Raw genomic sequence first — 57,671 nt, 5'->3', positions numbered from 1 at the left:
TGACTGAAGGGGCACACAGCGCGGAACTGGTCGATCGGCGCAGCGGTCAACCAATACAGCCTCTATTAATCGATGCGCTAACCCAGCAGCCTATCGCCCTACAGCATATCACGTTGGCGGCAGGCCCTGCGGCCGGAGAGGCCATGTCACGCCGTGCTTCTCTGATGCAGCATCACTACACCTTACTTAATGAATCATCCAAGGAGTCACTATGAGCAGTCGTCGTATAGTTATCACCGGTATGGGGGCCGTCTCTCCTTTGGGTTGCGGCGTAGAGCCGATCTGGCAACGCCTGTTGGCTGGTCAGTCCGGGATCAGCCCGCTACCCGAAGAGATGGTGGCAGATTTGCAGGTCAAGATCGGCGGCCAGGTGCCCACGCTGGAGCAGGATGCCGCTGCCGGTTTTGATCCCGACCTGAGCGTGGCACCGAAAGACCAAAAGAAAATGGACCGCTTTATACTGCTGGCGATGGCCGCCGCTGACGAAGCCATTAAGCAGGCTGGCTGGAGCGCCGATAGTGAGGAGAAACAGGAACGGACGGCCACCGTGATCGCCTCTGGTATTGGTGGTTTCCCAGCTATCGCCCACGCGGTGCGCACCACAGATAGCCGCGGGCCGAAGCGCCTCTCTCCTTTCACCATTCCCTCCTTTTTGGTTAACCTGGCCGCGGGCCATGTCTCCATCAAGCATCAATTCAAAGGGCCGATTGGCGCACCGGTCACCGCCTGTGCGGCAGGCGTGCAGGCCATTGGCGATGCAGTGCGGATGATCCGCAACGATGAAGCCGATATCGCCTTATGCGGCGGAACGGAAGCCGCTATCGATACCGTCAGCCTGGGGGGCTTTGCCGCTGCCCGAGCCATGTCAACCACGCCAGCGGATGCCGCTAGCAAAGCGTCACGCCCGTTTGACAGCGCCCGCGACGGCTTTGTGATGGGTGAAGGTGCCGGGATGTTGGTGATCGAGACGTTGGAACATGCGTTGGCACGTGGTGCCAAGCCGTTAGCAGAGATTGTCGGTTACGGCACCAGTGCGGATGCCTACCATATGACCTCCGGGGCCGAAGATGGCGACGGCGCCTATCGGGCGATGAAGATTGCGCTGAAACAGGCTGGTGTCACGCCCGATCAGGTTCAGCATCTGAATGCGCACGCCACCTCAACCCCGGTTGGCGATCTGGGTGAAATCAACGCCATCAAACACCTGTTCGGCACCGATGGGCATATCGCCATCACCTCCACCAAATCGGCCACTGGCCATCTGCTGGGAGCCGCAGGCGGACTGGAAACCATTTTCACCGCGCTGGCACTGCGCGATCAAATCGCTCCGGCCACCCTGAATCTGGATAATCCAGACCCTGCCGCCGCCGGTCTGCATCTGGTGGCCAATAAGGCGGAACCGATGGCAATGACCTATGCCCTGTCGAACGGATTTGGTTTTGGGGGAGTCAACGCGAGTATTTTGCTGAAACGCTGGCAGGAATAATTTTACGCTTAAAATAAATATCCTCCGGCATAGCCGGAGGTTTTTCATATGCGCCTATAAGGCTCTCTTGCCAGCCGCGCCCTAACAGGCGCATTGCGATCTGACATTTGCATTTATGGGTTACTTACGGCCCGTAAACGGGCTACCTGGATACGGGATCGACAACTGCTCACCCATCTTATCCTCTTCCAACTGGTGCTTTATGTATTCTTGTATCCTGGCTGTGTTTTTCCCCACCGTATCAACGTAATACCCTCGGCACCAGAACTCCCTGTTACGGTATTTGAACTTCAAATCGCCAAACTGCTCATAAAGCATCAGGCTGCTCTTTCCCTTCAAGTATCCCATAAAGCCCGATACACTCATTTTGGGCGGGATTTCCAGAAGCATATGGATGTGATCCACACAGCATTCTGCTTCCAGAATATTCACGTTTTTCCATTCGCACAGCTTTCTTAAGATACTCCCTATCGCTTTGCGCTTTTCCCCGTAGAACACCTTTCTTCGGTACTTCGGCGCAAAAACTATGTGATATTTACAGTTCCATCGCGTGTGCGCTAAGCTCTTTTCGTCCCCCATAGGGACCCCCTTTTGATTTCTTGTTGAACGTTTGCAGTTGCCAGACCGCAAACTGTTTTAACAAATCAAAAGGGGTTTTTATAACTGGCTCAAAGCTGAAAGCTTTACGGAACCTCCAGCCTAGCTGGAGGTTTTCTGTGTACAACGAAAACCTCCGCTTGTTTGGCGGAGGTCGTTCCTTAATTCATGACAGAGAGCCGCTTAAGCGGTCACAGCCCTGTCCTCCATGGCTTTTCGCCACCCTCCCAGCCAGTTAGCCCGGGCATCTAAAGATTGGTAGGGACAAAGTTCCCTCGAACGCCCTGCAATACCTGCTTGGTAACCGCGTGATTCAGCCCGCTCCAGACGATCTCTTTTCTGTCTCTTCATGCCTCGTTTCCCTCGTTGTTACTCTGTGGAAAGAAAACAATGGCCGCACGAAATACAGCCACATTTAAGGAATAGCCCTAAATGGCGAGAAGATCAACGTTCAAATTTCATACCGTTGTCATATTTGTGAGCTATGCACGGCGCATAAGCTAAGTGGCTGATATTGCTGGTCTGGATTTAATTTCATGATAATAAAAGAAAAAAATCCCGGCAAGGCTTTTACTTTGCCTTACCGGGATGGCTTTAGAACGAATTATTACAAGCTATGATTAAAGGCGAGCTGCCTGTGCGGCAATCTCCTGCGCTTCCTGCAACCAACCCTGGGCCAAGGTGCGGACCAAAGCGTCATAGCCATCTTCACTCTGTTTCAATTCCAGGTTGAATGGCCGTTTGATCAGCCTGCCCTGATGGCTCAACACCCATTCACCACGGACGATCGCTTTACCGTCGTAGCGGCCATGGAAGCCGCTGATGGTGACGTTAAGCACATCCTGATCGCTGCTCATCGGCTGTGATGACACCACCCAACCCGGCAAAGCGCTGCCCAGGTTGGTCACCAATGTCTGTTGCAGTTGCTGATCCAACGGGCTGGCCCACAGGTTGTTTTGCCCAATCACAAACTGCACGTCGTTGGTCTGGTAGACCACCCCACTCTGCGCCAGGAAATCCGCCACGCTGACGTGCTCCAACCACAGCTGGCGTGACGCCTGGGTGCCACTCACCTGAGTCGGGGTTCCCAACGCCGGTAACTGATAGTAAGTCTTGTTGGGCGTACTGCTACAGGCGCTCAGCAACAGCGCCAGAACTACCGGGATCCATTTTTTCATTTTTTGGCCTTCTTCGGCTGAGGGTCATTACTGCCCGCGGCTTCAAATACCAGGGCGTTGCTCTTATCGTTCAGGGTACGCAGCACCGGTTGCAGCTCACGCAGCACCTGATCGAGACGTTGCATATCGCCAACCATTTTGTTGTAGGCTGGTGAGCCTGGCTGGAACCCCTTCATGCTGCGATTGAGTTCTTGCAGGGTTTTCTGCATATCTTCAGGCAATGCCTTCATCTCTTTACTGCTGATGATGTCATTGAGCGACTGCAGGGTTTTCTGCGTTTCTTTCATGGTCTTCTGGCTTTCGGCCAGCGTTTTGGTCGCTTCGTTGATCATTGGATTGATCGGCATCGAATTGATCTTGTCCAGCGTCTGCATCAACTTCTGCTGGATCTGCGCCAGGCCACCGCTGGTGGTTGGCAACAGCGGATAGCCGAACAACTCACGCGGCCCCTTCCACGCTTTCTCCTGTGGATAGAAGTCCAGATCGATATACAACGCGCCAGTCAGCAAGTTGGCTGACTTCAGCGCGGCACGCAGGCCACGCGACTCTGCATCTTTCAAATGCTGCGCGATATCGAAGTTCTTGCCCAACTGTTGATTAAAGCGCTCAGGCTCAATACGGATCAGCACCGGAATACGGTAGTCGTTATCCAACCGCTGGCGCATACCCTCTTTGTAGAATGGCACTTGCCCCACGGTACCCAAGCGAATACCCCGGAACTCAACCGGAGCCCCCGGTTGCAGCCCACGGATTGATTCGGAGAAGAACACCAGATAATCGGTATGCTCGGTATACAGCGAATCCTGAATATTGCGCTGGCTATCGAACAGAGCAAACTCGGCCTTTTCTTTCACCGCTGGGCCACGCTCCCAACCTTCTGGCACGTCAAAGCTGACGCCACCGCTAAACAGCGTCGCCAAGGATCCCATTTCCACACGCATGCCTTGTGCGGACATATCGAAGGCAACGCCGCTGTCTTTCCAGAACCGGACGTTGGTAGTGATCAACTGATCGTAAGGCGCGGTAATAAACAGCTGATAGCGCATGGAGCGCAGCTTGGGATCGAAATAGCTGGTTTCCACCGAGCCAACGCGGTAGCCACGGAACAGTACCGGATCGCCAGCGTTCAACTGGCCGGATTTGTCACTGTCCAGTATCACGCGCAACCCTTTGGCATCGGGAGAGGCCAGCGGCGGAGCATCCAGCAGCTGATAATCCGCTTTTCCAACCTTGCCCTTGTTGCCCGGTTGCAATTCAATGTAGGCACCGGAGAACAAGGTCCCCAGCCCGGAGACGCCTTCACGGCCAATCTGCGGTTTCACCACCCAGAAGGCCGAATCGTCACGCAGTAGCTTTTCCATGCCGGAGTTCAGGCGAGCCTGCACCAGCACTTTACTCAAATCTTCGCTCAGGGTGACGCTTTCCACCGTACCGACATCCACACTGCGGCTTTTGATCTTGGTTTTTCCCGCTTCCAAACCTTCGGCGGAGGTCGTGACCAACGTCACTTGCGGCCCTTGATGGCTGAAGTGATAAAACAGGATCCACGCACCGATCAACGCGGTGACAATGGGAATGATCCACACCGGCGACCAGCGCTTGATCTTCTCAACATCCGCGACGCCATGATTACTTTCCGTCACCTTGCGGCTCCTTTTTTATTGTTTCATTTGCGCGATCCCAGGTTAAACGGGGATCAAACGCCATAGCAGCAAACATGGTGAGAATGACCACCATGGCGAACAGTAGCGCCCCAATGTCTGGATAAATACTCATCAACTGTCCCATACGTACCAACGCCGAAAGCACGGCGATCACAAACACGTCGATCATTGACCAACGGCCAACAAACTCCACCACTTCATAAATCAGATGCATACGCTCGCTATCGGCATTGGCCTTGCCTTTGCCATTGGCATCCAGGCATAGCCAGCCAATCGCCAACATCTTGAGCGAGGGCACCATAATACTGGCAATGAAAATCACCATCGCCACCGGATAGGACCCTTCTCCCCATAGCAGCACCACCCCGGCCATGACCGTTGATGGCATTTTATTGCCCAACGCCTCGGTGATCATAATCGGCATCAGCATCGCCGGAATATACAATATGATCGAGGTGACCAATAACGCCATCGTCCATTGCAGGCTGTGGCGGCGGCGTACATAGCCCACCGTGTGACAACGCGGGCATTTGGACTGCTGGGCGGGCAGGATGGCCGTACAGCAGGAGCAGGAACGAACTCCCTGACGCAGACCGGTACGCCCAACCTGCAACGGGCGATCAATCAACGGGGCGGGTTCAATATCCTGCCACAGCCAGCGGCGATCGACGCATTGGAAGGCTCGCACCTGCAGCAGGCAAAACAGACAGTAAGGGACGAAACTGGAACCAATGCCGATATCACCATAAGCCATCAGTTTGACAAAGCTAACCAGCACGCCAGCCAGGAAGATCTCGACCATACACCAGGTCTTCAACTGGAACAGCACTTTGGCCATCCAGATCTTCCATTGTCGTGGTAGCCGCACCCTGGCACACAGCAGAATAATCGCCAACATGCAAAACGCCGGGATCAGTTGCACAAACACCATAAACAGGGTGGCCATGCTGGCATAGTCTTCTGCCACCATCACCTGAGGAATTTGGATCAGTTTGATTTCATTGCCCAGACCGGCAACGCGCATATTGATAAACGGGAAGATATTGGCTAACACCAGCATGAATAACGCGCTGAGGGCAAAACCAATCGGTTGTTTCCGCGGTTCTGCCCAGCGGGCGCTGAGTGTCGTTTTACAACGGGGACAAACGGCCTTGGAGCCTGATTGCAAAGGCGGCAACGCCACCAGCATATCGCATTGTGGGCACAGTATCAGGTTATCCTGTTGAGGCTCGCCATGCATCGCATGACTCTGCTGCTTATGACTTTCGTGGGAACACACCATTATCCTCCTTAACCGTGTCGCTCATCGGTACAGCCTGGGTTGCCCACAGCAGCAGCGTGCGGGCAACCCGTTTCCGATCAGCCGTTTTTCATTGCTTCCAGCTCTTCCCAACGGGCAAAGGCTTGTTCCAGTGCCTGCTCCGCAGTGGCAAGATCGGCCAGCACCTGCTGGGTTTCGCTGTGCGGGCGTGAGAAGAATCCCGCATCACTCACCTGTGCCTGCAAGGCTTCAATCTCCGTTTCCAGCTGTTCAAGGCGCTGCGGCAACTGCTCCAGTTCGCGCAGCAGGTTATAACTCAGTTTGGCTGCTGATTTCTTGGGCTGCTCGGTTTTTTTCTCCACCGTAGCCTTGGTTTGGCTGGTGGCTACCGTGCGGATCGGCTTGGCGGTGGCACGCTGATGGTGTGCATCGTAGTAGCCCCCGACGTAAGTGTCGATCACGCCATTGCCTTCGAAAATCCAGCACTCGGTCACGGAGTTATCAACAAACTGACGATCGTGGCTCACCAGCAATACGGTGCCCTGGTAGCTATCGATCATCTCTTCCAACAGTTCCAGCGTTTCGACGTCCAGATCGTTGGTTGGTTCATCGAGGATCAGTAAATTACTCGGCTTAAGGAATAATTTTGCCAGCAGTAGGCGGTTACGCTCCCCGCCCGACAACGCTTTGACCGGCGTCATTGCCCGTTTAGGGTGGAACAGGAAGTCCTGCAGATAGCCCAGCACATGGCGCGAACGACCATTGACCATCACTTCCTGCTTACCTTCCGCCAGGTTATCCATTACGGTACGTTCTGGATCCAGCTCGGCGCGGTGCTGGTCAAAGTAAGCCACTTCCAGCTTGGTGCCACAGTGCACTCGCCCGCTGTCGGCTTTCAGTTGACCGAGCATCAATTTCAGCAAGGTGGTTTTACCACAGCCGTTTGGCCCCACCAATGCGATTTTGTCACCGCGCTGCACCTGAGCACTGAAGCCCCGGACCAGCACTTTGTCGGCGACCTGATAATTGACGTCTTCCATTTCGAACACAATCTTGCCCGAACGCACGGCCTCTTCCACCTGCATCTTGGCGGTGCCCATCACTTCACGACGTTGTGAACGCTCGTTACGTAACGCTTTCAGAGCGCGCACCCGGCCTTCGTTACGCGTGCGGCGTGCCTTGATGCCCTGGCGGATCCAAACTTCTTCCTGCGCCAGTTTGCGGTCAAATTCTGCGTTCTGCAGCTCTTCCACCCGCAGCGCTTCTTCTTTGCTTTCCAGGTACAGCTCGTAGTTGCCCGGCCATGACACCAGCTTGCCGCGATCGAGATCGACAATGCGCGTGGCCATATTGCGGATAAACGAACGGTCGTGCGAGATGAAGACGATGCTGCCCTGAAACTCTTTCAGGAACCCTTCCAGCCAGTCGATGGTGGTGATATCCAGGTGGTTGGTAGGTTCATCAAGCAGCAACACGCGCGGTGAACTGACCAACGCCCGGCCCAGTGCCGCTTTGCGCAGCCAACCACCGGACAGGGAGGACAGCTCCGCATCGCCGTTCAGCCCCAGTTGCAACAGGACTTCACTGATACGGCTGTCTAGCTGCCATAAGCCCTGATGATCGAGGATCTCCATAACCTGCGCCATACGCGTCAGGTTCTTTTCGCTCGGATCCAGCTCCACCTGATGTGAGATAGCATGATACGCCTTCAGGTGTTCCGCTTGCTCGGCCACGCCTTCGGCCACAAAGTCGAACACCGTGCCGCCGATATTGCGCGGAGGATCCTGCTGCAAACGCGCCACAATCAGATCCTGCTCGTAAATGATGCGCCCATCGTCCAAGGGGATCTCTTTACCCAGGATCTTCAGCAGGGTCGATTTACCGGCCCCGTTGCGCCCAACCAGGCAGACGCGTTCATTGTCTTCAATATGAATTTCGGTGTTGTCTAACAAAGGTGCATCGCTGAAAGAGAGCCAGGCACCGGACATGCTGATTAACGACATAGTAATTATTTTCCTTCGCCGGCGTGGGTGACCAGCCAGCAGTTGTGGATCTGACGGTTACGGGCAAAGTCTTCTGACTGTGTCTTGGCGGTAATTTCTTTCGCCTCCAGACCCAGTGCGTTCAGACCTGCCAGATCCATCTGGAAACCGCGTTTGTTGTTGGAGAACATGATGGTCCCGTTACGGCGCAGTATCCGTTGTAAATCTTTCATCAGCGCCAGATGGTCGCGCTGTACGTCAAAGGTGTTCTCCATCCGCTTGGAGTTGGAGAACGTCGGCGGATCGATAAAGATCACATCGAACTGTTCGTCGGCATTGTGCAGCCAGGACAGGCAATCTGCCTGGATCAGGCGGTGCTGTCTACCGGTCAGGCCGTTAACCCGCAGGTTCTTCTCCGCCCATTCCAGATAGGTACGCGACATATCCACCGTGGTGGTGCTACGTGCGCCCCCCAACCCGGCATGTACGCTTGCGGTGCCGGTGTAGGCAAACAGGTTGAGGAAGTCTTTGCCTTTGCTCATCTCACCCAGCATACGGCGAGCGATGCGGTGATCGAGGAATAACCCGGTATCGAGATAATCCGTCAGGTTGACCCACAGCTTGGCATTGAACTCTTCTACCAGCAGGAACTCCCCCTTCTGCGCCAGCTTCTCATACTGATTTTTGCCCTTCTGACGTTCGCGGGTTTTCAGGATCAGCTGATTCGAAGGCAGCTCCAGTACCGCTAACGTGGCGTTAATCACGTCAAACAGGCGCTGGCGGGCTTTCTGCGCGTCGATGGTTTTCGGCGGCGCGTACTCCTGCACCACCACCTTACTGCCATAGCGATCCACCGCCACGTTATAGTCAGGCAGATCGGCATCATACAGGCGATAGCACTCGATCCCCTGCTGCTTTGCCCATTTATCCAATTTCTTCAGATTCTTGCGCAGACGGTTGGCAAAGTCTTCTGCCACCTGCACACCACCAGCACCCTGCGGGTTTTCTGCCAGCTGGTAGTTTTTCTGTACGCAGTCCAACGGGCCGTTTTTCGCTTTGAACTGGCGCTCTGCGCGCAGCTGCAGGCAACTGAGCAGTTCCGGTGAGGCGCTGAACAACGAAAGCTGCCAGCCACCAAAGTGGCTCTTCATGATGCGCCCTAACATATTGTGCAGCGCAATCAGGGCTGGTTCGCTCTCAAGGCGTTCACCGTATGGCGGGTTGCTGACCACCGTGCCTACCGGGCCTTCCGGCAGTGGGTTGGTCAGTTTGCTGACGTCATTAACGTTAAAGGTGATCAATTCGGCCACGCCCGCGCGGCGGGCATTACCCTTCGCCATTTCGATGACACGACGATCGATATCGGAACCGAAGAAGCGTGACGGGGTTTCTTGCAGGCCACGTTTCGCACGCACCTGCGCTTCGGTGATCACTTCACGCCACAGTTCGGCATTGTGGCCGTTCCAGGCGGTAAAGCCCCAATGTTGACGATGCAGGCCAGGCGCGCGATCGGAGGCGATCATCGCCGCTTCGATCAACAGCGTGCCAGAGCCGCACATCGGGTCCAGCATCGGCGCCCCTGGTTGCCAACCGGAACGTTGGACAATCGCTGCCGCCAGGTTTTCCTTCAATGGAGCCTGGCCGGTAAGATCGCGATAGCCGCGCTGGTGCAAACCTTCTCCGCTCAGATCGAGCGCTACGCTGGCCATATCACGCTGCAGGAAAACGTTCACCCGAATGTCCGGCTGCTGTTTCTCTACCATTGGCCGATCGTTGAGCTTGCGGGTAAAGCTGTCCACAATGGCGTCTTTGACCTTCAGCGCACCATATTGGCTATTGCGGATCTCTTCATTGAGGCCGCTGAAGTGCACGGCAAAGGTTTTATCCAGGCCAAATATCGATGGCCAGTCAATGGCCTGCACACCGAGGTACAGATCCAAATCGCTGTGCACGCGAAATTCATTCAGCGGCAACAGAATACGCGAAGCCAGGCGGCTCCAGAGCAGGCTTTGGTACAGAAGACGATCGTCACCCTGAAAATGTACTCCCCCCTGCACCACTTTGCAGGAGTGAGCGCCAAGCCGCTCCAGTTCGCTTTTTAACAGTTCTTCCAGTCCACGCGCCGTGCTGGCAAACAGAGTGTTCATATCGTGCTTATCACCAAAAAGAAAATTGTTGCGCATTATAGCTAATCCAGACCGCTTGTCATAAAGTTGCTCCCTTCTATTTCATTTATCGCACGGAGGCAGGGGTGATCACGCTCTCCCGACTTTACGTTCATCCGGTCAAATCACTACGGGGTTTGCAGCTTTCTCACGCTCAGGTAGCCAGCAACGGCCTGGCTTTTGATCGCTCTTTCATGATCACCGAGCCAGACGGTACCTTCATCACCGCCCGCCAATACCCGCAGATGGTGCTGTTTACCCCGGCGTTGTTGGCGGATGGTCTGTTTCTGACCGCACCGGACGGTGAAAGCGCGGCGATCCGCTTCATTGACTTCGCTCCCGATGCGCAGCCGACCGAGGTGTGGGGCAATCATTTCACCGCGTTGATCGCGCCGGTGGCCATCAACAGTTGGCTAAGCGGTTATTTTCAGCGCGAGGTCCAGCTGCGCTGGGTTGGGCCTGAATTAACCCGCAGGGTAAAGAAGCACCCGGAAATCCCACTCTCCTTTGCCGACGGTTACCCTTATCTGCTGATTAATGAAGCTTCGTTCCAGGATCTGCAGCAACGTTGCCCTAGCAGCATCAGGCTGGAGCAGTTCCGCCCGAACCTGGTGGTGACCGGCAGCCCGGCCTGGGCAGAAGATGGTTGGCAGGTGATCCGCGTCGGCGACGTGATGTTCGATCTGGTAAAACCTTGCAGCCGCTGCGTATTGACCACGGTCAGCGTCGAACGTGGCCGCAAACACCCGAGCGGCGAGCCGTTGAGTACGCTACAACAGTTCCGCACTGCCGATAATGGCGACGTCGACTTTGGCCAAAACATGATTGCCCGTAACAGCGGTATTATCCGCGTCGGCGATAGCGTTGAAGTGTTGTCAACCAAACCGCCGCGGCCTTATGGGGCAGGCAGGGTCGTCGAAAGCCTACAAGCACCGCAGGACAGCACCACCAGCGTGAGCATTGAGTATCAAGGAAAGGTGTTTGCCGGTAATAACCAGCAGATCTTGTTAGAGCAGTTGGAACAGCAAGGCATTCGCATCCCTTACTCCTGCCGGGCTGGCCTGTGCGGCAGTTGCAAGATAACGCTGGTGGAGGGCGAGGTTGCGCCGCTAAAGAAAAGCGCAGTGGCCGCCAACGGCACCATCCTCTGTTGCAGCTGTATTCCTAAAAGCGATGTGAAGCTGGCGTAACGCTTATTACACTGCCCTGTCGTAAGCCGGGGCAGACTGTTCATCCGGGATGCAAGGTTTCAAGCGATCGTGCATCACTTTTATCGCATCCCCCAACACCATGGTGCGCCCAGCCAACGCCAGCTGATTTTGTGCCAGCAAGCACAGGCTGGCATTATCCCCGGCTTCCACCACCAGCAGACGCGCCTCGACACCGCTATCCATCACCTTCACCGCCGCCAACTCGCCATTTTTTGGGCGTAGCGGATAGTGTTGCTGAGCAAAATGCCAGCTCTTGGGCATCAGGGGTTTGAGAAAACGGAAGGCCACCAGCGCATTTAATACCAACTCGGCACGTTGTTCATGGCTGAGCTTTATCTGTTTGCACTGTTCTTCATAATCAAAATAAAGCGCTGCATCATCGACGCAGAATGCACATTCAGCGAAGGCGTCCGGGGTTAGCATTTTTGCCGGAAAGCGTGAACGGAAGATCATACCATTGGCTAAATCGAGCATCAGTCGATCGTGCTCAGCGTCAAAATACCAACGCCAATTGTCGTCAGGTTTTATCTTCATTGCTTATCCTTCTCACCACATGCCAACGCGTATTACGCAAAAGGCGATTTTATCACCAGAAAGGTTGCTTAAACATCGGATAATTCCGCTACCGAACAAAATATAGACGAGCCGGGGGCAGAAATAAACCCCCGGTCGAAAATGAAAGGTAAAATATTAGATATGGGTAACGATATCTTTAATCAAACGCGGTCCGTGGAAGATAAAACCGGAATAAATTTGTACCAACGTTGCCCCGGCCTCCATTTTTTCCCGCGCCGCCGTCAGGGAATCAATTCCACCAACGCCGATAATCGGCAAGCGCCCTCGCAACTCTTGCGACAAACGGCGGATCACTTCAGTGCTGCGTAACTGTACCGGACGGCCACTTAATCCCCCTGCCTGATCGCAGTAATTCAACCCCTGAACCAGTTTACGATCGAGAGTGGTATTGGTGGCAATGACCCCATCTATATTATGACGCACTAAACTGTCCGCTATTTGGATCAGTTCTTCTTCTGAAAGATCCGGCGCGATCTTTACCGCAACCGGCACATATTTGTGATGGCGAGCCTGCAATTGGGCCTGCTTATTTTTTATCGCCGCTAGCAGATCGTCCAGCGCTTCACCATACTGTAAGGATCGTAATCCCGGGGTATTGGGTGATGAGATATTAATCGCGATATAGCCGGCATACGGATAAACCTTATCCATACAGATCAGATAATCGTCTTTGCCCTGCTCGACCGGCGTGTCTTTATTCTTGCCGATATTGATCCCAAGCACGCCACCAAAATGGGATTTCTTAACGTTTTCAACCAGATTGTCTACGCCATGGTTATTGAACCCCATGCGGTTGATCAGCCCTTCGGCCGGGACCAGGCGGAACAGACGCGGTTTATCATTGCCCGCTTGCGGACGCGGCGTAACGGTACCGACCTCAACAAAGCCAAAGCCCATCGCGCCAAAGGCATCAATGCACTCGCCGTCTTTATCCAGACCGGCGGCCAAACCTAATGGGTTGCTAAAAGAGAGCCCCATGCAGCTCACCGGCTTGCTCGGCACCGACTGACGGATAAGAAACTCTAGTGGGGTGCCGGTAATACGGCGCAGTTGACTGAAGGTCAATTCGTGAGCGCGCTCGGGATCGAGCTGGAACAAGGCTTTCCTGACGATGGGGTAGTACATGTACTCTCCTGATTTCCCGGTGATATCCTGCTGACTTGAGGTCGCAAGTCAATCGCTGTGCCTGATGGGGATACAGGTGGGGATCATGCAGAACGCCGACACGCCGTAAACCCATCCCTGGGGGCTCGCAATCGCGCATCCTTGCGCTCAACGGTCGGCTAACCTGCATGATCCCCACCTGCTTCAGGCTTTCGGTGTTGCGGTTATTTAGCGACAACCTCAACTCAGCAGGATAGGCCTGTCGACCGGGGGCGTATTATCCGGTATCCCCTCGCCAATTGGAATTGATTAAAGGCAAAAAAAGCGCGTTTAGCGCAATCGTTTCCCTTGTATGGTGCTACTTCCCCGCTTTTCCCCCTTTACGCATATCAAAATCAAAAAATGAGATTTAAAAATCACCCCCTTTTGCTGTTAGCTTTAAAACACTTTACGAACATTAATTTAACATTGATAACTTTTTGATATAAGGAGTGGCGATGCGCGTTTTATCTCTAGCTGGCAGCCCAAGGCTCCCCTCACGCTCGGCGGCGCTGTTACAACTGAGCCAACGCTGGCTACAACAGCAGCAGGTGGAAGTGATCCCCTATACCCTGCACGATTTTCAGGCGGAAGACCTGCTGCGCGCCAATTTTAACAGCCCTGATATTAAAGCCTTCGCCGCGCAACTTGCCGCTGCGGATGGCCTCTTGATCGCCACGCCGGTTTATAAGGCATCGTTTTCTGGCGCGCTGAAAACCTTACTCGATCTGCTTCCTGAACGCGCGCTGGAACACAAAGTGGTTTTGCCGCTGGCCACCGGCGGCTCCATCGGCCACATGCTGGCGGTGGACTATGCGTTGAAGCCAGTGTTGACGGCGCTGAAAGCCCAGGAAGTGCTGCACGGCGTGTTTGCCGATGACGGCCAGATAGTACTTAACGGTGAACAGGCCCAGCTGTCCGATGGGGTGGCCGCACGCCTGCACGAAGCGTTGGACAGTTTTTATCTGGCGCTCAACCGCCGTAAACCGCCGGTGCCAAACACCGCCGCCTCTCTGTTAACCCGGCAAACTGCCTAACCGCCTAAGGAAATCATCATGCCCCTCTCTTTCCGCCGTTGGCTTAACACCGGTGCGCTGGCCGCCATCATGGCGCTGGCGCTGACCAATACCGCCGTCGCACAAGATAACGCGCCTGCTCAGTTTCGTATTGGCTATCAAAAAGGCTCGGTGAGTCTGGTGTTGGCCAAAACCCACCAGTTGCTGGAACAACGCTTTCCTGCCACCAACATCAGTTGGATCGAATTCCCGGCGGGCCCGCAGATGCTCGAGGCGCTGAACGTCGGCAGCATCGATCTGGGCAGCACCGGCGATATCCCTCCAATCTTTGCCCAAGCGGCCGGTGCCGACCTGCTGTACGTCGGCGTAGAGCCGCCGAAACCCAAGGCGGAAGTGATCCTGGTGCCGGAAAATAGCCCGATCCACAGCGTCGCCGAGTTGAAAGGCCATAAAGTGGCCTTCCAGAAAGGCTCCAGTTCACACAACCTGCTACTGCAGGCACTGCAAAGGGACGGCCTGAGGTTTACCGATATCCAACCGGTTTATCTGACGCCCGCCGATGCCAGAGCGGCCTTCCAACAGAGCAACGTCGATGCCTGGGTGATCTGGGATCCCTACTATTCTGCCGCGTTGCTGCAAGGCGGAGTGCGGGTATTGACCGATGGCAGCGAACTGAACCAGACCGGCTCCTTCTACCTGGCCGCTCGCCCTTATACCGAAGCCAACGGCCCGTTCATCCAGCAGGTGCTGGCGGTGCTGACCCAGGCCGATGCGCTGACGCATAGCGATCGGGCGCAGAGCATTACCTTGCTGGCCAAGGCGATGGGCTTACCGGAGGCGGTGATTGCCAGCTATCTGGATCATCGCCCGCCAACGGCCATCAAACCCTTAGGGGACGCGACCATTGCTGCCCAGCAAAAAACCGCCGATCTCTTTTTCGCCAACCGGTTGGTTCCGGTGCAGGTCGATATTTCTCAACGCGTCTGGCATCCAGCCGCACAATAATCAGGAGAGAACTCTATGAGCATTAACGTATTCTGGTTTTTACCGACTCACGGCGATGGCCACTATCTGGGGAGTTCAGAAGGGGCACGGGCGGTCGATTACGGTTATCTTCAGCAGATCGCCCAGGCCGCTGACCGGCTTGGTTTCGGCGGTGTGCTGATCCCAACAGGGCGCTCTTGCGAAGACTCTTGGCTGGTTGCCGCTTCATTAATTCCGGTCACGCAGCGGCTGAAATTCCTGGTGGCCCTGCGCCCCGGCATCATCTCCCCGACCTTGGCAGCCAGGCAGGCCGCCACGCTGGATCGGCTTTCCAACGGCCGCGCTCTGTTCAATCTGGTGACCGGTGGCGATCCGGAAGAGCTGGCAGCGGAAGGTTTGCACCTTAACCACACCGAACGCTATGAAGCCTCCGCCGAGTTTACCCACGTATGGCGCAAAGTGCTGGAAGGTGAAACTGTCGATTTCGCCGGTAAGCATCTTCAGGTAAAAGGTGCCAAGCTGTTGTTCCCGCCGGTGCAGCAACCTCGCCCACCGCTGTATTTTGGCGGCTCCTCTGAGGCGGCACAGGATCTGGCAGCCGAGCAGGTCGAGCTGTATCTGACCTGGGGAGAACCCCCTGCCCAGGTGAAAGAAAAAATAGAGGAAGTACGAGCCAAAGCAGCGGCCCTGGGGCGCAAAGTCCGCTTCGGTATTCGCCTGCACGTTATCGTGCGCGAAACCACCGCAGAAGCCTGGCAGGCGGCCGACCGTTTGATCGCCAACCTCGATGATCAAACCATTGCGGATGCACAGAAAGCTTTTGCCCGCTTCGACTCCGTTGGCCAACAGCGTATGGCGGCCTTACACGGTGGCAAGAAAGACAATCTGGAAATCAGCCCTAACCTGTGGGCCGGTGTCGGATTGGTGCGTGGCGGTGCGGGCACTGCGTTGGTGGGCGATGGTCCGACGGTCGCTGAGCGCATTCAGGAATATGCCGATCTGGGCATCGACACCTTTATTCTTTCCGGTTACCCGCATCTGGAAGAGGCCTATCGCGTAGGTGAACTGCTGTTCCCACATCTCGATCTGGCGACCAGCGAACAACCGACCCAGTTGCGTGCGATCAAGCCACAGGGCGAAGCGGTCGCCAATATCTATATCCCACAAAAAGTGTCACAAAGCTGAGGAGAACAGTGATGGCGATCGGTGCACAACAAATTCTGCACCGGCTAGCCCCCTGGGCTTTGCCGGTAGCGCTGGTGATTGGCTGGCAGACCGCCGTTGAGGCGGGTTGGTTGTCTAACCGTATCTTGCCCGCGCCGAGTGCCGTGGTGGCAGCCTTTTGGGCCTTAACCAAGAGTGGCGAGCTGTGGCAACACCTGACCATCAGCAGTTGGCGTGCGCTGATTGGCTTCAGTATCGGTGGCAGCATTGGCTTGGTACTAGGGTTCATTACCGGCCTGTCCCGTTGGGGAGAGCGTTTGCTCGACAGCTCGGTACAGATGATCCGTAACGTGCCGCATCTGGCGCTAATCCCGCTGGTGATCTTGTGGTTCGGCATCGACGAGTCCGCCAAAATCTTTCTGGTGGCGCTGGGTACGCTATTCCCGATCTATCTGAACACCTATCACGGCATCAAGAATATCGACCGTGGCCTGCTGGAAATGGCGCGCAGCTACGGCCTGAGCGGCTTTAGCCTGTTTACGCAGGTGGTGTTACCCGGCGCGTTGCCTTCGATCATGGTCGGCGTGCGTTTTGCGCTCGGGTTTATGTGGTTAACGCTGATCGTCGCCGAAACCATCTCCGCCAACTCTGGCATCGGTTATCTGGCAATGAACGCCCGTGAATTTCTACAGACCGATGTAGTGGTGGTCGCCATTATTCTGTATGCCCTGCTCGGCAAACTGGCCGATGCCTGCGCACAACTGCTCGAACGTGTCTGGTTACGCTGGCACCCGGCCTATCAACTGAAATCAGGAGAAGCATAATGACGGCCCCGACTCGTATTCCGCAAGGCACCCCCATTACGCTGGAAGGCATCGCCAAGCGTTATGGCAACCGCACCGTGTTGGACGATTTGCAACTCCGCATCACCGCGGGCCAGTTTGTGGCCGTGGTTGGCCGCAGCGGCTGTGGTAAAAGCACCTTATTACGCCTGCTCGCAGGGCTGGAAACGGCCAACAGTGGGACCCTGGTGAGCGGTAATGCCCCACTCAGCCACGCCAAAGACGATACGCGTCTGATGTTTCAGGATGCTCGCCTGCTGCCATGGAAAAAGGTGATCGACAACGTGGGGCTTGGCCTGAGCGGCAACTGGCGTGATGCTGCATTGCAGGCGTTAACCACCGTTGGGCTGGCCGACCGTGCCAATGAATGGCCAGCCGCGCTGTCTGGCGGGCAGAAACAGCGTGTCGCCCTGGCCCGTGCGTTGATCCATCGCCCACGTTTGTTGCTGTTGGATGAACCCTTGGGGGCACTGGATGCGTTAACGCGTATTGAAATGCAGGGGCTGATCGAAACGCTTTGGCAACAGCATGGCTTCACCGTACTGCTGGTCACGCATGACGTTAGCGAGGCGATCGCACTGGCCGATCGGGTGCTGTTAATCGAAGAAGGACGTATCGGGCTGGATCTGACTATTGATTTGCCACGACCGCGCCGAAAAGGTTCGGTAAAGCTGGCAGAGTTGGAAGCAGAAGTGTTGGCAAGAGTGTTGGCGCCACCGCAAACCGTTGGGACTTCCCGCCGGGTGGCAAATTAATCAGGGGACGGCAAATGCCGCCCCCTTGCTTTTACGCGTCTAACGCCTTGGTGATCTTCTCAAACAGATCGCCAGACAGGTTCTCCAGCCCTTTCAACTGCTCCAGAGCCTGACGCATCAACGCCTGACGAGAGGCATCGTAACGCTTCAGGCGGATCAGTGGTTCAATCAGCCGCGCAGCAACCTGTGGGTTACGCTTGTTCAGATCGCTGAGGATCTCCACCAGGAACTGATAGCCGCTGCCGTCTGCCGCATGGAACGCCGCCGGGTTAGCCGAAGCGAACCCACCAATCAACGAGCGGGTGCGGTTTGGATTACTCAGGCTGAATGAACGGTGTTGCAACAGCGAACGTACCTTACCGAGTACGTCTGCCGCCGGGCTGGTGGCCTGCAGGATGAACCACTTGTCCATCACCAGACCATCGTGATGCCAGCGCTCATCAAACTCGGCCATCAAGGCATCACGGCAAGGCAACTGTGCCCCCATCGCCGCAGCCAGTGCCGCCAGCGAATCGGTCATGTTGTCAGCCTGCTGGAACTGTTGCACCACCAGCTTGTCAGCCTGCTCTATATCGCCGAAAGCCAGATAGTGCAGACAAATGTTACGCAGCGAACGCTTGGCAATATCGCCGTGCTCAACCCTGTACCCTTCAGTTTTGTTAGCGTGATACACCGCCAGCCACTCATCGGCCAGCTCTTTAGCCAGGCAACGGGTGATCGCTTCATGCACCGCAGAGATGGCTTGCGGATCGATGATGGCGAACAGCTCGGCAATTTCGTTTTCCGATGGCAGCGTAAGGATCTGCGCGGCCAGGGCCGGATCCAGCTTCTCATCCAGCAGCACCGCCCGGAAGGCATCTGCCACGTGCAGCGGCAGCGACAACGGCTGTTTCTGCTGATATTTGGCCACGTTCAGCTTGATGTAAATGGCCAGCAGGCTCTGGGCGGCATCCCAGCGGGAAAACTCATTGCGCGCATGCTGCATCAGGAACGTCAGTTGCTGATCGCTGTACGGATAATCCAGCTTGACCGGTGCCGAGAACTCACGCAGCAGCGAAGGAACCGGCTTATGCGCGACGCCATCAAACACAAAAGTCTGTTCGGCGGCGGTGACGTTCAACACGTTATTGACCGGGGAACCGTCTTTCTGCAAGGCAATAACGTTGCCCTCGCTGTCGTAAAGCTCAATATCCAGCGGAATATGCAACGGCAGTTTTTCTGGCTGATCGGCCGTCGGCGCGGTTTTCTGGCTGACGTGCAAGCGGTATTGCTGATCCTCGGCGCTATAGTCATCACGCACCGTCAGCAGCGGCGTGCCAGACTGGCTGTACCAGCGGCGGAACAGCGACAGATCGACGTTGGAAGCGTCTTCCATTGCCTGCACAAAATCATCGCAGGTGGCCGCACTGCCGTCGTGGCGTTCGAAATAGAGCTGCATCCCCGCCTGGAACTGTTGTTCCCCCAGCAGCGTGTGCAGCATGCGGATCACTTCGGATCCTTTCTCATACACCGTCAAGGTGTAGAAGTTGTTCATCTCGATCACTTTATCCGGCCGGATCGCGTGCGCCATCGGGCTGGCGTCTTCGGCAAACTGCGCCCCACGCATAACCCGCACGTTATCGATGCGGTTGACTGAACGGGAACCCAGGTCGGAGCTGAACTCCTGATCGCGGAACACGGTCAGCCCTTCTTTCAGACTAAGCTGGAACCAGTCGCGGCAGGTCACGCGGTTGCCGGTCCAGTTATGGAAATATTCGTGGCCGATCACCGCTTCAATATTCAGGTAATCCTTGTCGGTGGCGGTTTCTGCCTTGGCCAACACATACTTCGAGTTAAAGATATTTAACCCTTTGTTCTCCATCGCCCCCATGTTGAAGAAATCCACGGCGACGATCATGTAGATATCCAGATCGTATTCCAGGCCAAAGCGGGTTTCATCCCACTTCATCGAATTTTTCAGCGAGGTCATGGCCCAATCGGCACGATCCAGGTTGCCACGATCGACAAACAGCTCCAAGGCCACCTTACGACCAGAACGGGTGGTGAAGCTATCGCGCAACACGTCGAAATCCCCCGCCACCAGCGCAAACAGATAGCTAGGTTTCGGGAACGGATCCTGCCATTGCACCCAGTGACGGCCGTCTGCCAGGTCACCTTCAGCCACCCGGTTGCCGTTCGACAGCAGGAACGGATAACGTGCTTTATCGGCGACGATGCGGGTAGTAAAACGGGCCAGCACGTCTGGGCGATCCAGATAGAAGGTGATATGGCGGAAGCCTTCGGCCTCGCATTGGGTGCACAGCGCTTCACCAGACAGGTATAGCCCTTCCAACGCGCTATTTTTCGCCGGATGGATGTCGTTGACGATCGTCAGGGTAAACTGAGCCGGTAGTTGTTCAATCACCAGTTGGTTTTCCTGCTGGCGATAGGCGCTCCACGGCTGCCCATCAACTTGAATACTCACCAGAGTCAGGTCTTCGCCATTCAACGTTAATGGGGCACCGGCGGCACCCTGCCGTTTGATCTGGCTGACGGCGGTAACGCGCGTGGTGTCTGCATCCAGTTCAAAATCCAGGTCGATATCGGTGATGGTATAATCTGGGGCGCGATAATCGTGGCGATACTTCGCCTGTGGCTGTTGTGTCATAAAAACCCTTTGACGTCTCAGTGAGTTACAGATCCCGGACTCGAAGCGCACCGCCGTGCAGGACGACGCGGTACCTCAATGGCCCGATTGTGAATAAACTGTATCACAGCTATAAAAAAAACCCAGAAATGGCAGCAAATCGCACCAAGAAATCACACGACTCACGCAGACATTCGCTGTTGTTTGCTATGCTCCAGCTACCCTGGCGCTTCACTTAACGTCAAACTCAGCATTTTATGCTTAAGCAGGCGCAGTTCCGTCCCCGTTGGCAACCGAATTGCGGAGGAAAACCAGCGGTAGCAATGATATAATCATCCAAGAACCAGTAGGAGAAACAGATTGGCATGAAAGTAAAATACCTGATCTATTTCTTCACCTTTGCCATCATGCTGTCCTTTGCGGTTTTTATCGCCAATGGGCTGATAAAGGCCCGTGCCAGCCATGAGCAAAGCTTGGAAAATCTGTACAAAATCAGCAGGACCAAAGAGGTGGCCGAGGCCTTTCAGGCTACACTGCTGGCACACCGGTTAAAACGATTAGGTCTGGCGGATAAATCCGTCACCCAAGCTGAATGGCAACAGGCCGATCAACAGGCACGTGAAAAAATCGCGATTGTTAAATCCAATGTCGACGCCGACCTCGCTCTGCGCTTGGGCATTCGGCAAAAGATTGCCATACTTTCCATGCTCGATTGGATGGAAAGGCTGCTGGATAACGATTCGCGTCAGGTCACGCAAGTCGATACTGCCAACAGCAATCTGTTCAATATCAACAGCGCCTATTATATCGTCCAGACCACCAAAGCCTTCTACCGTTATACCTACGACACTCGGCTGATCAATGCGGACTCATTTCTATTTTTGGAGGCCGTTCGCCTTAATAACCGGCTGAATATGTCGCTGACCGAACTGATCGATCAGATTATCGACGTCAATCTCAGCAGCCAGGAACGCAAGAATGCTTATCTGAAGGCCATCCAGTTGACCGGGGTGTTCACCCCGCTCGGTACTCGTTTGGCGTTCTTAAAGCTGGCCTATAACGATCCGCAGATTGCTGAGCTGGTGGATGAGATACTCCGAAATATCTCCAGTCATCGGATCAGCAACATTTCAGACGGGTTATATCAAGCCATTACCCATAATACCGTCTATGACATCAACCTGATCGCCAGCTATATCGAGGAGATGGACAGACTTTCCCAAAGGCTCTATGAGCGTAGCTTTGAGCTGGAGATGGCCGCTTCCGAAGCCAAAATGTATGATAGCCAGACAGCCATCTACGGCATGATTTCTCTGAGTGGGCTGATTGCCCTGTTCATCCTGCTGCCTTCCATGATCTTCTGTTCCAACATCACCCGCTGGCTGACCAAAACGCATAAAAATATTCTGCGCCTGTCACAAGGCGATATGAATATTGATGACAACGACGCGTTTTACAGCAAAGAGCTGATCGCCATCAGTGACGCCATCACCCAGCTCAAACAATACAATCAGGTCAAGATCGCGCTGGAAAACGAAAAGCAGCAGCTAATCAAAGAGCTGGAAGTCTCGTCATTCTTCGATCCCTTAACCAACATTTATAACCGCCGCAAATTTTTCCTCGAGTGTGAGATGCTTGCGCAGAGTAGCTATCCGCTGGCGTTCTGTCTCATCGATATCGATAACTTCAAGCGTCTTAACGATACCTATGGCCACGATGTCGGCGACCGAGTGCTGGTAATGTTCGCCCAGTCGTTAAGTAACACCTTCCGTTCCAGCGATATCTTTTGCCGCTATGGCGGTGAGGAGTTTGCCCTGCTGCTCGGCCACTGTTCCCTGGAAAATGCCCGCAGCATGATGGAAGCGCTGCGTGAACAAACCCAACAAATGTGCCTGGAGTTGCTCAACGGAAAACGGGTGCGCTTTACCATCAGCTGTGGTATCGCTGCCGTAGGCGACCTGTCACAACTGCATCCAGCCATCAAACAGGCCGACGAAGCGCTCTATTTTTGTAAGAAGAGCGGGCGCAATCGGGTCAGTATTTATACGCCAACCGGTTTTATCTGAATCTGTGTTTAAAATAATTAACCTCATAATTTTTATGAGTAAATCAACTAAGCCATTCAGTTTATTGGATTAAATGGCTTTTTCTGGCTGAGGTTATGCCCCCGGTAAAATAAAGGCACGTTTTATCCTCGACCCGTTCCGGCCATTTGTGGTGTGATGAGGCTTCAATAACAGGATAATCCGGGTATACTCCCCCCACTTTTTTGATTATCCGGATTTGGACACGCGCCTGACGAGGATGCTGTAACGCGATATGACTCTATACGCTTCCCCGATTTTGACTTCACTGCTTGATACTGACGCCTACAAGCTTCATATGCAGCAAGCAGTGTTCCATCGCTACCCCGCAATTACCGTTGCGGCGGAGTTTCGTTGCCGTGGCGACGAACTGCTGGGCGAATATGCCGACGAGATCCGCGCGCAGGTTGCCATGATGAGCGAGTTGGCGCTAACCGAAGCCGAACACCGCTATCTCTCCAGCCTGCCTTTCTTCCATCAGGATTACCTGAGCTGGCTGCGGGAGTTTCGCTACGATCCGCAGCAGGTCAGCATTAGCAATCACGACGGCAAATTGCATATCCGTATCGCTGGCCCCTGGCGCGAAGTGATTATGTGGGAAGTGCCGTTGTTGGCCGTGATCAGCGAAGTGGTGCACCGCCAGCGTTCGCCACAGGCCACGCCAGAGATGGCCATTAGCCAGTTGCGCCAGAACCTGGCGCAGTTCAAGCAACTGAGCGGGGATATTGATATTTCACGCTTCAAGCTAATGGACTTTGGCACCCGTCGCCGCTTCTCCCGCGAGGTGCAACAGGCCATTGTCAGCACGCTGAAAACCGAATTCCCCTATCTGGCTGGCACCAGTAACTACGATTTGGCGCATCGGCTGGATCTGATCCCGGTTGGCACGCAAGCCCATGAGTGGTTCCAGGCTCATCAACAGATTAGCCCGGTACTGGCCAACAGCCAACGTGCCGCCTTGCAGGCCTGGCTGGATGAATATCCCGCTCAGCTCGGCATTGCACTGACCGACTGTATCACCATGGATGCGTTCCTGCGTGATTTCGGCAAGCAGTTTGCCCAGAGCTATCAAGGTCTGCGCCACGACTCTGGCGATCCGATCGAATGGGGTGAAAAAGCCATTGCCCATTACCAGCAATTGGGGATCGATCCCATGAGCAAGACGCTGGTGTTTTCAGACAATCTGGATCTGGATAAGGCTTTGGCGCTGTATCGCCACTTTGATCGGCGCATCAACCTGGCGTTCGGTATCGGCACGCGTCTGACCTGCAATATCCCCGGCGTCAAGCCGCTAAATATTGTGATCAAGCTGGTCGAGTGTAAAGGCAAGCCGGTAGCCAAACTGTCCGATAGCCCAGGCAAAACCATCTGCCAGGACCCCGCGTTTGTCAAAGCGCTGCGCAAAGCCTTCGATCTGCCGCTGGTGAAGAAAGCCAGTTAAGGTGCCCCCTCTCTCCAACCCTCTCCCACTGGGAGAGGGAACTGTACGGCGCTGCATTAAAGAACAAGAGTCAGCCGGGGATACAAACCGTGTGGGCATTTCTCACCGGCGTTCCCCCTCTTCCTTTATATACCTCCTGTTTTTTTATCCCACTGCAATAAATGTTGTCTCATTCTGATGATTTCTGCTTGTGCTCTGCAACGCGGCAAGTAACATAGCAACATCCCCAAATTCTTGGGTTGTTAGCCTATTTCTGAAAAACTTATAAGAGAGAAATCTATGAGCGTAGTGCCTGTAGTCGACGTACTGCAAGGTCGTGCTGCGGTTGACAGTGAAGTCACCGTGCGCGGTTGGGTACGTACCCGGAGAGATTCTAAAGCTGGTATCTCCTTCCTCGCCGTTTATGACGGCTCCTGCTTTAATCCGTTACAGGCCGTCGTTAATGATTCTCTGCCGAATTATCAGGACGAAGTGTTACGCCTGACCACCGGCTGTTCCATTGAAGTGACCGGTACCGTGGTACCTTCGCCGGGTGAAGGCCAGAGCTTCGAACTGCAGGCCACAGCCATCAAGGTGGTGGGTTGGGTTGACGATCCTGACACCTATCCAATGGCGGCCAAACGCCACAGCATCGAATACCTGCGCGAAGTTGCCCACCTGCGCCCACGCACCAACCTGATTGGCGCGGTTGCCCGCGTTCGCCACACCTTGGCACAGGCAATCCACCGCTACTTCCACGAGAACGGTTATTTCTGGGTTTCCACCCCACTGATCACCGCCTCTGATACCGAAGGTGCCGGTGAAATGTTCCGCGTCTCCACGCTGGATATGGAAAACCTGCCACGCACTGATAAAGGTGCCGTCGATTTCAGCCAGGACTTCTTCGGTAAAGAAGCCTTCCTGACCGTATCCGGCCAGTTGAACGGCGAAACCTACGCCTGTGCGCTGTCAAAAATTTATACCTTTGGCCCCACCTTCCGTGCCGAGAACTCGAACACCAGCCGTCACCTGGCTGAATTCTGGATGATCGAACCGGAAGTTGCCTTTGCTACCCTGGACGACGTTGCCGGGCTGGCCGAAAGCATGCTGAAATATGTCTTCCAGGCGGTGCTGGATGAACGTGCCGACGATCTGCAATTCTTTGCTGAGCGGGTAGATAAAGACGCCATCGACCGTCTGAAGCGCTTTGTCTCTTCCGATTTCGCCCAGGTGGACTACACCGAGGCGGTCGAGATCCTGCTCGCTTCCGGCCAGACCTTCGAGAACCCGGTTTCCTGGGGTATCGACCTGTCGTCTGAACACGAACGCTATCTGGCCGAGCAACACTTCAAGGCTCCGGTAGTGGTGAAAAACTACCCGAAAGATATCAAAGCCTTCTACATGCGCATGAACGAAGATGGCAAAACCGTTGCGGCGATGGATGTGCTAGCACCGGGCATTGGTGAAATCATCGGTGGTTCTCAGCGTGAAGAACGTCTGGATGTGCTGGATCAGCGTCTGGCAGAGATGGGCCTCAATAAAGAAGATTATTGGTGGTATCGTGACCTGCGCCGCTATGGCACCGTGCCACATTCTGGTTTTGGCTTAGGTTTTGAGCGTTTAATCGCCTATGTGACCGGGGTGCAGAACGTCCGTGACGTGATCCCGTTCCCAAGAACGCCACGTAACGCCAGCTTCTAAGTCATAAAACCCAGCATAATTTAAACATTTTCTTTACATAATAAAGGCCAGCTTAGCTGGCCTTTCGCATTTTTGATTATTGACCTGCATCACAAAGTTCCCCAAAATACACAAATTGTTACACATCGTTTCTTCCTGAAACCTGATTACGACATTGGTAGCATTTTCGTTCTAGATAAACCTGCCCGTGAATGGAACACTGCGTGCAGACACAGGACGACACCAATCTATCAACAATAGTTCCAAAAGAATTATTGGCGGCAGTGGCAAGGTGTCCGAATAAAACCAATGAGGGTAATAATGATGATGAAGCGCAACATTCTTGCAGTAGTGATCCCAGCTCTGTTAGCAGCTGGTGCAGCCAACGCAGCTGAAATCTACAACAAAGACGGCAACAAACTGGATCTGTACGGTAAAGTTGACGGCCTGCACTACTTCTCTAAAGACAAAAGCGAAGATGGCGACAAGTCATACGTGCGCTTTGGCTTCAAAGGTGAAACCCAGATTACTGACCAACTGACCGGTTACGGCCAGTGGGAATACAACGTGCAAGCTAACCACGCTGAGTCACAAGGTACCGAAGGTACTAAGACTCGTCTGGGCTTCGCAGGTCTGAAATTTGCTGAATTCGGTTCATTCGATTACGGCCGTAACTACGGCGTAGTGTATGACGTTGAAGGCTGGACAGATATGCTGCCAGAGTTCGGTGGCGATACTTACACCACTACCGACAACTTCATGACAGGTCGTACCAACGGTGTTGCTACTTACCGTAACAACAACTTCTTCGGTATGGTTGATGGTTGGAACTTCGCTCTGCAGTATCAAGGCAAGAACGAAAACGACAAGCGTGAGCTGAAGAAACAAAACGGTGACGGTGTTGGTGTTTCTACCACCTACGCAATTTTGGATACCGGTGTCAGCTTAGGTGCAGCATACTCTTCATCTAACCGTACCATTGACCAGAAAGATAACAGCACTGCTGGCGGTAACGTAGCTGATGCATGGACCGTTGGTGCTAAATACGATGCCAACAACGTCTACCTGGCAACCATGTATGCGGAAACCCGCAACATGACTCCATACGGTAGCGCGTCTAACACCATCGCTAACAAAACTCAGAACTTTGAAGTGGTAGCACAGTACCAGTTCGATTTCGGCCTGCGTCCATCTATCGCTTACCTGCAGTCTAAAGGTAAGAACCTGGCTGGCCCTAACGGCACTGACAACGATCTGGTTAAATACATTGATGTAGGTACTACTTACTACTTCAACAAAAACATGTCTACCTACGTTGATTACAAAATCAACCTGCTGGACGAAAACGACTTCACTCGTGCTAACGGCATCGCTACTGACAACATCGTAGCTACCGGTCTGGTTTACCAGTTCTAAGTTGTTGCACTTGATGACGGTTCGCCGTCAGCTAAGTTAAAAAACAGGGCTTCGGCCCTGTTTTTGTTTTTAGCGCTTCCGCCAATTTTTTATTCTGCCAATCCGCCCTTCCCCGTCATTTTTTGTGCTGAATCTGCCGCCGTCACAAGATCGAGGTGTTTTTCTCGCAAACGGTTGGCAAAGGCGATAACTGGCGCTACCCTGATGTTTCTGTCTGCTTAACTCTAGGCCATGGAAGCATCTGACATGTTTGAAAAAATCACCGCTGCACCTGCCGACCCGATTCTAGGTCTGACCGACATTTTCCGCGCCGACAAGCGTGAGAATAAAATCAACCTGGGGATTGGCGTCTATAAAGACGAAACCGGCAAAACGCCGGTGCTGACCAGCGTTAAAAAAGCTGAACAGTATCTGCTGGAAAATGAGACCACCAAAAACTACCTGGGTATTGAAGGTATTCCTGAATTTGCCAGCTGCACGCAAGAACTGTTGTTCGGCAAGCAGAGCCCAATCATTGCCGACAAGCGTGCCCGTACCGCGCAAACCCCTGGTGGTACCGGTGCCCTGCGTGTCGCGGCCGACTTTATTGCCAACCAGACCAGCGCCAAGCGTATCTGGGTCAGCAACCCAAGCTGGCCAAACCATAAAAACGTCTTTGGTGCCGTTGGCCTGGAAGTGTTGGAATACAATTATTACGACGCCGCCAACCATGCGTTGGACTTCGACGGCCTGCTCACTAGCCTGAACCAGGCTCAGGCTGGCGACGTGGTGCTATTCCACGGCTGCTGCCATAACCCTACCGGTATCGATCCAACCGAAGCACAATGGGCTCAGTTGGCTGAACTGTCCGTAGCCAAGGGCTGGTTGCCGCTGTTCGACTTCGCTTACCAAGGCTTCGCCAAGGGCCTGGAAGAAGATGCGCAGGGTCTGCGTATCTTTGCTGCCAAACATCAGGAACTGATCGTTGCCAGCTCCTACTCGAAGAACTTTGGCCTGTATAACGAGCGTGTCGGTGCCTGCACCGTGGTAGCTGCCGATGCAGAAACCGCCGAGCGTGCCTTCAGCCAGGTGAAAGCCGCGATCCGTGCCAACTACTCGAACCCGCCGTCACACGGTGCGGCCGTAGTTGCCACCATCTTGGGTAACCCAGCGCTGCGCGCCATTTGGGAACAAGAGCTGACCGACATGCGTCAGCGCATTCACCGTATGCGCCAGTTGTTCGTTAATACCCTGCAGGAGAAAGGGGCGCAGCAGGATTTCAGCTTTATCATCAACCAGAACGGCATGTTCTCCTTCAGCGGCCTGACCAAAGAGCAGGTTCTGCGTCTGCGTGATGAATTTGGCGTGTATGCCGTTAACTCCGGCCGCGTTAACGTGGCAGGGATGACGCCGGACAATATGGCGCCGCTGTGCGAAGCCATCGTTGCCGTGCTGTAAGTTGATTTTGCATTGAAAAAGGGGCGCATTTGCGCCCCTTTGTTCTTTTGCGAGAGGTGTCTTTACCAGATAGCCGGTTCTTCGCGCAGGAACGGGTTGGTTTGACGTTCATGGCCAAAGGTAGACATCGGGCCATGTCCTGGAATAAACGCCATATCGTCGCCCTGAGGCAGTAATTTGTTGCGGATTGAAGCGATTAGCGCCTGATGGTCACCGCGCGGGAAATCGCTGCGGCCAACGCCACCGTTGAACAACACGTCACCCACTAATGCCAAACGTGCCTGTTCGTTGATAAAAACGATATGACCAGGTGTATGGCCAGGGCAATGCAGTACGTTCAGCGACATTTCGCCCACCTGCACTTTATCCCCCTCTTCCAGCCATTTGGTCGGCGTTAGAGCGGCGCATTCATCCAGGCCAAACATACGGCTCTGTGCTGGCAAACCTTCAAGCCAGAAGGCATCTTCCTTATCTGGCCCATAGATCGGTACCTGATAATGCTCGGCCATTTCTGCCGCCGCGCCTACGTGATCGAGATGGCCGTGCGTCAGCAAAATCTGGCTGACCTGCACGCCCTTTTCGGCAATGGCAGCCTTCAGTTTTTCCGGATCGCCACCAGGATCGACCAGCGCCGCCTGTTTGGTGACGTCGCACCAGATGAGCGTGCAGTTCTGACTGAACGCCGTAACGGGGATAATATGGTATTTCATAAAGCTCCAACGACAACGGCACCACGCCCAAGGGGCGGGTGCCATTCAGCGATCATGATGCACAATGATTACCAGGTCCGCACCGGGCCGGTATCGATGTGCACAAAGTTACTACGTGGATAATAGCCTACCCCGCCGGCGCGCATTTTTAACGCCGCCTTACGGATATTACTCAGTTGGATCCCTTCGATATGGAAATCCATCGCCTGGCCTTTGGTGTGGTAGCTCTGCTTGGCCACGCCACGGCTGTGCTCACGCATTTCGGTATTGGTCGCCATTGAACGGTAGCCGGAAATCAGCTGTACCGGTTTGCTGGTACCCAGCATTACCTGTAGGCGATAGAGATGATCAAACAGAGCCGGATCGATGCTCTTGACCTTATTGGCCCGATAGTCACGGAAGATATGGTTCAAGCGTGCCAACTCTTCTTTATTGTAACCTTTACCGTTGAAGAACTCGGCCTTGATGGATTCGCCGGTATTAAGATTATTCAACAACAGAATACGTGGGCGAGAGGTAGAAAGACTGGCAAACGCCTGCCCTGGAAGCAGTGCGATACCCACGGCGGCGCTACCTAACGCCAGCCATTTACGGCGATGATGATCAATTTTGTCCATGACTCTTTAAACTCGGCAAGAATGTCAAAATATATGCACAAAACTGCGCACTGCCCGAACCATAACCGCCAGCGTATGCGGAGTCAACCCGCGATACGCTGTGGTTTACCCGTGCTCACAAAAAACAGAGCCTGTTACTGGCCAGACATTCAGACCGTTATTTATCTAGAATTACTGCATTTATTGCATCAATTTTTCGGCCTGAGCCAAAATTTGTGCACCCGATCTCACTGTCGCATCATAATTGTAAATATCTGTACGGAACTGTGGCTTGCCATCATCAGAGACCCAGGCCGTCAGGTAATACAGTTGCACCGGGATGTTCTGGCGGATGTTCACATACGTCGTATTGCCGCCTTTCAGCGTGGAGGAAACACGCGCGTTGTTCCAACCGGCATCCTGTAACAACATATTGGCCAAATCGGAAGCCTTGTTAACGCGCACACAGCCTGAGCTTAACGCCCGGATATCCTTCTGGAACAGGCCGTGGTTCGGGGTATCATGCAGATAGATGGCATCCGAGCTCGGCATGTTGAACTTGAAACGCCCTAACGAGTTGCTGGTCCCCGGCGCCTGCTGGATGCGGTAAGGGAAATTGCGTGGTGAAACCACACTCCAGTCAATCATTGCCGGATCGATCACTTGCGCATCGTTGCTCCAGCCAGAGAATACCCGATAGCCGTGTTTCTGGAAGTAGCTCGCATCATGCATGGCCTTGGGCACGATATCTTCACGGATCAGCTTGGTTGGCACGTTCCACGGCGGGTTGACCACCACGTTATTCAGCGCACTGCTCATCAATGGCGTTTTGCGGCTCGGGCGGCCAACAATCACCCGCGAAGATAACACTTCATTACCATTCAGATAGTAGGTGAGCGAGTAGTTCGGGATGTTGACCATAATGCCAGTATCAACGTGCCCAGGCAGAATGCGCAGGCGCTGGATGTTCAACGCCAGCAGTGAAGCTCGAGTTTGTGGCGAAACGTTCAGCCATTCACGCGTCCGGGCACCGATAACGCCATCAGGCGTCAGCCCTTGCCAGGTTTGGAAGCGTTTGACCCCTTCCACCAGATCTTCGGTGTAACGATTATCCGTTACCGAAACCGGACTGGCAGGTTGTACCTGCGCGGTCGCTTCTGGAGAGGGAGCAAGATCTTTGATCGATGCCGCGCCCGGGCTTACGACAGCCGCTGCGGTAGCACGATCCTTCTCTTCATCCACCGACAGATCGTCATCCGCCGCCGGGGTCGTCGCGCTGGCGTTGGTGACCTGAGGCTCAGGCGAAGCAGATGCTACCGCCGGAGTGGCGATTAGCATTCCGGTACGCGCCAGAATATCGCGCAGTGCGGGAATATCGTCGCTGAGCTGACCTGGACGCAGGCTTGCACCATTGGTCATTTGTGGCCACGGGCGCCCAGCCGCCAGCATTTCGCGCAGCGCCAAATGCATTTTGGCGTACTGAGGATGCTGCGGGGCCAACGAGTTGATATACGCCAGCGTTTTGCCCTGATGTATCGAGAGCTGCCACTGGTTGATCACCGTATTCGCTGGCACCTTCAGCTTGTAAGGAACATTGCTGTACAACCAGTTGTTGCCGTTAGCCCCGATTGAGGAGACAAACTGCAAATAACCCAGCATCGCATCCGACAGCACAATATCACGTGCCATATCGGTGATGAGCGGATCGGTCAGCAGTTTTACCCATTGAGTAAACTGCGGCTGTACGCCAGAAATGGCCAACTCAGCCAGTTGCTGCTGAAATTGCTGTACCGCTTCCCGATCTTGCCACATAGGCTGCATCTGATTGGCAGCGTACAGCGGTGCCAAAGTGGAGAGATAATAAGGCACAACGCTTTTCGGCAATGCCGCCAGCAGTTCGGCACGACTTTGTGCCACGGACATTCCCGATGACGATGACGCCACCGGTAACGCCGGAACGGTTGCCCATGCGGAAAACGACACGGCAAAACCACACGCTATTGCGCAACTCAATGCCAGACGTCGTACTGAGTTTCCATTTTTAAGCAACATCCCTTGCCCCCTGTAGGCTCACAAAAATACCGCACGGACTATTATTAGTTTCAGTATACAAACAGAACGGCGCTTTTGCTCTCAGCGCCGTAAATAACCGTTTCATTCCAGCTTACCACCGGCAAAAAAACACGCCTATCATCCTCGTCATACAAAAAAATAGCCACCTTCAGGCGGCTATTTTCAGATTTATAGTGCACTTTTTTAGCTTTGTGGCGTTTATTCCGACACCGAATCTAAAGCTGGTTGTTCACTGGCGAACCCACGCAGGCCAACCACGTGCACATGCTCATGGTTCTGGAACACCTTACGCACCAGTTTATAGGTGGTCCCTTTTTCCGGGCTGATGTTTTCTGGTGCAGCGATAATCAACTGCATCTCCAGACGATCGCACAGCTCAAACAGCGTGGCGATGGATTTGGCATCCAGACGCGCGGCTTCATCAAGGAACAGCAGGCGGCAAGGCGAAATATCTTTACCCCGCAGGCGGCGTGATTCCTCTTCCCAGCTCTGCACCACCATGACCAGAATTGACATACCGGTACCGATCGCTTCCCCGGTAGACAACGCGCCACTTTCCGCACGCAGCCAGCCGTCGGAGCCACGGAACACTTCCACTTCCAGCTCCAGATAGTTACGGTAATCCAGCAGCTCTTCACCGATGGTTTGTGGCGTGCGCTGGCCCATATCGATCTGCGGGTTCAGGCGCTGATACAGCTTGGCCAACGCTTCCGAGAAGGTCAGACGGTTGCTGTTAAACAGATCCTGATGCTGTTCCTGCTGCTCGGAGAGCACATCCAGCAAGGTGGCATGCGCTTCCCGTACGTTGACGTTCAGCCGCACGCTCTTCACCTGACCGAAGGAAACCGCTTGCAGCCCCTGGTTAAGCATCCGGATACGGTTCTGCTCGCGCTGAATGGTCTTGCGGATAATGTTCGCCACGCTCTTCGAACTGATCGCCAGTTTCTGTTCGCGGGCGGTCAGCTCTTCGGTCAGACGGCCCAGTTCGATCTCCATCTGTTCGATAGCTTCGACCGGATCGTCGGTGCGGATAATATCCTGACGGATACGCTCGCGCAGATGCTGATAGACCGCGATAAAGAACTGGATCTTGCGCTCTGGCCGTTTCGGATCTTCCGACAGGCGCAGCACGTCACGCAGATGTTCGTTATCCGCCACCGCCAGACGCAGCGCACCCAATGCCTTATCCGACATCGAACGCAGCTCGTCACCGTCCATATAGGCCAGTTCACGACGGTGCAGACGGCGTTCAACCCCGTTGTCTTTCACCAGACGCATCACGGCACACCAGCCCGCCTTGGCGGTCACCACCTGCTCACGCAGTTGGTAATAATCACGCTCCAGCTTGCGCAGTCTCTTTTGCAGGCTGTCCATTTCCGCTTCGCAGAAGGTCAGCTGTTTCTCCAACTGGTTACGGCGGTTACGGTTATTACTCAGCGAGGCATGTAATTCGTCCCGGCGCTGCCGCGCGCGGGCTTCGGCATTGGCATCGGCCTGCACGCCAATGTCTACCAGTTCCTGGCTCAGCTCTTTAAGCATGTCGCGTTTGGCGTCATAAGAGCTTTTCAGCGAGGCCAGTACCTGGCTGTATTGCGTAAACTGGGTCTGATACTGGCGCAGTTGCTCGCGGGCGCGGGTGCGTTCCGCTTCCGCATGTTCCAGGCGTTGACGCAGTTTATCGTTGAGATCGTTATCGGCATTCTGCATGCCAGCAGAATCGGTATAGCTGAAGTGAGCGCGGCGCTGTACCACTTCCGTCAGGGCAAAGGCTTGTTGTTTGGCCTGGCGTTGGGTGGCCTGGGCCTGTGCATAGTCCTGCTGTAGCTGCTCATGCTGCTCCGGATCGCTTTGCAGCACCGATAACATAGGCTCCAGCTTGGCCAAGGAAACGCCGTGCTGTTGGATATAGCGCGCAGCATCCTGCGCCTCTTCCATTTCCTCGCGGATCTCTTCGACACGATCCTGCAAGGTTTCATCATTCAGCAGTGAGACCAGCGGCATCAGGCGGTTGAGTGCGGAAATGCCCTCTTTGGCCTGATCGTATTGCTGACGCTGCTGTTGGTTCTGCGCTTCGTGGTTATTGAGCGCACGCTCAATTTCACCACGGCGGCTGTTCAGAGCACGGATATCCGCTTCAGGATCCGCGTCAAACGCCACGGCGAGGTGCGAACCGATAAAGCGGCTGAACGCCTGGTGAGAACGCTGGGTTTTCTGCACGTCAAATGACAAGGTGGCGTAGCGTTCGGCCAAGGAGTCACGTTCTGCGTACAGCACTTCCAGGCGATTTTCCCGGGCAGCACGGCCAAACAGCGGCACCTCAGGGTAGCGCGAGTAACGCCACTGGCGATCGGCGATTTTCACCACCACCGCTTTTTCTTGCTCTTCGACGGCGAACACGCTGTCGTCAAACGACTGCGGATCCCCTTCGATCAGGTAGAGATCTTCCGGGCAATCCTCCAACCCTTCCAGCATCTCGCGCACCAGCGACAGATCCGGCACCACAATGGCGTGGCGCGACGGGCCGTACAACGCAGAGAAGTACGGGGCATCGTCAATGGTGACATCGTCATAGATTTCAGACAACAGCACACCGCCAAAGCGCTCCGCCAGCGTTACCAGACGCTGATCTTCTGCCCCGCTCGGCTGGCTGAGACGTTCAATCTGCGCTTCGATTTCACGCTTGCGGCTGGCCACTTCATCACGTTCAACCGTGGTTTCGCGTTCGCGCTCCAGCAGTTGCTGCATGTATTCGGTAACCTGCTGACCATCTTCGAAGGCTTCACCGCTCTGCTCGCTGAGCTGGGTCAGTGAATCCTGCGCGGCCAGCCAAATCGGTGCCCTGGCGGTCAGCTCCTTGATGCGCTGCTGGATCTGCTCCAGCTCCTGGCGCATTTCCATCCGACGCTCACCGGCCTCGCTGACGCTTTGGGACAACGATTCCAAACGCTCTTCCAGCTCTTGCTGCAAGGCATCAAGTTCATCCGGCTGATAACTCTGCCCGTGACGTTTGCAGAACTCCTGCAACAGACGTTCGGCATCCTGCTGCGAGCGCAGACGTTGCTCCAACTCGCTCAAACGCATCCGCAACGGCTGCACACGCTCGGCCTGATGCTGCTGCGAAGGCCAGTCACGCAATAGCTCACGCGCGGTTTGCCAGGCTTCACTGCGGCTGACTTCGCCCGCAATTTTACCCACCAGCTGATAGGCCTGCTCGAACTGGCTGTGAGCGGCATCCGCCACGCTTAACTTTTGTTCCAACTGCAACAGGGACTCTGTCGCTTCCTGCTCACGCGCCTGGAAGGTATCCAGCCACTCTTCGGCATTTTCGGCGGTGAGTTCCGGCACCTGACACAGCGCACGGGCGCGCTCAAGAGCCTGAAGTGCCTGCTGATATTGAATGGCACGGGTTTGCTGCACGTCCAACGCCTGCTGGTAATCGGCGAGCTGGCTTTTCAGCTCATCCACCTCCAGCTCTGCGGCTTCGGCACGCGCTTCGTTTTCCGCCTGCTGCTCGCTCGCTTCGGCGACAACCTCATTCTGTTCTTCCAGACGGTAGGTCAGCTCTTCCAGATCGCCTTCATAGCGTTCGATCTTTTCCTGCTGGCGCATTGCGGTCTGCACCAGATTGAGGTGATCGCTGGCGGCCTGATAATCGGTTTCCAGATCGGATTCGGCACCGCTTTGCTCAGCCAGCTCACGCGCCATTTCAACATGGCGGAACTGCTCGGCGGCCAGTTGTTTGCGGCTGCTCAGTAACTCGTTGCGCAATACCAGCGCCCCATCCAGATGGATACGCCGTTCATTGGCATGGCGCATGTAGTCTGCGGCAACGTACGAGGTCGCTTCGGAGATCAGATGCTTGAACAGATCGCGGTCCGACTGGGTGACGCGGATCGCTTCCAGCGTCATGCGGTTCTCGCGCAGAGCGGCTTCCATATCCTGGAACGCTTTACGCACGCCGCCGTTTTCCGGCAGCAGGTAATCACGCAGAGAACGGGTGATGGCACTGGAAATCCCGCCGTACAGCGAGGCTTCGATCAGACGATAGAACTTGCTGCGGTCGGAAGAAGTGCGCAGGCGCTTGGGCAGCACCCCCAGATCAAACATCAGGGCGTGGTAATCGGTGATGGAGTTGAACTGCTTGAACTGCACCCCTTCCATCTCTTCAACACGCTCTTTCAGTTCCTGCAACGAAAGAACCCGAGCCTGACGCTCACCGACGGTCTCGGTCAGCAGTTCGGTCGGTTGCACTGCCGTTGGCAGCCCCTGAATGGTGAAAGGTTTGATATCGACCTTACGATCGCGCCCCGCAACCTGTTGCAGACGAACCCCGACCACCACACGCTGGTGGCGTGAGTTGACTACGTCCAGCGTTGAGTAGCAGACACCGGCACGCAATTTACCGTGCAGGCCTTTGTCGCGTGAACCGCTGGTGGCGCCAGCTTCGGTGGTGTTACGAAAGTGCAGCAGCGTCAGATCCGGGATTAGCGCCGTGACGAAGGCCGCCATGGTGGTGGACTTACCGGCCCCGTTACCGCCCGAAAGCGTGGTGACCAGCTCATCGAGATCAAAGGTTCGGGCAAAGAAACCGTTCCAGTTAACCAGCGTCAGTGAGCGAAATTTACCGCGTTCAATCATTCCTGTTCATCCTCTGCACTGTCCTGGGTAGCTTCTGCCTGCACATCTTCCGCATCAACTTCATCGTTCAGTGACAGGCTGTTTTCTACCGGCATCGCCTCACCGTCGCGGATCATCCGCAACTGGGCTTCGCGCGGATCGTCACCGCTACGCACATCGGCACCGAAGCGGAACACCGCCTCGGTAATGCGGAATTTGCTGTTGTCATTGCCCATGAAATACACCATGCCCAGACGGCGCAGGCGATTGAGCGAGGAGCGCACTTTTTCATGCAGCTTCTGACGGTCAAGATCCGAACCGGTGGAGCGCTGGTTGACGAACTTCAGCAGCTTGCTCTCATCCGCCAGGCTCAGCAGCTCATCGTACAGCTCCTGCTGGCTGAAAATACCTTCATGCGCCAGGCGCTCGGGGCTCAGGTAGAGGTAGCACAGGATCTTGCCGACCATCATGTCCAACTCGGAAAGCACCGAGCGTGGAATGAGCGTGGTCGAGCGCGGGCGCAAATAGAAGAACCCTTCCGGCGCCCGGATCAGCTCGACGCTGTAACGGGTATAAAACTCTTCCAGCTCGTCTTGAAAATCCATGAGGAATGCGTGGTTGTCCAACTCATCGATACCGATGTGACGACCTGCGCGCAATTGGCTGTCCAACGCCGGAAACAGCGTGTTAGACAATGCCTTGGCCAGCTTGACTGGCATTACTTGTTCAATATTTGTCGATGACATGGGCCTGTACCTTGGCTCCGTAATCATTGATTGCCTGCCACTGCGCGGGCAACCCTGAAAAATCAGCTTCAGCCACACCAAGGCGCACTGCCTGGTCGACCACTATGCGGGCAACGTCAAAGTGACGCACACGCGGATATTGCGCCAGATAATCGCGCATCACTGCCCCTAAATCGAGCGGCATCTTTTGTTCCTGATAAATCTTCAGTGCCTGTTCGATCATCGCTGCCAGCTGTTCGCGAATTTCGCTGAACTCTTCATATTCCAGATCTGGCGGCAGTTCCCCGGTGACCTCTTCACTGCGCAACGCCAGCTCTTCGTCACGCATATCGAGCAGACGATCGGCGTTGGCATGGGTCAGCGTCCAAGGATTATCGAAGTAGTTTTGTACCGATTGGCGCAGGCGTTGGGCAAACACGCGGTTTTTATCCATATCGATGGCGGTACGGATAAACTTGTGCACGTGGCGATCATAGCCGATCCACAGGTCAATCGCCTGTTGGCCCCAACTGATGATGCGATCCAGCTTGCTTTGCAAATCAAACACCAGCTTATCGACAAAGCCCAGCTCCATCTCACCCAGCGTGGCATCCTGAATCCTCAGCAGGTTGGCCTGGAGTTTATCACCTGCGGCCTCCAGCGTATCCTGCAGTTCACGCAAGGTACCGGAGGTTTCCGACAGCAGCATCTCACAGCTGGAGATCGCCGCACGCCAATCCTGGTTGAGCAGCGCCGCGATATCGGTTTTCACGCTCTGTTGCTGTTCATCCATCAGGCGCTGGGTCAGATCGATACTGTCGAAGATCTCCGCTACCGAGTATTTCAGCGGAGCAAAGACGTTGCGGTGCCAATGGAAATCATCGCCACCCTCTTCGGCAGCGTCTGCCGCACGCTTCAACTCTTCCGCCACGATCGACAACTGCATGGAAAGGCGCAGGGTCGAAAACTCACGCTGGCGGATATAGTAATCGGTAATACCAATACCCAGCGGCGTCAGGCGATAGATGGCATTGCCGTCCGCCAACTCGCTGGTAAAACGGTTCAACAGGCGCTGGCGCACCATGTCGTTAATCGCATTGTTGGCGCGTATCGCCACCGTTTCATGCGTCTGTTCAAACCCTTTGCTGACATGGCGAAATGCATCAACCAGCTCACCTTCGCTCATCTCGCCGTCCAGCCGCTCACCATTTAACGTGGCGATAGCCAGCAAAAACGCAAGACGCTCAGTGGGGAGCGAAATAGAGAAATCATTTTTCCGTGCCCAGGCGACCAGTTCGGGTACTGTCTGGGAAAATTCACTCATAGTTCGTCCTTCAGGTTCGGTTTATGCGCCGAGACGTGAATATAGCGCCCCAAACTCACGTAAGGCTCTTGCCGACAATAAAGCTGTTCAAGCGCCAGTAACTCTTCAAATTTTTGGGTCTGTAGCTGCCTGCTTTGCAGATAATCATGGAAAACCCTCACGCCGGTTTTGCCTGAAATCTGCATGCCCATCTGCTCCAACCAGCCGTAGACCAGCGGTGGGCTGTGTGGATACTGCGGCGACAGCGAGCGCTTGCGACGCCGCCTGACCTCGGGATCCACCAGTTGGAAGTTGCCCAACACCACATTACGCATCAACAAACCGTTGGCATTAAAGAACATCAGTGACAGTGCGCCGCCGGGCACCAGGCAGTCATACAACGCCTGCAAGGCCACCTGCGGTTCGGCGATCCACTCCAAAACCGCATGGAACAATATCAGATCGACCGGTTGTGCCAAATGCTGACCAATCTCTTGCGCCGAACTTTGTATGAATTGCATGTTCTGGCTCACACCTTTCTGCTCGGCCAGCAACGCAGCGCGTTGGATCATCTCACCAGAAAGATCGCACAACAAGACCTGATGTCCTAATTCTGCCAGTTGGCAGGCCATGTGGCCTTCGCCCCCCCCAGCATCCAGAATGCGCAGCGGCCGCTGTGGTAACTGAGCCAGCAGCGTGGTCAGATCCTGCCAGACTACCGCCTGACGGATTTTCCCCTTGGTGGTGCCGTAAATATTACGCGCAAACTTCTCGGCAATATCGTCAAAATTGCGATCCTGCATGGACAACGGCTCCGCTGATTCTATCTTGGCCGACGGCAAAGCGCCTGCCCATTCAAACCTGCTATTTTGGCACAGACTGGCTTAGAATAAATCTTCTTGCAGCATGAATGCGGCCAGATGTCGTTTTTTCGCCCAAAAGGACCTGATTTTTGATGTTATTTCACTTAAAAAAATTTATTGGCGGCCTGATGATGCCTCTACCCGCCCTGCTGTTGTTAATGGGGCTGGCATTATTGCTGCTGTGGTTTACCCGTTGGCAGAAATGCGGCAAAGTCATATTAAGCCTGAGTTGGCTGCTGTTGCTGTTGCTCAGCCTGCAACCGGTCGCCGATCGCCTGTTGAAGCCGTTAGAATCCAGTTACCCGACCTATAGAGGCAACGGCCAGATTGACTATATCGTGGTGCTTGGCGGCGGTTATACCTATAACCCGGACTGGGCCCCCAGCTCTAACCTGCTCAACAACAGCCTGCCACGAGTGACCGAAGGCGTCAGGCTATACCTGTCGCACCCGGGTAGCAAGATGGTCTTTACCGGTGGAAAAGGCGCGAAAACGCAAAGCAGCGCGGCCACCGCAGCACTGGTGGCGGAAAGCCTGGGCGTACCTGCCAACGACATCGTGCTGGTGGACCGCCCGCGGGATACCGAACAGGAAGCCGCAGAGGTCGCCAAATTGGTGGGGAAACAGCCGTTTGCGCTGGTGACATCCGCCAATCACTTGCCGCGTGCCATGCGTTTCTTTGAGGCTCAGGGCCTGCATCCAATCCCGGCTCCGGCCAATCAACTGGCCATTACCTCACCGCTGAATATCTGGGATCGGGTGATGCCTTCCGCGATGTTCCTTGGGCACAGCGAACGGGCGGCATATGAAACGCTGGGCAGCCTGTGGCAGCAGCTAAAAGGGGATGGTGAAGTCAGCAGCAATTAGTGAGCCAGCCAGGGCCGTAGCTGTTGTGCGGCCTGATCGAACGCCGGGCGATCCAGCTTGCCGGTATGGATCATCCTGGCTACCGCCTCCCACACCACATAAAGCCAACGACGAGACAGGAAAGACTCCGCCACTGGCGCACGCTGTAGGTAGTGGAACAGCAATTGATCCGGCATCCCCGCCTCGCAAAGCCTGAACAGCTCATATTCCCGTGGCGCCCACAGCATCATGCCTGGGTTGAGCATCGCCAGCAGTTGGTCGGTTTTGGCATCTTTCAGCATGCTGCGTAACCCCAGATTACCGTGCACCAGCACGCAAGGGTCATCAAAATCGGCAAAGAAGTCGATCAGCATTTCGCGCGTGCGGTACAGCAGGCGGCGGTCTGCCATGCTTAACAGCGGCGAGTTCATATTACCCAGAGTTGACCAAAGTACTTCGATACGCTGCTGGTACCAACTGCACCAGTCATTCTCCTGCGTGCTGTCAACCGTGCCCACGCAGCCGTGGCTATCGATACGGTGCCAGGCCAGCATGCCGTCGACAATCTGGTCCATCAAGGCTTCCCAACGGGCCAAAGTCCGGGTTGGAGCCTCGACCGAGACGCCACGCAGGCGTTCGATCAGCAATATCTCTTTGTAGGGCGCTTGCCGGGTGTAGACCACGCCAAACACCGTTGGCAGACGAATGTCCCCTTCACGCGCCAGCATGGATAACTTGTAAGCTTCCTGCTGGGCAATGCCCTCACAGACGAAGCTTTTCGCCATCAGCGGGATCGCATGATCCTGGCGATCGTACAGTGAATACAGATGGGCATAAGGCTGTTCGCTGACGCGTTCCAGACGACCGACGGACTCTCCCAGCACAATACTCAATTCGGCACGCAGCTGCTCCATGGAACGACCCCCTCCACATTAAGGATAAGCAACTGTCATCATTGAACGGTGAGCGGAGAAATTCTTCAATGCAGATCAATAAAAAGGGTAAATCAGGGAATTGAGATGGCCGGGGTCTCCGGCCAATAGGCGACTCAACGCTTGATGCTGTCCCGCACTCGTTGCAAGTCTTCCGGGGTATCGACACCGACGCTCGGAATGGCCTGCGCCACCGCGACGTGGATCTTTTCGCCGTACCACAGCACACGCAACTGCTCCAGCAGTTCAATCTGTTCCAGCTGGCTTGGTTGCCAGTTGACGTAGCGGCGGACAAAACCGGCGCGGTAAGCATAAATCCCGATATGCCGCAGCAGGCTATTGCCAATAGTCTCTTTTGATTGAGCAAAACGCTCACGATCCCAAGGGATGGTGGCACGTGAGAAATAGAGCGCATAGCCTTGCGCATCCATCACCACCTTGACCGCATTCGGGTTAAAGGCTTCTTCTGCGGTTTCGATCGGTACCGCCAGCGTGGCCATCCCTGCGCTACTGGCCGCCAGGTTTTCTGCCACCTGACGCACGATAACCGGCGGGATCATCGGCTCATCGCCTTGCACATTGACAATGATTTCATCATCGGCAAAGCCACATTTTTCGATCACTTCCGCCAGGCGTTCGGTGCCGGAATGGTGGTCCGGGCTGGTCATGCAAACTTCACCGCCGGCAGCCTCAACCGCTTTGGCCACCTCAGGGTGATCGGTGGCGACAATCACGCGGGAAGCCCCTGATTCACGGGCTCGTTCCATCACATGCACCACCATCGGCTTACCGTGGATATCCGCCAACGGTTTACCCGGCAAGCGGGTGGACGCATAACGCGCCGGGATGATAGCGATAAAACTCATGCGTGTTTCTCGTCCAGTGGGATGGTGCGCGCTTCGTTTTCCAGCAATACCGGAATACCATCACGTAATGGGTAGGCCAGGCCGTCCAGTTTGCAGACCAGTTCCTGATGTTCTTTGTTGAAATAGAGCTTACCGTTGCAAACCGGGCAGGCAATGATTTCGAGTAAACGGTGATCCATGCTTCCTCCAGGGGAAGATATGCTAACAGGGAAAGTGCGTGAGGATAGCATAACGCCATAGGACCGGTTAATCACCGCCTGATTTGCTCAGACGGTTGCCGAACGGGAAATTTTTCTGCGGGGGTTGAATCACTTCATTGGCAGGCGTAGAATTTTTTGTGACTTACATCACAAAAAAATGAGAGCCTGCAAATGATCAAACGTCTTCATAAAATCATCGCGCTGTTTGCCAACTACAGCAACTAACAAAGCTTAGGGCGAAGGGCGTTAGTTATTCTACTTCCCAGCCCTGCCCCCACTCTGCGGCCAACAGCGCCGGAACATCGCCCAGCGAAATCTGCTGCGCCCCGTGCCATTTCGCCGTACGGGTGATTGCCTGACGAATATCCTGACAACGCTGCTTACCCAGCTTGACCCCAGATTCAAGATGGAAACTGATCGCTTCAAACACGCCCTGTTTGCGGTGCATTTTCGCATCCACCCGGCCAATCAGTTCACCCCGTTGCAACAACGGCAAAGTGAAATAGCCGTACTGGCGTTTTTCTTTTGGCGTGTAGCATTCCAACCGATAGTCAAAGTTGAACAGTTCCAGCGCGCGCCGCCGATCCCACACTACCGGATCAAAAGGAGACAGCAGGCAAGTTACCGTGGATTTCAACTTCCCTTGTACCGCCAGCGCCAACTCGGCTGCCAGCGACTGATGGACATAAAATTCCCCTTCCAGCCCGTCGATAGCGATCTGGGAGATCTCTCCCTGCTGTAATAGCGTTGCCAACAACGGTCTGGGGGCGACGCGTTTCAAGCGGTAATAATCCGCCAGCCATTCGGCTTTAAACACGCCGAGATAGCGGCAACTGCGGGTGAGCATCTGTTGCTGCGCCGTCGCCTGAGGTAAGGCATGTACATCATCATCCCACTGCGGCAATAAACGTTCGGTGAGATCGTAGACACGGTGAAAATTACGGCGTTCAGCCACCATCAACTTGCCAGAGGTAAACAGAATTTCCAGATGACGCTTTTCCGGCTTCCAATCCCACCAGCCGTTAGCGCCTTTCTTTTCGGCGCTAAAATCGGCCGAACGCACCGGCCCATTTACCGCGATATGCTGTAGCAGTTCATCGATAGCCTGTTGGTGCTGTTGCACCCATTCCTGCGAGTATTTCCACCCCATCCCCTGCGGTTGCAGCATGCGGTGGCGTAACAGACCAAAGTCATCGATAGGGAGAAAACAGGCTTCGTGTGCCCAGTACTCAAACAGTTTGCGGCTAGCCAAGGCCTGTTCCAGCCACTCTGACCGATAATCGCCCAAGCGACTGAACAGCACCAGGTAGGGGCTGCGGGCCACCACGCTGATGGTGTCAATTTGCAGCAACCCCATACGATCGATGGCGGTAATCACATCATCGGGGCAAGCCTGGCGTTTGATCGGGGATAGCAGCCCTTGAGCGGCAAGATGAAGCGCGCGGGCAGAGGAAAGCGAAATAACGGGGATTGGCATCCTGATATCCAAGGGTCATTGAGCAATGGCCTGATGATAGAGGATCCTGGAGAAATTTTCTTCGCCAGTGCATGGGGTGGCGGCACCGGCACTGGCGAGGAAAGTTTGGGTCAGAACGCGATAACGTCTGCCGCTGACAGCCCGTGAGAGCTACGATAAATCGAGAACTCGACGTTCTGACCTTCGTTTAATGACTTGTTCTTGGTATTGGCGATAGCACGGCGGCTAACATAAATTTCGTCACTACCATCGACCGGTGAAATAACACCATAGCCTTGAGCCTGATCAAACCATTTCACTTGGCCCATTTTTAGCATTGTATTCTTAAACATATTTTATATCCTTTCACTTGAGCATCCTTCACAACGTTATTTTTGTTATTGTGTGGACGCTACCAGCCCATCCTAAAGTTTCTCGTAACAAACCTCTCGTGAGCAAAAATTAAAAAACCCGCACTACGGCGGGCTGTTTGAGCTTAATATCTTCCGCATAACTCAGCATAAACGCGTCATTATGGTTGTATTAAGCTCTCTATACGCTATTCCCTGTAAACTTACAGAGCAACAACGTTGGCGGCAGCCGGCCCGCGCGGGCTGTCCTGAATGGTATACTCAACACGCTGGCCTTCTGCCAGAGTCTTGAAACCTTCGGTCATGATTGCAGAGAAGTGTACGAATACATCTTTGCCGCCATCTTGTTGTTCAATGAAACCAAAACCTTTACTTTCGTTGAACCACTTAACCTGACCAGTCTTCTTAGACATTACTATTACCTTTTAAATATTTACAAAAACCTGCCCTATGGCAATTTGGCCGTTTTTCAGAATCATTACTTATGGGGGGTACTTAGAAGGTTCGTCTTTGAAGCGGAATCAGATGATAACGTCTTGGGAGGAACTACTTAATCTATACTCGTACATAAATAGCGCTGCATCACAGCGCCGGTATGCATTAACTCATAAACTCATCATCAAGACAAGAGGTTTATCACACTTTTTAGCTATATCCGCCAAAAATATTCCTATCACACTGATTTTCAAAATTTAAACCCCTCTTTTTTTTAGCTCACCGAAAGAGCATTTCGCTCATCACTCACCACTTGGGGTGATACCTGCAAATGAGAGCCAACGCATAAAACACTAATATCGTTAGCCAATCGATAACAAATCACGAACCAACTGACTAGACTTGAGTCAAAAACACGGTGAGGTGTCATCTGGCCAGCACTATTGGCGGCCTAAACCGCATTTTTCAGATTTTATTGAGCTAAGGAGCTAGCAGTATGATCGACCAGCACTTCGTCTCGCCGAATGACATTCGCGCCAAATTTTCCCTGGCAATGTCGGCCATGTATCAACAAGAGGTGCCACTGTACGGTGACTTGATCGAACTGGTCGCTGAAACCAATCGGGAGGTGCTGAGTAAAGATTCAGCCTTGGCACATGGGTTGCAGATTACCGGTGAAATCGGTCGATTATCGATGGAGCGCCACGGCGCTATCCGCGTCGGCACGGCAGCTGAATTGCAGACTTTACGACGACTGTTTGCCGTCATGGGCATGTCTCCTGTGGGTTATTACGATCTCACCGCTGCTGGCGTCCCTGTCCACTCCACCGCCTTTCGCGCCGTACATGAAGCCGATCTGCAAGTCAGCCCGTTTCGCATCTTTACTTCGTTGCTACGGCTGGAACTGATTGAGAATGTGGCGCTACGCGAGCTGGCACAGCGGCTGCTGGATCGCCGCTGCATTTTTACCGAGCGGGCTTTGGAGCTGATAGCGTTACATGAAGTTCAAGGTGGGCTGGATGCCGAACAGGCGCAAGAATTCGTTGCCCAGGCGCTCGAAACCTTCCGTTGGCACCGTTTGGCCACCGTCAGCGCCAGCGAGTATCAACAGTTGCACAATCAACATCGCCTGATCGCCGATATCGTCGCCTTCAAAGGGCCGCATATCAACCACCTGACACCAAGAACGCTGGATATCGATCGAGTACAGGCGGCAATGCCAGAACGCGGGATCCCGCCTAAAGCGGTGATCGAAGGCCCACCTACACGCAACTGCCCTATTCTGCTACGCCAGACCAGTTTCAAAGCGTTAGAGGAACAAGTCCTGTTTATCGAACCCGACGGTCATCAGGTTGTGGGCCATCATACCGCGCGTTTCGGCGAAATTGAGCAACGGGGCGTAGCCCTGACCGCCAAAGGGCGAGCGCTTTACGATCGCCTGCTGCAGGCCGCCCAGGATGCATTACAGGTTCCGGCTACGGAAGATAATGCTCCACGCTATTACCAACTGCTGGCTGAGCATTTCCAAGCCTTCCCGGATGATTACAATACACTGCGCGTGCAGCAATTAGCCTGGTTCCGCTATTTCCCTACCGAATGCGGGCTGGCGGCTAAAGAGACCGTTGAGCAGCACAGCACGCTTGAACAGCTCATCGCACTGGACTACATCCGCTTCCAGCCGTTGGTGTATGAGGATTTCCTGCCGGTCAGCGCCGCCGGAATTTTTCAGTCTAATCTGGGGGGGAGCCGCCATGCGCAATACGCGGCGTCATCAAGCCGTGCGGCGTTTGAACAGGCATTAGGGGCAGGCGTGATCGATGAGTTGGCGCTTTACCAGCAAACACAGCAGCGCTCACTGCAAGCTTGCGCGCAAGCCTTGGGCTTGCACGCTTTGGAAGCTTAGATTATTTGATTAACTTCTGGATCCCTTGCAACAGTCGCTCGGCCTGCTCGGTGGGAAGTACCGCTTCAACCGGTAAATACCACCAGTCAGGCTGGGCAAAGGCACGGCATTTCACCGCATCCTTCTCGGTCATCAGCAGCGTTTGGCCTTGGCTCGCCAATGCGGCTAACTGCCCGTGGTTGTATTCCTGGTGATCGGCAAAAGCAACCTCGCGCTCGACTTCAACTCCCAACTTTTCTAACGTGGCGAAAAATCTTGGAGGATGACCGATCCCTGCCATCGCCACCACGTGGGGCAATTCGATCGCCGGGCGGCGTTCACCGCTGGCGATATTTACCGCATCCTGCGCCTGGAGCTTCATGGCGATTTCCCCCGGCTGGGCAACACCGCCATTTGCCACACAGGCATCCACCGTCTTTAAGCGGGATACACGCTCACGCATTGGGCCAGCGGGTAGCCACCAGCCGTTGCCGAAGCGACGAACGCCATCGATCACCACCAGCTCAAAATCACGCTGTAAAGCATAGTGCTGGAGGCCATCGTCGGTGATGATCAAATCAAGCTTGCCCTGGTTCAACAAGGCTTGCACCGCTTCGGCGCGCTTTGGCGAAATAGCCACCGGTGCCCCGGTGCGCTGAAAGATCAGCACGGGTTCATCACCGGCCTGCCGGGTGGTAGTCTGAGCATCCAGCACCAGCGGATAGACCGCCGACTTGCCGCCGTAACCTCTGGAAACCACGCCGACCCGGTAGCCACGCTGTTGCAGCTGTTCAACCAACCAGATCACCATCGGTGTTTTACCGTTGCCACCCGCAGTGAGGTTCCCCACGATAACCACCGGCACCGGCGCACGCCAACTCTTGCGCAAGCCACAGCGGTAGCTAAGGCGGATCAGGCCGCTCACCAGGCCATACAGCCAGGAGAGCGGCAACAGCAGCAGGTAAACCAGTGAACTACCTGACCAGATGCGCTCTATCATTACTGACCAAACTGCATGCGGTGAAGTTGTGCGTAAGCCCCTTTCTGCTCGATCAACTCGGCATGCTGGCCACGTTCAACGATACGCCCATCTTCAACCACCAGGATCTCGTCGGCTTTCTCGATAGTCGACAGACGGTGGGCAATCACCAATGAGGTACGGTTTTTCTGCAGTTCGTCCAAGGCCGCCTGGATCGCACGCTCGGATTCGGTATCCAGCGCGGAGGTGGCTTCATCCAGGATCAGGATTGGGCAATCTCGCAGCAAGGCACGAGCGATGGCAATACGCTGACGCTGACCACCGGAAAGCATCACGCCGTTCTCACCGATCACCGTATCCAGACCCTGCTCCATTTTATCAATGAAGTCGGTGGCATAGGCCATGCGCGCCGCTTTCTCGATCTCTTCACGGCTGTAGCGCTCTTCACGAGCATAGGCAATGTTGTTGGCAATAGTGTCATTGAACAGGTGGACGTTCTGTGAGACCAGGGCAACCTGATCGCGCAGCGAGGCCAGGGTATATTCCCTCAGGTCGTGGCCATCCATCAGGATCTGCCCTTCCTGCACGTCGTAGAACCGCGTCAGCAGGTTGGCAATCGTCGATTTACCCGAACCAGAACGACCAACCAACGCCACCGTTTTACCTTCTGAAATGCTCAGATTGATATCACGCAGCGCTGGGATCTCGCGCCCAGGATAGGCGAAGGTCACATTACGGAATTCGATATCACCTTTGGCACGTTCAACCTGGCGGGTACCGGTATCCTTTTCCTGTTCCAAATCCAGGATCGAGAACAACGTCTGGCAAGCCGCCATCCCGCGCTGGAACTGGGCATTCACGTTGGTCAAGGATTTCAGTGGGCGCATCAAGGCAATCATGGCGGAGAACACTACGGTAATGGTACCGGCGGTCAGCGTATCCATCACGCTAGGGAAGCTTGCTGCAAACAGCACAAACGCCAATGCCAATGAGGCGATCAACTGAATAATAGGATCGGCAATAGAAGAAGCCGAAACCAACTTCATCCCCTGCTGACGCATGCGGTTACTGACGGTGTTGAAGCGCTCGGTTTCCACCTGTTGGCCACCAAAGATCAGCACTTCTTTATGCCCTTTCAGCATCTGTTCTGCACTGGTCGTCACCTGCCCCATGGTGTTTTGCATATTTTTACTGATATTGCGAAAACGTTTGGAGACCAGGCGGATTGCGAAGGAAACAATCGGTGCCAGCACGATCAGGATCAGTGAGAGCTGCCAGCTGTAATAAAACATCATGATGAACAGGCCGATGATCGAGGCCCCTTCACGCACCACGGTCACCAACGCGCTGGAAGAGGATGAAGCTACCTGTTCCGAGTCGTAGGTAATACGTGAAAGCAGAGTTCCTGTTGATTGCTGGTCAAAAAAGGCCACCGGCATTCGCATCATATGGCCGAACAGGCGGCGGCGCATCTGCATTACCACCATGCCAGACACCCAGGAAATACAGTAGCTGGAGACATAGCTGGTGATGCCACGCATCAGCATCAGGCCAATCACGACCAACGGCATCCAATGCAAGACTCGGCTATCGGCTTTACCAAAGTCGTCTAATAACGGTTTGAGCAGGGACAGCATCAACGTATCCCCCGCGGCGTTTAAAACCAGCGCAATGGCGGCGACCACCAACCCGGTTTTAAACGGTGTGATCATCGGCCAGAGGCGGCGGAACGTCTGCCAGGTGGACAGATCTTTATCATTCATCATGCAAATACCAGCATCGGAAGAAATAGCGGCCCATTCTACTCATTATCCCCCTCAACGCCAAACCGCTGATGATACCAACGTGGATTTAGTTGTTCGCGAAAGCCTTTAACTTGCCAATCATGACGATAAAAATACACGCTGAGCTGCCCTGAGCGGGCCGTATCACGCCAGGGAATGTGATTTTCCCGATAGCGTTTGACTATTTTTGCTGCCGGTAACCGCCAAGCGTTATAGCGGGATGCCGAGGCAAACGCCAGCTCGGGGGCAACGGCACGCAAAAATGGCGGCGTTGAAGATGTCTTGCTGCCGTGATGTGGCACCTGAAGGATAGTGCTGGGTAAATTCGCACGTTGTTTCAGCAATGCCTGCTCAGCTCGGCGTTCAATATCACCCGTCAGCAACAGGCTGAACTTGCCGTCATCGACACGCACTACGCAGGAATCATCGTTAGCGGCATAATCCACCCTTGCAGGAGGCCACAACACCTGAAAGTTTAGCTCTCGCCACACCCATCGCTGCCCTTGTACGCAAGGCAGGTGGCCAACGTTAACGATCGGCGTACGCACGCTGGCCTGTGGAAACGCCGCTTCGAGTACCGGCAAGCCGCCGATATGATCCAGATGGCTATGGCTGATCACGATTTGCTCCAGCGAGATCTGCCGCCAACGCAGGAATGGCAAAATGTTGCGCTCTGCCGCGCTGGAGGCTTGCCAGCGGTTGCCCGTATCAAAGATGACGGCCTTACCTTCTCGCTCGATCACCACCGCCAGGCCGTGCCCTACGTCGAGCATATCTACCCGCCAGCGATAATCTGGCGATCTTTCCCGCCCGAATAGGCAACCTAGCACCACAACGGCACAACCAACAGGAAAGTGATACCACCAGCGAAAACGCCAGCAAACCACGGCTAACCACCCAAGGGCGCTAAATTGCAGCAAGGCAGCCCCAACCTCTAGCCACCCTTGCTCGAGCCCGGGAAGCGGCCATAAGGCCCAACTGACGGTAAGATCGGCCAATTGCCAACACCAGTGGCTTACCGGCGGAATAAAAAACAGCATCAATGCCAACAATATCAACGGAACCGACAGCAGAGAAACGATCGGTACCGCCCAAAGGTTGGCGGGTAACGATGTCCAGCTCAAGCCATGAAACAGGCCAAATTGTAACGGCATCAGCAATAGCGTCATACCTAGTTGCATGTGTAGCCAACGCAGAGGTGCCCAACCCCAAGAAGTGCTGAAGCGCCTGGGCAACGGTGCCCATTCGAACCAAAAGATTAAGGCCGCAACCGCCAGGGCGGAGAGCCAGAAGCTGTCCGAAAGCACCGACATAGGATCGCACAGCAACAGCAGGCTGATACACCACAGCCAGATTTGCCAGGAAGTGCAGGAAACTCCTTTAAGGCGCAGCCAAAGCCACAGAGACAAGGCAATAAAGGCCCTCATTGCCGGAGGTTGCCCACCTGCCAACCACACATAGCACAGCGCCATCAACCAACTGACGACCAGCGGCAAACGGTAGCCGATGTAACGCGCGGGCAATAAAAACTGCACGCCACGCGCCAGCCCCCAGGCAAAGGCAGCGGCCAGGGAAATATGCAGGCCAGAAATGGCCATCAGGTGAGCCACGCCGGTTTTCATCAGTTGCCCACGCAGTTCATTACTCATCAGCGAGCGTTCGCCAAACGCCAGCGCCAGCAACACCGGGCGTTGCGTCAGTGGAATGAACGATTGATCCATTTGTTTGACGATCAGTTGGCGCCAGTTGCAGCCCTTATCCAGTGCCGTTGCAGAACGTACAAAGCCACGCAACGGTTGCCGATTAGCAATGGCCCAACGCTGCCCGTCAAAGCCTCCTTCATTCAGGCTGCTGTGTACCGGGCGGAAGCGAACCTTCATTGCCCAACGTTGCCCCGCACAGGGCTTTTCGCCACGCCAGTTTGCCGTAAAGGACAATGCAGGAACCAGCCATCGCCCGCCAACCTGCTCAATACGCAGTTGCACCTGTGGTGTTTCAGCCCCGTTCAGCCAAATGCTACGCACGGAAGCAATCACGGCTTTATCGCCGCTGGTCGTCAACGTTGCAACTTGCTGCATCAACAGGCTGGCACTGCCAGTGGCGTAGATAAAGCCCAGCAGGCAGCAGCATAGTGCCTGGCGCCATGGATTCGACTTATATCGCCAGAGCCACAAAGCCGCAACGGCTAGCCCCATCAATAAAGGCCACGATGGTAAGTGGGGCAAAAACAGTATCGGCAGCATCCCCATCACCAAAGCGATGGCGGCCCTATCCAGTGAGATCCTGATTTCCGCGCTCCTTGCCAAGTTTATCCTGCAACAAATGTGACTTCTCAGACGAATAACCGCCAGTTGCAGGTTGCTACTCAGGAAAGGAGGTCGTAAACAATCGGTTGGCTATTTGGCATTTGCAGGAAAGGTTGCGGAGCGGAGCGCAAATTTTGGCAGGTATGGGAGGGTTTTCAGGCGAAAAAAAACGGCACCCTAAGGCACCGTTTTATATTCTTTACAAGCAACAACACTATGGGTGGTCAGCGACTAGCCATAGATATTGGCACGGTCACGTAACTCTTTACCTGGCTTGAAGTGAGGGACGTACTTGCCGTCCAACTCAACTTTGTCACCCGTTTTAGGGTTACGGCCGACGCGCGGAGCACGGTAGTGAAGAGAAAAACTGCCGAATCCGCGGATCTCGATGCGCTCACCTTCGGCTAGCGTAGCTGCCATGTGTTCGAGCATCTCTTTCACTGCATCCTCAACGGCCTTCGCCGGAATATGAGATTGCTGGCCAGCAAGTCTTTCAATAAGTTCAGACTTGGTCATAGTTCCTCCAAGCTTTGCAGCTAAACTACCGTATCGGGGCGGTCAGAAACCGCCCCCCGTCATTACTCGCCTTTAGCCGCTTTGAAAGCTTCAGCCATAGCGTTAGAGAAGTTGCTTTCTTCCGGTTTGGTGTTGTTAACCGTAGCGATTGCATCTTTCTCGTCAGCTTCGTCCTTCGCACGGACGGACAGGCTTACAACGCGGTTCTTACGGTCAACGCCAGTGAATTTAGCTTCAACTTCGTCACCAACGTTCAGAACCAGAGTTGCGTCTTCAATACGGTCGCGAGAGGCTTCAGAAGCACGCAGGTAACCTTCTACGCCGCCTGCTAATTCAACTGTAGCACCTTTGGCGTCAACTGCAGTGACTTTACCAGTAACAATAGTACCTTTCTTGTTCATAGACAGGTAGTTATTGAACGGATCTTCAGCCAGTTGCTTCACGCCCAGGGAGATACGCTCGCGCTCTGCGTCAACTTGCAGAACCACAGCTGCGATTTCGTCGCCTTTCTTGTATTCACGAACTGCTTCTTCGCCTGCAACGTTCCAGGAGATGTCAGACAGGTGAACCAGGCCGTCGATGCCGCCGTCCAGGCCGATGAAGATACCGAAGTCAGTGATAGACTTGATTTTACCTTCAACGCGGTCGCCCTTGTTGTGGGTTTCTGCGAACTGCTGCCATGGGTTGTTTTTGCACTGCTTCAGGCCCAGGGAGATACGACGACGTTCTTCATCGATGTCCAGAACCATCACTTCCACTACATCGCCCACGTTAACAACTTTGGACGGATGGATGTTTTTGTTGGTCCAATCCATTTCAGAAACGTGTACCAGACCTTCAACGCCTTCTTCGATTTCCACGAAGCAGCCGTAATCAGTCAGGTTGGTAACACGACCAGTCAGCTTGGTGCCTTCTGGGTAACGTTTAGCGATAGCAACCCATGGATCTTCGCCCAGTTGCTTCAGGCCCAGAGATACACGAGTACGCTCGCGGTCGAACTTCAGCACCTTGACAGTGATTTCGTCGCCCACGTTGACAATTTCGCTTGGGTGCTTAACGCGTTTCCAAGCCATGTCAGTGATGTGCAGCAGGCCGTCAACGCCGCCCAGATCCACGAATGCACCGTAGTCAGTGAGGTTCTTAACGATACCTTTAACTTCCATGCCTTCCTGCAGGTTTTCCAGCAGTTGATCGCGCTCTGCGCTGTTTTCGGATTCGATTACTGCACGACGAGAAACAACAACGTTGTTGCGCTTCTGATCCAGCTTGATGACTTTGAACTCAAGCTCTTTGCCTTCCAGGTGCAGAGTGTCGCGAACTGGACGCACGTCAACCAGGGAACCTGGCAGGAACGCACGAATACCGTTCAGCTCTACAGTGAAGCCACCCTTAACTTTGCCGTTGATAACACCGACGACAGTTTCAGCTTCTTCGTAAGCTTTTTCCAGCGTGATCCAAGCTTCGTGACGCTTAGCTTTCTCACGGGACAGCAGAGTTTCACCGAAGCCATCTTCAACAGCGTCCAGCGCAACGTCAACTTCGTCACCAACCTGGATTTCCAGCTCGCCCTGGGCGTTTTTGAATTGCTCAGCCGGGATGGCAGATTCAGATTTCAGACCGGCGTCAACCAGTACGACATCTTTATCGATAGCAACAACAACACCACGAACGATGGAACCCGGACGGGTTTCGATTGTTTTCAGGGATTCTTCAAAGAGTTGAGCGAAAGATTCAGTCATGTTTAATCTTCAGGGTTCTATAGTTTAACGTCCATTTAGCGTCCCGCCGAATGGGGTTGTTTCACATACCTTGCCATTGGCTTCCTGCCGACAAGGTTTAGGTTACAGGGGTAAAATTTTACCCGATATATTCAGTTACTGCTATGCAGTACGATGACAAATATGACAAAAAGCTAAAAACGCCGCCGCGCTTATTGCTGCGGCAACGCCAAAACTTCATGTGCATATGCCAACGCCCGCTGGATCACTTCCTCGATCGACATGCTGGTAGAATCCAACACGAGGGCATCGAGAGCCGGTACCAGTGGCGCAATAGCCCGATTACGGTCACGGTCATCCCGTTCCTTTATCTCGGCTAAAAGACGTTCAAAGTTAACATTAAAGCCCTTTTCCTGCAACTGTAGCATGCGACGATGCGCACGCTCTTCGGAACTGGCGTCAAGGAAAATTTTAACCGGCGCATCCGGGAACACCACCGTGCCCATGTCACGGCCATCGGCGATCAGGCCCGGTGCCTCGCGAAAAGCGCGTTGGCGGCGCAGCAGCGCCTCACGAACTCGTGGGAATGCGGCCGTTTGCGAAGCCGTATTGCCAACGGTTTCGGTGCGGATCTCATTACTGACGTCCTCACCTTCCAAAATAACCTGCAGCTTGCCGTCCTGAGCAACAAAGCGGACGTCGAGATGGGCGGCCAAGGGGACTAACGCCTCTTCAGAGGTGATATCCACCTGATGGTGCAACGCTGCCAGGGCCAGTACGCGATAAATCGCGCCGGAATCCAGCAAACGCCAACCAAGGGATTCTGCCAGCGCCTTGCACAGCGTGCCTTTGCCTGCACCACTTGGTCCATCAACGGTTATCACCGGAACTGTAGCCGTCATTTCACTCTCCTTCAGGTAGGAACCTCACAGGAACACGCCCTGCTGTCTGCCCAAGTAGGAGCAGATTCGGGGGCGTATTATACGCGCCTGTGGAGTTTACTGTTACCGCGAACTGTCTGATTGCCGAAAAGATGGGCACTAATCGCAAAAAAGGCCTCAAACGAGGCCCATTGATAACGGATATAGAGAAGATTAGGCCAACTGGCTGATACGCGCCAACTGCTCAAAATAGTCCGGGAAGGTCTTGGCGGTACACTTCGGATCAAGAATGGTCACCGGCGTCTCGGACAGCGCCACCAGCGAGAAGCACATCGCCATACGGTGATCGTTGTAAGTGCCGATCTCGGCAAACTGCAGCTTGCTTGGCGGCACGACGTGGATGTAATCCTCACCTTCATCCACCTCGGCGCCAACTTTGCGTAGTTCTGTTGCCATCGCCGCCAGACGGTCGGTTTCTTTTACCCGCCAGTTGTAGATATTGCGGATGGTGGTCGGCCCGGCCGCGAACAGCGCGGTGGTGGCAATGGTCATCGCCGCATCTGGAATGTGGTTCATGTCCATATCGATGCCTTTGAGCTCACCGCGGCTGCACTCGATAAAGTCATCGCCCCAGGTGATGTGCGCGCCCATTTTTTCCAGCACGTCGGCAAATTTGGTATCGCCCTGCACGCTTTTCTTACCGATACCGGTAACACGCACTGTGCCGCCCTTAATCGCCGCAGCGGCCAGGAAATAGGATGCTGAAGAGGCATCGCCTTCTACCAGATAGTCGCCTGGTGAACGGTAAGTCTGCTGCCCACGGATATGGAACACGCGATAGTTGTCGTGCGTGACTTCCACGCCGAAAGTCCTCATCAGGTGCAGGGTAATATCGATATAAGGTTTGGAAACCAGCTCACCCAAAATATGGATAGCGGTGTCTTGGGCCGCCAACGGTGCCATCATCAGCAAGGCGGTCAGAAACTGGCTGGATACGCTGCCGTCAACGCTTACGTCGCCGCCGCGGAAACCGCCACGCAGGCGCACAGGTGGATAATCGGTTTGTTCAAGGTAATCGATTTGCGCCCCGCCCTGGCGTAAGGCATCCACCAGATGGCCGATCGGGCGCTCTTTCATGCGCGGTTCGCCGGTCAACACCACGTCGCCCTCTCCCAGACACAGTGCTGCCGCTAATGGACGCATTGCCGTACCGGCATTACCGAGGAACAGCTCCAGCGGCTGCGCGGCAACCAACGGGCCAGCATTACCCTCAACGGAACAGGTGGTGCGATCGTCGGAGAGCTGGTAACTCACTCCCAGCGCCTGCAAGGCATTCAACATATGACGCACGTCGTCGCTGTCCAGCAGGTTGGTCAGCCGGGTCGTTCCCCGCGCCAGTGCAGCCAGTAGCAAAGCCCGATTGGATACGCTCTTGGAGCCGGGTAAGTTGACGGTGCCATCGACCAAAGCAACCGGTTGTAACGTCAGGGAATCCACCATGTGAACAAAACTCTCCAGAATCTGATAAACGAAACGGCCCCGGGATAATGCCGGAGCCGCTTTAATGCAAAAGGACAACAGCGGTACGACCGCCCGTTCAATGCGGGCGGTGGCAATCAACCATGGCGGCGTTCAAAGTCGACCATAAAGTCGGTCAGGGTCTTCACGCCGGCCAGCGGCATCGCATTATAGATGGAAGCACGCATGCCGCCTACTACGCGGTGGCCCTTCAGCGCCTGCAGGCCAATGGCTTCTGCTTCGCTCAGGAACACTTTATCCAGCGCAGGATCGGCAAGCTGGAACGGCACGTTCATCCAGGAGCGGTTGGCAACGGCCACACGGCTACGGTAGAAGTCCGACTGATCGATAGTGCTATACAGCAACTCGGCCTTGGCCTGGTTACGCTTTTGCATTTCCACCAGGCCGCCCTGCTCTTTCAGCCATTTGAATACCAGGCCAGACAGATACCAGGCGAAAGTTGGCGGCGTGTTGAACATCGAGTCGTTTTCTGCCAACACGGTGTAATCCAGGATCGACGGGACTTCACGGCGTGCTTTACCCAGCAGGTCATCACGCACAATCACCAGCGTCAGGCCAGCGGGGCCAATGTTTTTCTGTGCGCCCGCATAGATAACGCCGAAACGGCTGACGTCCAACGGACGGGAAAGGATGGTCGAAGAGTAATCGCCAATCACCACTTTATCGCCAAAGTCTGGCGTTTCATCAATGGCCACACCGTCAATGGTTTCGTTCGGACAATAGTGGACGTATGCCGCGTTATCGCTCAGTTGCCACTCTTTCATCGGCTTGATGCCGCTTAAGCCGTCAACGGTGGTTTTGACGTCGATCACGTTGGGTTGGCAGTATTTTTCCGCTTCGGTGATCGCGCTGTGCGCCCAGTAGCCACCATCGATATAGTCGGCGGTGGTGTTATCACCCAACAGGTTCAGTGGCAACGCGGCAAATTGGGCACGGGCACCGCCGTGGCAGAACAGCACTTTATAGTTGGCGGGGACTTTCAGCAGATCGCGCAGATCCTGTTCGGCCTGTTCGGCGACGGCGATAAATTCTTTACTGCGATGGCTGATTTCCATCACCGACGTGCCAAGACCGTGCCAGTTGCACAGCTCTTGTTCCGCACGACGCAACACTTCAACCGGCAGCATCGCCGGGCCTGAGCTAAAATTATAAACCTGAGTCATTTCCCCTCACCACATTCACTGTGCGCCGTAAAAATCGGCTTTCGACATATGCCCGAAGTTAACGCTGATGTTAACCAACTCTATCGGTTTTATCACTCACGTAACCCGGCTGCAATGCTTATTGTTCCAAGGGTGAGAAACTGGCGAGGCCGCAAATAACAGGCTCTGCGGCCTCAGGGTTTATTTATGCCATAAAACGCTGTGACACTGGCGTATTCAGCGGG

The 57,671-nt window shown here is 54.6% G+C and carries 46 protein-coding genes (1 of these 46 running past the window's edge); 15 read left to right on the top strand and 31 right to left on the bottom strand.

Going from position 1 to position 57,671, the window contains the following annotated elements:
* Both KGP16_RS10040 and fabF read left to right on the top strand, forming a co-directional pair.
* Positions 1 to 215, top strand: the 3' end of a protein-coding gene (locus KGP16_RS10040; RefSeq protein WP_021804879.1) for a helix-turn-helix domain-containing protein. Its footprint begins 310 nt before the window's first position; the window shows 215 of its 525 coding nt (coding positions 311-525); its start codon lies beyond the left edge, outside the window; it ends in the stop codon at positions 213 to 215.
* The gene (gene fabF / locus KGP16_RS10035; protein WP_094982367.1) at positions 212 to 1,486 is read left to right on the top strand and encodes a beta-ketoacyl-ACP synthase II; all 1,275 of its coding nucleotides are present in this window, start codon (positions 212 to 214) and stop codon (positions 1,484 to 1,486) included. Before KGP16_RS10040 ends, fabF begins: the two co-directional genes overlap by 4 nt.
* A 120-nt stretch (positions 1,487 to 1,606) precedes the next feature.
* On the opposite strand, the gene tnpA is transcribed toward fabF, so the two are convergent.
* From tnpA to rlmKL, 7 genes are all read right to left on the bottom strand, one after another.
* Positions 1,607 to 2,065 carry an IS200/IS605-like element IS1541C family transposase gene (tnpA, locus tag KGP16_RS10030; protein ID WP_032908551.1) on the bottom strand — a complete coding sequence of 153 codons (459 nt, stop codon included), beginning with the start codon at positions 2,063 to 2,065 and terminating at the stop codon, positions 1,607 to 1,609.
* A gap of 201 nt (positions 2,066 to 2,266) precedes the next feature.
* Entirely contained in the window at positions 2,267 to 2,434 is a 168-nt protein-coding gene (gene rmf, locus KGP16_RS10025; protein WP_071680718.1) for a ribosome modulation factor, read from the bottom strand.
* Between the two features lie 269 nt (positions 2,435 to 2,703).
* Positions 2,704 to 3,261: a membrane integrity-associated transporter subunit PqiC gene (gene pqiC / locus KGP16_RS10020; protein ID WP_021804881.1), complete on the bottom strand. Its 558-nt coding sequence runs from the start codon at positions 3,259 to 3,261 to the stop codon at positions 2,704 to 2,706.
* Positions 3,258 to 4,904 carry an intermembrane transport protein PqiB gene (gene pqiB, locus KGP16_RS10015; RefSeq protein WP_059200412.1) on the bottom strand — a complete coding sequence of 549 codons (1,647 nt, stop codon included), beginning with the start codon at positions 4,902 to 4,904 and terminating at the stop codon, positions 3,258 to 3,260. The genes pqiC and pqiB overlap by 4 nt, the downstream gene beginning before the upstream one ends.
* Complete coding sequence (gene pqiA / locus KGP16_RS10010; protein WP_223501514.1) at positions 4,891 to 6,165, bottom strand: membrane integrity-associated transporter subunit PqiA; 1,275 nt, start codon at positions 6,163 to 6,165, stop codon at positions 4,891 to 4,893. Before pqiA ends, pqiB begins: the two co-directional genes overlap by 14 nt.
* A gap of 119 nt (positions 6,166 to 6,284) precedes the next feature.
* Entirely contained in the window at positions 6,285 to 8,189 is a 1,905-nt protein-coding gene (locus tag KGP16_RS10005; RefSeq protein ID WP_094982369.1) for an ABC transporter ATP-binding protein, read from the bottom strand.
* A 5-nt stretch (positions 8,190 to 8,194) separates the two neighbouring features.
* On the bottom strand, positions 8,195 to 10,315 hold the full coding sequence (rlmKL, locus tag KGP16_RS10000; protein WP_024486046.1) for a bifunctional 23S rRNA (guanine(2069)-N(7))-methyltransferase RlmK/23S rRNA (guanine(2445)-N(2))-methyltransferase RlmL: 2,121 nt from the start codon (positions 10,313 to 10,315) through the stop codon (positions 8,195 to 8,197).
* 104 nt (positions 10,316 to 10,419) lie between these two features.
* On the opposite strand from rlmKL, the gene KGP16_RS09995 reads away from it, so the two are divergent.
* Positions 10,420 to 11,523 carry a YcbX family protein gene (locus KGP16_RS09995; RefSeq protein WP_223501257.1) on the top strand — a complete coding sequence of 368 codons (1,104 nt, stop codon included), beginning with the start codon at positions 10,420 to 10,422 and terminating at the stop codon, positions 11,521 to 11,523.
* 6 nt (positions 11,524 to 11,529) lie between these two features.
* Here the strand turns inward: KGP16_RS09995 and KGP16_RS09990 are convergent, their stop codons facing one another.
* Both KGP16_RS09990 and pyrD read right to left on the bottom strand, forming a co-directional pair.
* The gene (locus KGP16_RS09990) at positions 11,530 to 12,078 is read right to left on the bottom strand and encodes a cell division protein ZapC (protein WP_021804887.1); all 549 of its coding nucleotides are present in this window, start codon (positions 12,076 to 12,078) and stop codon (positions 11,530 to 11,532) included.
* 156 nt (positions 12,079 to 12,234) lie between these two features.
* Positions 12,235 to 13,245: a quinone-dependent dihydroorotate dehydrogenase gene (gene pyrD / locus KGP16_RS09985; RefSeq protein WP_218519518.1), complete on the bottom strand. Its 1,011-nt coding sequence runs from the start codon at positions 13,243 to 13,245 to the stop codon at positions 12,235 to 12,237.
* 476 nt (positions 13,246 to 13,721) lie between these two features.
* On the opposite strand from pyrD, the gene ssuE reads away from it, so the two are divergent.
* The 5 genes from ssuE to ssuB are packed head-to-tail and all read left to right on the top strand — an operon-like array spanning position 13,722 to position 18,024.
* A complete protein-coding gene (gene ssuE, locus KGP16_RS09980) occupies positions 13,722 to 14,300 on the top strand; it encodes an NADPH-dependent FMN reductase (protein WP_094982370.1) in 579 nt (192 codons plus the stop codon).
* An 18-nt stretch (positions 14,301 to 14,318) separates the two neighbouring features.
* Positions 14,319 to 15,284: a sulfonate ABC transporter substrate-binding protein gene (locus KGP16_RS09975; RefSeq protein WP_179247840.1), complete on the top strand. Its 966-nt coding sequence runs from the start codon at positions 14,319 to 14,321 to the stop codon at positions 15,282 to 15,284.
* A 15-nt stretch (positions 15,285 to 15,299) separates the two neighbouring features.
* The gene (ssuD, locus tag KGP16_RS09970; RefSeq protein ID WP_094982371.1) at positions 15,300 to 16,448 is read left to right on the top strand and encodes an FMNH2-dependent alkanesulfonate monooxygenase; all 1,149 of its coding nucleotides are present in this window, start codon (positions 15,300 to 15,302) and stop codon (positions 16,446 to 16,448) included.
* A gap of 11 nt (positions 16,449 to 16,459) precedes the next feature.
* Positions 16,460 to 17,251, top strand: a complete 792-nt coding sequence (ssuC, locus tag KGP16_RS09965; protein ID WP_046808141.1) for an aliphatic sulfonate ABC transporter permease SsuC — start codon at positions 16,460 to 16,462, stop codon at positions 17,249 to 17,251.
* Positions 17,251 to 18,024 (top strand): aliphatic sulfonates ABC transporter ATP-binding protein, encoded by a 774-nt coding sequence (gene ssuB / locus KGP16_RS09960; protein WP_094982372.1) that lies wholly within the window; start codon positions 17,251 to 17,253, stop codon positions 18,022 to 18,024. Before ssuC ends, ssuB begins: the two co-directional genes overlap by 1 nt.
* A 31-nt stretch (positions 18,025 to 18,055) precedes the next feature.
* Here ssuB and pepN read toward each other — a convergent pair whose 3' ends face one another.
* On the bottom strand, positions 18,056 to 20,671 hold the full coding sequence (gene pepN / locus KGP16_RS09955; RefSeq protein WP_094982373.1) for an aminopeptidase N: 2,616 nt from the start codon (positions 20,669 to 20,671) through the stop codon (positions 18,056 to 18,058).
* Between the two features lie 344 nt (positions 20,672 to 21,015).
* On the opposite strand from pepN, the gene KGP16_RS09950 reads away from it, so the two are divergent.
* The 5 genes from KGP16_RS09950 to KGP16_RS09930 all read left to right on the top strand — a co-directional run bounded on the left by KGP16_RS09950 (position 21,016) and on the right by KGP16_RS09930 (position 28,687).
* The gene (locus KGP16_RS09950) at positions 21,016 to 22,716 is read left to right on the top strand and encodes a GGDEF domain-containing protein (RefSeq protein ID WP_021804895.1); all 1,701 of its coding nucleotides are present in this window, start codon (positions 21,016 to 21,018) and stop codon (positions 22,714 to 22,716) included.
* 253 nt (positions 22,717 to 22,969) lie between these two features.
* Positions 22,970 to 24,175, top strand: coding sequence for a nicotinate phosphoribosyltransferase (pncB, locus tag KGP16_RS09945; protein ID WP_037375001.1), 1,206 nt, complete (start codon positions 22,970 to 22,972; stop codon positions 24,173 to 24,175).
* Between the two features lie 279 nt (positions 24,176 to 24,454).
* Positions 24,455 to 25,855, top strand: a complete 1,401-nt coding sequence (gene asnS / locus KGP16_RS09940) for an asparagine--tRNA ligase (protein WP_021804897.1) — start codon at positions 24,455 to 24,457, stop codon at positions 25,853 to 25,855.
* A gap of 303 nt (positions 25,856 to 26,158) precedes the next feature.
* Complete coding sequence (gene ompC / locus KGP16_RS09935) at positions 26,159 to 27,250, top strand: porin OmpC (protein ID WP_305801186.1); 1,092 nt, start codon at positions 26,159 to 26,161, stop codon at positions 27,248 to 27,250.
* Positions 27,251 to 27,496: 246 nt separating this feature from the next.
* A complete protein-coding gene (locus KGP16_RS09930) occupies positions 27,497 to 28,687 on the top strand; it encodes an amino acid aminotransferase (RefSeq protein WP_021804899.1) in 1,191 nt (396 codons plus the stop codon).
* 62 nt (positions 28,688 to 28,749) lie between these two features.
* Here the strand turns inward: KGP16_RS09930 and KGP16_RS09925 are convergent, their stop codons facing one another.
* From KGP16_RS09925 to cmoM, 7 genes are all read right to left on the bottom strand, one after another.
* The gene (locus tag KGP16_RS09925; RefSeq protein WP_021804900.1) at positions 28,750 to 29,397 is read right to left on the bottom strand and encodes an MBL fold metallo-hydrolase; all 648 of its coding nucleotides are present in this window, start codon (positions 29,395 to 29,397) and stop codon (positions 28,750 to 28,752) included.
* A gap of 68 nt (positions 29,398 to 29,465) precedes the next feature.
* Positions 29,466 to 30,014, bottom strand: coding sequence for a YcbK family protein (locus KGP16_RS09920; protein WP_021804901.1), 549 nt, complete (start codon positions 30,012 to 30,014; stop codon positions 29,466 to 29,468).
* Between the two features lie 180 nt (positions 30,015 to 30,194).
* On the bottom strand, positions 30,195 to 32,045 hold the full coding sequence (gene ldtD / locus KGP16_RS09915) for a L,D-transpeptidase (RefSeq protein ID WP_115159646.1): 1,851 nt from the start codon (positions 32,043 to 32,045) through the stop codon (positions 30,195 to 30,197).
* Between the two features lie 219 nt (positions 32,046 to 32,264).
* Entirely contained in the window at positions 32,265 to 36,704 is a 4,440-nt protein-coding gene (gene mukB, locus KGP16_RS09910; RefSeq protein WP_021804904.1) for a chromosome partition protein MukB, read from the bottom strand.
* Complete coding sequence (gene mukE / locus KGP16_RS09905) at positions 36,701 to 37,429, bottom strand: chromosome partition protein MukE (protein WP_223501256.1); 729 nt, start codon at positions 37,427 to 37,429, stop codon at positions 36,701 to 36,703. The genes mukB and mukE overlap by 4 nt, the downstream gene beginning before the upstream one ends.
* On the bottom strand, positions 37,410 to 38,732 hold the full coding sequence (gene mukF / locus KGP16_RS09900) for a chromosome partition protein MukF (RefSeq protein ID WP_021804906.1): 1,323 nt from the start codon (positions 38,730 to 38,732) through the stop codon (positions 37,410 to 37,412). The genes mukE and mukF overlap by 20 nt, the downstream gene beginning before the upstream one ends.
* Complete coding sequence (cmoM, locus tag KGP16_RS09895; RefSeq protein WP_021804907.1) at positions 38,729 to 39,514, bottom strand: tRNA uridine 5-oxyacetic acid(34) methyltransferase CmoM; 786 nt, start codon at positions 39,512 to 39,514, stop codon at positions 38,729 to 38,731. The genes mukF and cmoM overlap by 4 nt, the downstream gene beginning before the upstream one ends.
* A 152-nt stretch (positions 39,515 to 39,666) precedes the next feature.
* Between cmoM and elyC the strand changes: the two genes are divergently transcribed.
* Entirely contained in the window at positions 39,667 to 40,440 is a 774-nt protein-coding gene (gene elyC, locus KGP16_RS09890) for an envelope biogenesis factor ElyC (RefSeq protein ID WP_021804908.1), read from the top strand.
* Here elyC and KGP16_RS09885 read toward each other — a convergent pair.
* From KGP16_RS09885 to KGP16_RS09860, 6 genes are all read right to left on the bottom strand, one after another.
* Positions 40,437 to 41,333, bottom strand: coding sequence for a YcbJ family phosphotransferase (locus KGP16_RS09885; RefSeq protein ID WP_059200397.1), 897 nt, complete (start codon positions 41,331 to 41,333; stop codon positions 40,437 to 40,439). The two genes, elyC and KGP16_RS09885, sit on opposite strands and share 4 nt — an antisense overlap.
* A gap of 134 nt (positions 41,334 to 41,467) precedes the next feature.
* The gene (gene kdsB / locus KGP16_RS09880) at positions 41,468 to 42,217 is read right to left on the bottom strand and encodes a 3-deoxy-manno-octulosonate cytidylyltransferase (protein ID WP_021804910.1); all 750 of its coding nucleotides are present in this window, start codon (positions 42,215 to 42,217) and stop codon (positions 41,468 to 41,470) included.
* Positions 42,214 to 42,396: a Trm112 family protein gene (locus tag KGP16_RS09875; RefSeq protein WP_021804911.1), complete on the bottom strand. Its 183-nt coding sequence runs from the start codon at positions 42,394 to 42,396 to the stop codon at positions 42,214 to 42,216. Before KGP16_RS09875 ends, kdsB begins: the two co-directional genes overlap by 4 nt.
* A 271-nt stretch (positions 42,397 to 42,667) precedes the next feature.
* Complete coding sequence (locus tag KGP16_RS09870) at positions 42,668 to 43,894, bottom strand: winged helix-turn-helix domain-containing protein (RefSeq protein ID WP_094982376.1); 1,227 nt, start codon at positions 43,892 to 43,894, stop codon at positions 42,668 to 42,670.
* Positions 43,895 to 44,004: 110 nt separating this feature from the next.
* A complete protein-coding gene (locus KGP16_RS09865) occupies positions 44,005 to 44,226 on the bottom strand; it encodes a cold-shock protein (RefSeq protein ID WP_021804913.1) in 222 nt (73 codons plus the stop codon).
* A gap of 221 nt (positions 44,227 to 44,447) precedes the next feature.
* Positions 44,448 to 44,657 (bottom strand): cold shock domain-containing protein, encoded by a 210-nt coding sequence (locus KGP16_RS09860; protein ID WP_021804914.1) that lies wholly within the window; start codon positions 44,655 to 44,657, stop codon positions 44,448 to 44,450.
* Between the two features lie 518 nt (positions 44,658 to 45,175).
* Between KGP16_RS09860 and KGP16_RS09855 the strand changes: the two genes are divergently transcribed.
* On the top strand, positions 45,176 to 46,582 hold the full coding sequence (locus KGP16_RS09855) for a VOC family protein (RefSeq protein WP_209522288.1): 1,407 nt from the start codon (positions 45,176 to 45,178) through the stop codon (positions 46,580 to 46,582).
* A gap of 1 nt (position 46,583) precedes the next feature.
* On the opposite strand, the gene lpxK is transcribed toward KGP16_RS09855, so the two are convergent.
* From lpxK to serC, 8 genes are all read right to left on the bottom strand, one after another.
* Positions 46,584 to 47,561 carry a tetraacyldisaccharide 4'-kinase gene (lpxK, locus tag KGP16_RS09850; protein WP_021804916.1) on the bottom strand — a complete coding sequence of 326 codons (978 nt, stop codon included), beginning with the start codon at positions 47,559 to 47,561 and terminating at the stop codon, positions 46,584 to 46,586.
* Positions 47,561 to 49,306 (bottom strand): lipid A ABC transporter ATP-binding protein/permease MsbA, encoded by a 1,746-nt coding sequence (gene msbA / locus KGP16_RS09845; RefSeq protein WP_021804917.1) that lies wholly within the window; start codon positions 49,304 to 49,306, stop codon positions 47,561 to 47,563. The genes lpxK and msbA overlap by 1 nt, the downstream gene beginning before the upstream one ends.
* 35 nt (positions 49,307 to 49,341) lie before the next feature.
* Positions 49,342 to 51,573 (bottom strand): ComEC family protein, encoded by a 2,232-nt coding sequence (locus tag KGP16_RS09840; protein ID WP_245398418.1) that lies wholly within the window; start codon positions 51,571 to 51,573, stop codon positions 49,342 to 49,344.
* A 288-nt stretch (positions 51,574 to 51,861) separates the two neighbouring features.
* A complete protein-coding gene (gene ihfB / locus KGP16_RS09835) occupies positions 51,862 to 52,146 on the bottom strand; it encodes an integration host factor subunit beta (RefSeq protein ID WP_004928264.1) in 285 nt (94 codons plus the stop codon).
* Positions 52,147 to 52,208: 62 nt separating this feature from the next.
* Entirely contained in the window at positions 52,209 to 53,885 is a 1,677-nt protein-coding gene (rpsA, locus tag KGP16_RS09830; RefSeq protein WP_021804919.1) for a 30S ribosomal protein S1, read from the bottom strand.
* 191 nt (positions 53,886 to 54,076) lie between these two features.
* A complete protein-coding gene (cmk, locus tag KGP16_RS09825) occupies positions 54,077 to 54,766 on the bottom strand; it encodes a (d)CMP kinase (RefSeq protein ID WP_021804920.1) in 690 nt (229 codons plus the stop codon).
* Positions 54,767 to 54,958: 192 nt separating this feature from the next.
* Positions 54,959 to 56,245, bottom strand: a complete 1,287-nt coding sequence (gene aroA, locus KGP16_RS09820; RefSeq protein ID WP_179247831.1) for a 3-phosphoshikimate 1-carboxyvinyltransferase — start codon at positions 56,243 to 56,245, stop codon at positions 54,959 to 54,961.
* 116 nt (positions 56,246 to 56,361) lie between these two features.
* Entirely contained in the window at positions 56,362 to 57,447 is a 1,086-nt protein-coding gene (gene serC, locus KGP16_RS09815) for a 3-phosphoserine/phosphohydroxythreonine transaminase (RefSeq protein ID WP_021804922.1), read from the bottom strand.
* Between the last annotated feature and the right edge of the window lie 224 nt (positions 57,448 to 57,671).

It is taken from the genome of Serratia sp. JSRIV006 (assembly GCF_019968685.1).
Lineage (GTDB): Bacteria > Pseudomonadota > Gammaproteobacteria > Enterobacterales > Enterobacteriaceae > Chania > Chania fonticola_B.
Note: the sequence above shows the minus strand (reverse complement) of the source record. Positions and strands in the feature narration are given on the sequence as shown.

Excerpts from the sequence above, each read along its gene's own strand:
- ssuC (WP_046808141.1), top strand. The coding sequence starts at position 16,460 with ATGGCGATCGGTGCACAACAAATTCTGCACCGGCTAGCCCCCTGGGCT.
- lpxK (WP_021804916.1), bottom strand. The coding sequence starts at position 47,561 with ATGATAGAGCGCATCTGGTCAGGTAGTTCACTGGTTTACCTGCTGCTG.
- tnpA (WP_032908551.1), bottom strand. The coding sequence starts at position 2,065 with ATGGGGGACGAAAAGAGCTTAGCGCACACGCGATGGAACTGTAAATAT.
- KGP16_RS09840 (WP_245398418.1), bottom strand. The coding sequence starts at position 51,573 with ATGGGGATGCTGCCGATACTGTTTTTGCCCCACTTACCATCGTGGCCT.
- ompC (WP_305801186.1), top strand. The coding sequence starts at position 26,159 with ATGATGAAGCGCAACATTCTTGCAGTAGTGATCCCAGCTCTGTTAGCA.
- ihfB (WP_004928264.1), bottom strand. The coding sequence starts at position 52,146 with ATGACCAAGTCTGAACTTATTGAAAGACTTGCTGGCCAGCAATCTCAT.
- rpsA (WP_021804919.1), bottom strand. The coding sequence starts at position 53,885 with ATGACTGAATCTTTCGCTCAACTCTTTGAAGAATCCCTGAAAACAATC.
- pqiA (WP_223501514.1), bottom strand. The coding sequence starts at position 6,165 with ATGCATGGCGAGCCTCAACAGGATAACCTGATACTGTGCCCACAATGC.
- KGP16_RS09860 (WP_021804914.1), bottom strand. The coding sequence starts at position 44,657 with ATGTCTAAGAAGACTGGTCAGGTTAAGTGGTTCAACGAAAGTAAAGGT.
- kdsB (WP_021804910.1), bottom strand. The coding sequence starts at position 42,217 with ATGAGTTTTATCGCTATCATCCCGGCGCGTTATGCGTCCACCCGCTTG.
- KGP16_RS09975 (WP_179247840.1), top strand. The coding sequence starts at position 14,319 with ATGCCCCTCTCTTTCCGCCGTTGGCTTAACACCGGTGCGCTGGCCGCC.
- fabF (WP_094982367.1), top strand. The coding sequence starts at position 212 with ATGAGCAGTCGTCGTATAGTTATCACCGGTATGGGGGCCGTCTCTCCT.
- elyC (WP_021804908.1), top strand. The coding sequence starts at position 39,667 with ATGTTATTTCACTTAAAAAAATTTATTGGCGGCCTGATGATGCCTCTA.
- KGP16_RS09930 (WP_021804899.1), top strand. The coding sequence starts at position 27,497 with ATGTTTGAAAAAATCACCGCTGCACCTGCCGACCCGATTCTAGGTCTG.
- pepN (WP_094982373.1), bottom strand. The coding sequence starts at position 20,671 with ATGACACAACAGCCACAGGCGAAGTATCGCCACGATTATCGCGCCCCA.
- ssuE (WP_094982370.1), top strand. The coding sequence starts at position 13,722 with ATGCGCGTTTTATCTCTAGCTGGCAGCCCAAGGCTCCCCTCACGCTCG.
- ssuB (WP_094982372.1), top strand. The coding sequence starts at position 17,251 with ATGACGGCCCCGACTCGTATTCCGCAAGGCACCCCCATTACGCTGGAA.
- KGP16_RS09990 (WP_021804887.1), bottom strand. The coding sequence starts at position 12,078 with ATGAAGATAAAACCTGACGACAATTGGCGTTGGTATTTTGACGCTGAG.
- cmoM (WP_021804907.1), bottom strand. The coding sequence starts at position 39,514 with ATGCAGGATCGCAATTTTGACGATATTGCCGAGAAGTTTGCGCGTAAT.
- ldtD (WP_115159646.1), bottom strand. The coding sequence starts at position 32,045 with ATGTTGCTTAAAAATGGAAACTCAGTACGACGTCTGGCATTGAGTTGC.
- mukB (WP_021804904.1), bottom strand. The coding sequence starts at position 36,704 with ATGATTGAACGCGGTAAATTTCGCTCACTGACGCTGGTTAACTGGAAC.
- aroA (WP_179247831.1), bottom strand. The coding sequence starts at position 56,245 with ATGGTGGATTCCCTGACGTTACAACCGGTTGCTTTGGTCGATGGCACC.
- cmk (WP_021804920.1), bottom strand. The coding sequence starts at position 54,766 with ATGACGGCTACAGTTCCGGTGATAACCGTTGATGGACCAAGTGGTGCA.
- rmf (WP_071680718.1), bottom strand. The coding sequence starts at position 2,434 with ATGAAGAGACAGAAAAGAGATCGTCTGGAGCGGGCTGAATCACGCGGT.
- KGP16_RS09950 (WP_021804895.1), top strand. The coding sequence starts at position 21,016 with ATGAAAGTAAAATACCTGATCTATTTCTTCACCTTTGCCATCATGCTG.
- pncB (WP_037375001.1), top strand. The coding sequence starts at position 22,970 with ATGACTCTATACGCTTCCCCGATTTTGACTTCACTGCTTGATACTGAC.
- serC (WP_021804922.1), bottom strand. The coding sequence starts at position 57,447 with ATGACTCAGGTTTATAATTTTAGCTCAGGCCCGGCGATGCTGCCGGTT.
- msbA (WP_021804917.1), bottom strand. The coding sequence starts at position 49,306 with ATGATGAATGATAAAGATCTGTCCACCTGGCAGACGTTCCGCCGCCTC.
- KGP16_RS09920 (WP_021804901.1), bottom strand. The coding sequence starts at position 30,014 with ATGGACAAAATTGATCATCATCGCCGTAAATGGCTGGCGTTAGGTAGC.
- KGP16_RS10005 (WP_094982369.1), bottom strand. The coding sequence starts at position 8,189 with ATGTCGTTAATCAGCATGTCCGGTGCCTGGCTCTCTTTCAGCGATGCA.
- mukF (WP_021804906.1), bottom strand. The coding sequence starts at position 38,732 with ATGAGTGAATTTTCCCAGACAGTACCCGAACTGGTCGCCTGGGCACGG.
- asnS (WP_021804897.1), top strand. The coding sequence starts at position 24,455 with ATGAGCGTAGTGCCTGTAGTCGACGTACTGCAAGGTCGTGCTGCGGTT.
- pqiC (WP_021804881.1), bottom strand. The coding sequence starts at position 3,261 with ATGAAAAAATGGATCCCGGTAGTTCTGGCGCTGTTGCTGAGCGCCTGT.
- KGP16_RS09875 (WP_021804911.1), bottom strand. The coding sequence starts at position 42,396 with ATGGATCACCGTTTACTCGAAATCATTGCCTGCCCGGTTTGCAACGGT.
- ssuD (WP_094982371.1), top strand. The coding sequence starts at position 15,300 with ATGAGCATTAACGTATTCTGGTTTTTACCGACTCACGGCGATGGCCAC.
- KGP16_RS09885 (WP_059200397.1), bottom strand. The coding sequence starts at position 41,333 with ATGGAGCAGCTGCGTGCCGAATTGAGTATTGTGCTGGGAGAGTCCGTC.
- KGP16_RS09925 (WP_021804900.1), bottom strand. The coding sequence starts at position 29,397 with ATGAAATACCATATTATCCCCGTTACGGCGTTCAGTCAGAACTGCACG.
- rlmKL (WP_024486046.1), bottom strand. The coding sequence starts at position 10,315 with ATGAACACTCTGTTTGCCAGCACGGCGCGTGGACTGGAAGAACTGTTA.
- pyrD (WP_218519518.1), bottom strand. The coding sequence starts at position 13,245 with ATGTACTACCCCATCGTCAGGAAAGCCTTGTTCCAGCTCGATCCCGAG.
- mukE (WP_223501256.1), bottom strand. The coding sequence starts at position 37,429 with ATGTCATCGACAAATATTGAACAAGTAATGCCAGTCAAGCTGGCCAAG.
- KGP16_RS09870 (WP_094982376.1), bottom strand. The coding sequence starts at position 43,894 with ATGCCAATCCCCGTTATTTCGCTTTCCTCTGCCCGCGCGCTTCATCTT.
- KGP16_RS09855 (WP_209522288.1), top strand. The coding sequence starts at position 45,176 with ATGATCGACCAGCACTTCGTCTCGCCGAATGACATTCGCGCCAAATTT.
- KGP16_RS09865 (WP_021804913.1), bottom strand. The coding sequence starts at position 44,226 with ATGTTTAAGAATACAATGCTAAAAATGGGCCAAGTGAAATGGTTTGAT.